This window comes from Spirillospora sp. NPDC047279 (genome assembly GCF_040643285.1).
GTDB lineage: Bacteria > Actinomycetota > Actinomycetes > Streptosporangiales > Streptosporangiaceae > Spirillospora.
The window spans coordinates 606,763-664,433 of the sequence record NZ_JBEYUA010000002.1; the positions used below are offsets into that span (position 1 = coordinate 606,763).

At 69.8% G+C, this 57,671-nt stretch carries 48 protein-coding genes, 1 tRNA gene and 2 pseudogenes (1 of these 51 running past the window's edge); 17 read left to right on the plus strand and 34 right to left on the minus strand.

The window, feature by feature from the left end; all coding sequences use genetic code 11:
- Together ABZ810_RS06945 and ABZ810_RS06950 are read left to right on the plus strand one after the other, a co-directional pair.
- Window positions 1–1,764, plus strand: the 3' portion of a protein-coding gene (locus ABZ810_RS06945; protein WP_358400178.1) for an FUSC family protein. The gene continues 522 nt to the left of window position 1, outside the view; 1,764 of the gene's 2,286 nt are visible here — the last part of the coding sequence; the start codon falls outside the window, past its left edge; the stop codon is at window positions 1,762–1,764.
- A gap of 98 nt (window positions 1,765–1,862) precedes the next feature.
- Complete coding sequence (locus tag ABZ810_RS06950; RefSeq protein ID WP_358400181.1) at window positions 1,863–2,474, plus strand: glyoxalase; 612 nt, start codon at window positions 1,863–1,865, stop codon at window positions 2,472–2,474.
- Between the two features lie 19 nt (window positions 2,475–2,493).
- Here the strand turns inward: ABZ810_RS06950 and ABZ810_RS06955 are convergent, their stop codons facing one another.
- From ABZ810_RS06955 to ABZ810_RS06970, 4 genes are all read right to left on the minus strand, one after another.
- The gene (locus tag ABZ810_RS06955; RefSeq protein ID WP_358400183.1) at window positions 2,494–2,961 is read right to left on the minus strand and encodes a histidine phosphatase family protein; all 468 of its coding nucleotides are present in this window, start codon (window positions 2,959–2,961) and stop codon (window positions 2,494–2,496) included.
- Between the two features lie 341 nt (window positions 2,962–3,302).
- On the minus strand, window positions 3,303–5,789 hold the full coding sequence (locus ABZ810_RS06960) for a sodium-translocating pyrophosphatase (RefSeq protein WP_358400185.1): 2,487 nt from the start codon (window positions 5,787–5,789) through the stop codon (window positions 3,303–3,305).
- 851 nt (window positions 5,790–6,640) lie between these two features.
- Complete coding sequence (locus ABZ810_RS06965) at window positions 6,641–7,084, minus strand: ATP-binding protein (protein WP_358400187.1); 444 nt, start codon at window positions 7,082–7,084, stop codon at window positions 6,641–6,643.
- Window positions 7,085–7,095: 11 nt separating this feature from the next.
- Window positions 7,096–7,449, minus strand: a complete 354-nt coding sequence (locus tag ABZ810_RS06970; protein WP_358400189.1) for an STAS domain-containing protein — start codon at window positions 7,447–7,449, stop codon at window positions 7,096–7,098.
- A 381-nt stretch (window positions 7,450–7,830) separates the two neighbouring features.
- Here ABZ810_RS06970 and ABZ810_RS06975 point away from each other — a divergent pair, with 381 nt between their 5' ends.
- The gene (locus tag ABZ810_RS06975; RefSeq protein WP_358400192.1) at window positions 7,831–10,707 is read left to right on the plus strand and encodes a DEAD/DEAH box helicase; all 2,877 of its coding nucleotides are present in this window, start codon (window positions 7,831–7,833) and stop codon (window positions 10,705–10,707) included.
- 209 nt (window positions 10,708–10,916) lie between these two features.
- Here the strand turns inward: ABZ810_RS06975 and ABZ810_RS06980 are convergent, their stop codons facing one another.
- From ABZ810_RS06980 to ABZ810_RS07025, 10 genes are all read right to left on the minus strand, one after another.
- Window positions 10,917–11,291, minus strand: coding sequence for a hypothetical protein (locus ABZ810_RS06980; protein WP_358400195.1), 375 nt, complete (start codon window positions 11,289–11,291; stop codon window positions 10,917–10,919).
- Between the two features lie 1,138 nt (window positions 11,292–12,429).
- On the minus strand, window positions 12,430–13,776 hold the full coding sequence (locus tag ABZ810_RS06985) for a hypothetical protein (RefSeq protein ID WP_358400198.1): 1,347 nt from the start codon (window positions 13,774–13,776) through the stop codon (window positions 12,430–12,432).
- 258 nt (window positions 13,777–14,034) lie between these two features.
- Entirely contained in the window at window positions 14,035–14,406 is a 372-nt protein-coding gene (locus tag ABZ810_RS06990; protein ID WP_358400201.1) for an Rv3654c family TadE-like protein, read from the minus strand.
- 1,078 nt (window positions 14,407–15,484) lie between these two features.
- Window positions 15,485–15,964: a TadE family type IV pilus minor pilin gene (locus ABZ810_RS06995; protein WP_358400204.1), complete on the minus strand. Its 480-nt coding sequence runs from the start codon at window positions 15,962–15,964 to the stop codon at window positions 15,485–15,487.
- Window positions 15,961–16,152 (minus strand): DUF4244 domain-containing protein, encoded by a 192-nt coding sequence (locus ABZ810_RS07000; RefSeq protein WP_358400207.1) that lies wholly within the window; start codon window positions 16,150–16,152, stop codon window positions 15,961–15,963. The genes ABZ810_RS06995 and ABZ810_RS07000 overlap by 4 nt, the downstream gene beginning before the upstream one ends.
- Before the next feature lie 1,754 nt (window positions 16,153–17,906).
- Window positions 17,907–18,653, minus strand: a complete 747-nt coding sequence (locus ABZ810_RS07005; protein ID WP_358400210.1) for a type II secretion system F family protein — start codon at window positions 18,651–18,653, stop codon at window positions 17,907–17,909.
- A 28-nt stretch (window positions 18,654–18,681) separates the two neighbouring features.
- The gene (locus tag ABZ810_RS07010; protein ID WP_358400213.1) at window positions 18,682–19,422 is read right to left on the minus strand and encodes a type II secretion system F family protein; all 741 of its coding nucleotides are present in this window, start codon (window positions 19,420–19,422) and stop codon (window positions 18,682–18,684) included.
- The gene (locus ABZ810_RS07015) at window positions 19,398–20,567 is read right to left on the minus strand and encodes a TadA family conjugal transfer-associated ATPase (RefSeq protein WP_358400216.1); all 1,170 of its coding nucleotides are present in this window, start codon (window positions 20,565–20,567) and stop codon (window positions 19,398–19,400) included. Before ABZ810_RS07015 ends, ABZ810_RS07010 begins: the two co-directional genes overlap by 25 nt.
- Before the next feature lie 400 nt (window positions 20,568–20,967).
- Complete coding sequence (ssd, locus tag ABZ810_RS07020; RefSeq protein ID WP_358400219.1) at window positions 20,968–22,044, minus strand: septum site-determining protein Ssd; 1,077 nt, start codon at window positions 22,042–22,044, stop codon at window positions 20,968–20,970.
- Between the two features lie 993 nt (window positions 22,045–23,037).
- Entirely contained in the window at window positions 23,038–23,829 is a 792-nt protein-coding gene (locus ABZ810_RS07025) for an oxidoreductase (protein ID WP_358400222.1), read from the minus strand.
- A 280-nt stretch (window positions 23,830–24,109) separates the two neighbouring features.
- On the opposite strand from ABZ810_RS07025, the gene acs reads away from it, so the two are divergent.
- The 5 genes from acs (at window position 24,110) to ABZ810_RS07050 (ending at window position 29,797) form a co-directional block, all read left to right on the plus strand.
- On the plus strand, window positions 24,110–26,080 hold the full coding sequence (gene acs, locus ABZ810_RS07030; RefSeq protein WP_358400225.1) for an acetate--CoA ligase: 1,971 nt from the start codon (window positions 24,110–24,112) through the stop codon (window positions 26,078–26,080).
- 394 nt (window positions 26,081–26,474) lie between these two features.
- Window positions 26,475–27,704: a Na+/H+ antiporter NhaA gene (gene nhaA, locus ABZ810_RS07035; RefSeq protein WP_358400228.1), complete on the plus strand. Its 1,230-nt coding sequence runs from the start codon at window positions 26,475–26,477 to the stop codon at window positions 27,702–27,704.
- A gap of 95 nt (window positions 27,705–27,799) precedes the next feature.
- On the plus strand, window positions 27,800–28,255 hold the full coding sequence (locus tag ABZ810_RS07040) for a phage holin family protein (RefSeq protein ID WP_358400230.1): 456 nt from the start codon (window positions 27,800–27,802) through the stop codon (window positions 28,253–28,255).
- A gap of 6 nt (window positions 28,256–28,261) precedes the next feature.
- Window positions 28,262–29,185: an alpha/beta hydrolase gene (locus ABZ810_RS07045; RefSeq protein ID WP_358400232.1), complete on the plus strand. Its 924-nt coding sequence runs from the start codon at window positions 28,262–28,264 to the stop codon at window positions 29,183–29,185.
- 255 nt (window positions 29,186–29,440) lie between these two features.
- The gene (locus ABZ810_RS07050) at window positions 29,441–29,797 is read left to right on the plus strand and encodes a DUF309 domain-containing protein (protein ID WP_358400234.1); all 357 of its coding nucleotides are present in this window, start codon (window positions 29,441–29,443) and stop codon (window positions 29,795–29,797) included.
- Window positions 29,798–29,838: 41 nt separating this feature from the next.
- On the opposite strand, the gene ABZ810_RS07055 is transcribed toward ABZ810_RS07050, so the two are convergent.
- From ABZ810_RS07055 to ABZ810_RS07075, 5 genes are all read right to left on the minus strand, one after another.
- A complete protein-coding gene (locus ABZ810_RS07055; RefSeq protein ID WP_358400236.1) occupies window positions 29,839–31,044 on the minus strand; it encodes a MarP family serine protease in 1,206 nt (401 codons plus the stop codon).
- 132 nt (window positions 31,045–31,176) lie between these two features.
- On the minus strand, window positions 31,177–31,821 hold the full coding sequence (locus ABZ810_RS07060; protein ID WP_358400239.1) for a CoA pyrophosphatase: 645 nt from the start codon (window positions 31,819–31,821) through the stop codon (window positions 31,177–31,179).
- 85 nt (window positions 31,822–31,906) lie between these two features.
- Window positions 31,907–32,647 (minus strand): endonuclease III, encoded by a 741-nt coding sequence (nth, locus tag ABZ810_RS07065; RefSeq protein ID WP_358400241.1) that lies wholly within the window; start codon window positions 32,645–32,647, stop codon window positions 31,907–31,909.
- 178 nt (window positions 32,648–32,825) lie between these two features.
- Window positions 32,826–34,031 (minus strand): hypothetical protein, encoded by a 1,206-nt coding sequence (locus tag ABZ810_RS07070; protein ID WP_358400243.1) that lies wholly within the window; start codon window positions 34,029–34,031, stop codon window positions 32,826–32,828.
- Window positions 34,028–35,347, minus strand: a complete 1,320-nt coding sequence (locus ABZ810_RS07075) for a hypothetical protein (RefSeq protein WP_358400245.1) — start codon at window positions 35,345–35,347, stop codon at window positions 34,028–34,030. Before ABZ810_RS07075 ends, ABZ810_RS07070 begins: the two co-directional genes overlap by 4 nt.
- A 572-nt stretch (window positions 35,348–35,919) precedes the next feature.
- On the opposite strand from ABZ810_RS07075, the gene ABZ810_RS07080 reads away from it, so the two are divergent.
- Window positions 35,920–36,606: a Crp/Fnr family transcriptional regulator gene (locus ABZ810_RS07080; RefSeq protein ID WP_151559439.1), complete on the plus strand. Its 687-nt coding sequence runs from the start codon at window positions 35,920–35,922 to the stop codon at window positions 36,604–36,606.
- A 345-nt stretch (window positions 36,607–36,951) separates the two neighbouring features.
- Here the strand turns inward: ABZ810_RS07080 and ABZ810_RS07085 are convergent, their stop codons facing one another.
- The 5 genes from ABZ810_RS07085 to ABZ810_RS07105 form a co-directional block, all read right to left on the minus strand.
- Window positions 36,952–37,890, minus strand: a complete 939-nt coding sequence (locus ABZ810_RS07085) for an MBL fold metallo-hydrolase (protein WP_358400247.1) — start codon at window positions 37,888–37,890, stop codon at window positions 36,952–36,954.
- 4 nt (window positions 37,891–37,894) lie between these two features.
- Window positions 37,895–38,740, minus strand: coding sequence for an NUDIX hydrolase (locus ABZ810_RS07090; protein WP_358400249.1), 846 nt, complete (start codon window positions 38,738–38,740; stop codon window positions 37,895–37,897).
- Between the two features lie 95 nt (window positions 38,741–38,835).
- On the minus strand, window positions 38,836–39,297 hold the full coding sequence (locus ABZ810_RS07095) for a RidA family protein (RefSeq protein WP_358400251.1): 462 nt from the start codon (window positions 39,295–39,297) through the stop codon (window positions 38,836–38,838).
- 2 nt (window positions 39,298–39,299) lie between these two features.
- Window positions 39,300–39,458 carry a DUF4177 domain-containing protein gene (locus ABZ810_RS07100; protein WP_157420262.1) on the minus strand — a complete coding sequence of 53 codons (159 nt, stop codon included), beginning with the start codon at window positions 39,456–39,458 and terminating at the stop codon, window positions 39,300–39,302.
- Between the two features lie 71 nt (window positions 39,459–39,529).
- Window positions 39,530–40,582 (minus strand): SPFH domain-containing protein, encoded by a 1,053-nt coding sequence (locus ABZ810_RS07105; protein ID WP_358400254.1) that lies wholly within the window; start codon window positions 40,580–40,582, stop codon window positions 39,530–39,532.
- Between the two features lie 216 nt (window positions 40,583–40,798).
- Between ABZ810_RS07105 and ABZ810_RS07110 the strand changes: the two genes are divergently transcribed.
- Both ABZ810_RS07110 and ABZ810_RS07115 read left to right on the plus strand, forming a co-directional pair.
- On the plus strand, window positions 40,799–41,794 hold the full coding sequence (locus tag ABZ810_RS07110) for an ArsA-related P-loop ATPase (protein ID WP_358400256.1): 996 nt from the start codon (window positions 40,799–40,801) through the stop codon (window positions 41,792–41,794).
- A gap of 1 nt (window position 41,795) precedes the next feature.
- Window positions 41,796–43,055, plus strand: a complete 1,260-nt coding sequence (locus ABZ810_RS07115) for an ArsA family ATPase (RefSeq protein WP_358400258.1) — start codon at window positions 41,796–41,798, stop codon at window positions 43,053–43,055.
- 222 nt (window positions 43,056–43,277) lie between these two features.
- On the opposite strand, the gene ABZ810_RS07120 is transcribed toward ABZ810_RS07115, so the two are convergent.
- Complete coding sequence (locus tag ABZ810_RS07120) at window positions 43,278–43,601, minus strand: WhiB family transcriptional regulator (protein ID WP_358400260.1); 324 nt, start codon at window positions 43,599–43,601, stop codon at window positions 43,278–43,280.
- Window positions 43,602–43,905: 304 nt separating this feature from the next.
- On the opposite strand from ABZ810_RS07120, the gene ABZ810_RS07125 reads away from it, so the two are divergent.
- Both ABZ810_RS07125 and ABZ810_RS07130 read left to right on the plus strand, forming a co-directional pair.
- Window positions 43,906–44,043, plus strand: coding sequence for a hypothetical protein (locus tag ABZ810_RS07125; RefSeq protein WP_358400262.1), 138 nt, complete (start codon window positions 43,906–43,908; stop codon window positions 44,041–44,043).
- Window positions 44,044–44,048: 5 nt separating this feature from the next.
- Window positions 44,049–46,328, plus strand: a complete 2,280-nt coding sequence (locus ABZ810_RS07130; protein ID WP_358400264.1) for a transglycosylase domain-containing protein — start codon at window positions 44,049–44,051, stop codon at window positions 46,326–46,328.
- A 55-nt stretch (window positions 46,329–46,383) separates the two neighbouring features.
- Here the strand turns inward: ABZ810_RS07130 and ABZ810_RS07135 are convergent, their stop codons facing one another.
- A complete protein-coding gene (locus ABZ810_RS07135) occupies window positions 46,384–46,839 on the minus strand; it encodes a GatB/YqeY domain-containing protein (protein ID WP_358400266.1) in 456 nt (151 codons plus the stop codon).
- Window positions 46,840–46,949: 110 nt separating this feature from the next.
- Here ABZ810_RS07135 and ABZ810_RS07140 point away from each other — a divergent pair, with 110 nt between their 5' ends.
- The 4 genes from ABZ810_RS07140 (at window position 46,950) to ABZ810_RS07155 (ending at window position 50,426) form a co-directional block, all read left to right on the plus strand.
- Entirely contained in the window at window positions 46,950–47,846 is an 897-nt protein-coding gene (locus tag ABZ810_RS07140) for a metallophosphoesterase (protein ID WP_358400268.1), read from the plus strand.
- A 99-nt stretch (window positions 47,847–47,945) separates the two neighbouring features.
- Window positions 47,946–48,019: transfer RNA gene (locus ABZ810_RS07145), tRNA-Pro, on the plus strand.
- A 266-nt stretch (window positions 48,020–48,285) separates the two neighbouring features.
- Window positions 48,286–48,978, plus strand: a complete 693-nt coding sequence (locus ABZ810_RS07150; RefSeq protein ID WP_358400270.1) for a response regulator transcription factor — start codon at window positions 48,286–48,288, stop codon at window positions 48,976–48,978.
- Window positions 48,975–50,426 (plus strand): HAMP domain-containing sensor histidine kinase, encoded by a 1,452-nt coding sequence (locus tag ABZ810_RS07155; protein WP_358400272.1) that lies wholly within the window; start codon window positions 48,975–48,977, stop codon window positions 50,424–50,426. Before ABZ810_RS07150 ends, ABZ810_RS07155 begins: the two co-directional genes overlap by 4 nt.
- Window positions 50,427–50,783: 357 nt before the next feature.
- Here the strand turns inward: ABZ810_RS07155 and ABZ810_RS07160 are convergent, their stop codons facing one another.
- The 8 genes and pseudogenes from ABZ810_RS07160 to ABZ810_RS07195 form a co-directional block, all read right to left on the minus strand.
- Complete coding sequence (locus ABZ810_RS07160) at window positions 50,784–52,859, minus strand: MMPL family transporter (RefSeq protein WP_358400330.1); 2,076 nt, start codon at window positions 52,857–52,859, stop codon at window positions 50,784–50,786.
- A 158-nt stretch (window positions 52,860–53,017) separates the two neighbouring features.
- A complete protein-coding gene (locus tag ABZ810_RS07165; RefSeq protein WP_358400332.1) occupies window positions 53,018–53,161 on the minus strand; it encodes a hypothetical protein in 144 nt (47 codons plus the stop codon).
- Window positions 53,162–53,614: 453 nt separating this feature from the next.
- Window positions 53,615–54,250: pseudogene (locus ABZ810_RS07170) on the minus strand (transposase).
- A gap of 150 nt (window positions 54,251–54,400) precedes the next feature.
- Window positions 54,401–55,516, minus strand: a complete 1,116-nt coding sequence (locus tag ABZ810_RS07175) for an amidohydrolase family protein (protein WP_358400274.1) — start codon at window positions 55,514–55,516, stop codon at window positions 54,401–54,403.
- A gap of 233 nt (window positions 55,517–55,749) precedes the next feature.
- Window positions 55,750–55,905: a hypothetical protein gene (locus ABZ810_RS07180; RefSeq protein WP_358400276.1), complete on the minus strand. Its 156-nt coding sequence runs from the start codon at window positions 55,903–55,905 to the stop codon at window positions 55,750–55,752.
- Between the two features lie 302 nt (window positions 55,906–56,207).
- Window positions 56,208–56,360 (minus strand): annotated as a pseudogene (locus ABZ810_RS07185) (IS5/IS1182 family transposase); the annotation flags it as partial.
- A gap of 402 nt (window positions 56,361–56,762) precedes the next feature.
- The gene (locus ABZ810_RS07190; RefSeq protein WP_358400278.1) at window positions 56,763–57,026 is read right to left on the minus strand and encodes a DNA-binding protein; all 264 of its coding nucleotides are present in this window, start codon (window positions 57,024–57,026) and stop codon (window positions 56,763–56,765) included.
- 11 nt (window positions 57,027–57,037) lie between these two features.
- On the minus strand, window positions 57,038–57,580 hold the full coding sequence (locus tag ABZ810_RS07195; protein ID WP_358400281.1) for a hypothetical protein: 543 nt from the start codon (window positions 57,578–57,580) through the stop codon (window positions 57,038–57,040).
- Between the last annotated feature and the right edge of the window lie 91 nt (window positions 57,581–57,671).

Sequence of the window (57,671 nt, forward strand, 5' to 3'; positions counted from 1 at the left end):
GCGCTGGACGCGGTGGCGCAGGACATCGGCGCCCCCGACCCCGGGCCGCTGGACGCCGTCGACCTCACCGATCCCGATCTCGCGGCCGTCGCCCGCAAACCCGACTGGGAGGAGCGCCGCCGGGCCGCGGCCCGCGCCCTGACGGCGGCGCGCACCACGTACGGCCTCTACAGGTCCGACCGGGGCCGGGACGAGCCCACCCGCCCGGAGCGGCTGATCGAGGCGCTCGCCCGTATCCTGCACGAGACCGTGGCCCTCCGCGCCCTGGTGGAGGCCGCGCGGCGCCGCCCGCCCAGCCGCGACTGGCAGATGGAGGCGCACGTCGCGATCGCCGCCCTCGCCGCCCGCGTCCGGCTGCTCGCCGCCGCCACCGAGACGACCGGGCAGACCCCGCTGGGCACCGTGGAATCGGCCGCCGTGCGCCGCCTGGGACGGCAGAGCGAGGCGATCCGCCGCGCCAGCCTGGCGGGCGACGAGGACCTGGTGGCCGCGGCCCTGATCGGCCAGATCCGGCGTTCCATCGACCGGATCGCCGGCAGCGTGGACTCCGCCCGCCGCACCGTCGCGGGCGGCCTGCGGATCGGGTTCGGGCCGCCGCGCCCGCTGGACGCCCCGCACCCCGCCTCGCTCTGGGAACGCGTCAGCACGGCGGTGCGGACCCGTTCGCCCTCGTTCCGGCAGATCTCGCGGGTCAGCCTGACGGTCGCGATCGCGATGGCCATCGCCGCCGCGCTGAAGCTCCCGCACGGCCACTGGCTGACGATCACCGTCATGCTGAGCATCCGCGGCACGTACGGCGAGACGGCCGAACGGATCGTGCAGCGAATCGGCGGCAACGCGCTGGGCTCGGCGATCGCCGCGATCCTGCTCGCGCTCAGCCCCGACCAGGTGACCACCGCCCTGATCCTCTTCGTCTGCGGACTGGTGGCCTTCACGCTCCGTTCCGTCGACGCCGCCTACTGGGGGCTCTTCGGAACGCCGCTCGGCCTCATGCTGATGGACTTCTCGACGCCCTCCGACTGGACCGCCGCCGGTGAACGCATCGCCCTGACGACCACGGGCGCGCTGATGGCCGTCCTGGCGGCCCGGCTGCTCTGGCCCGCCGGGTACGCCGAACGGCTGCCCGGCCAGCTCACCCACCTGCTCAGCGTGCACGCCGACCTCACCCGGGCCACGGCCGCCGTCGTCGAGGACGAACGGGAGCAGTTGCCGCACGACAAGATCATGGCCGCCGAGCAGGCCACCGAGAAGATCAACGAGGCGCGCAACCGCCTCGCCAAGGAACGGGTCCCCGACGTCGAGCGCATCGCCCGGCTCCGCACCGCCACCCAGGCCGCCCACCGGGTCCGCGACCACCTCATCGCCGTCGGCCGCATGTCGCGCGAGGAGGACATCGACAGCGGGCCCGTCCCGGAGATCCTCGACCGGATCGCCGACCAGCTGGAGGAGGCCGCCACGGCCCTGGAGGACCCGCCGGACGCCGTCACCGGCGACTCCGGCTCCCGGGACCCCTCCGACCGCCTCGACGACGAGTTCGCCGACCTCGACGCGTACCTCTCCAAGCTCGCCCGCAAGCGCCGCGCCGAGGTCGAGGAGGGCGTGGAGACGGACGCCTTCACGCCCCTGCGTCACGCCCTCCTGCACGTGTCCGGCGTCCGCTACGCCCTCCGCTCCCTGCGCGGCGACGTCACCGACCTCGTCGAATCGGCCCTCGCCGCCAGCCATCCGGGCGAACCCGTCCAAGACAAACCCACCCGCCCCTGACCCCCGCCGCGCGGATCTCCGTGATGCAGAGGAAATCGTGACCGAACAGGTCAGGATCCGAGAAGCGCGGCGCGGCCGGGCCGCCTAGCGTGACCGCCATGGTTTCCGTCGAATTCGTCACGCTCGAGGTGGCCGACACCGCGGCCGCCGACACCTTCTACTCCGCGGCCTTCGATCTGGACTCCCAGATGCGGCTGAAGGCGTCGGAGGCGGCGACGACCGGCTTCCGCGGGTTCACGATGTCGCTCATCGTGTCCCAGCCGGCCGACGCCAACGCCCTGATCGACGCCGCCCTCGAAGCGGGCGCCACGTCGCTGAAACCCGCCAGGAAGTCGCTCTGGGGTTACGGCGGCGCCGTACAGGCCCCGGACGGGACCGTCTGGACGGTCGCGTCCTCGTCGAAGAAGGACAAGGAACCGGCCAGCCGCAAGATCGACGAGGTCGTGCTCCAGCTGGGAGTCGAGGACGTGGGCGCGAGCAAGCGGTTCTACGTCGACCGCGGCTTGGAGGTGACGAAGAGCTACGGCGGCAAGTACGTCGAGTTCGGCCCCGCGTCGAGTCCCGTCAAGCTGACCCTCTACAAGCGGAAGGCCCTCGCCAAGGTCGCCGGGATCGATCCGGACGGCACCGGGTCGCACCGGCTGATGATCGGCAGCGGCGCCGGGCCCTTCACCGACCCCGACGACTTCGTGTGGGTGGCCGCCACCTGACGCGAACGGACGGGACCGGTCAGCCCTTGGGCGTACGGGTGAGCGTGAGCGTCCCCGAACCGGGCCACGCCTCCGCCCACGGGGCCGTGAGCTCGATGACCGCCAGCGCGCAGGTCGGGAAGGCCTCCGGCGCTCCACCCGTCAGGTCGTGGACGAGCTCGTGCACCGAGGGGTTGTGCCCGATGAGCAGCAACGTCCGTACGCCGTCGTCCGTCTCGCGTACGAGGGACAGCAGCGTGTCGGAGTCGTTGTCGTAGATCTGGTCCTCGAAGCCCACGTCGCTCCGCAACGCGAGGCCCTCGAGGGTCTGCCTCGTCCGTACCGCGGTGGAGCACAACACGCGGCCCGGCACCAGGTCGTTGTCGCGCAGCCACTCACCGGTCGCCGCGGCGTCGCGCCGCCCGCGGTCGTTGAGCGGCCGGTCGATGTCGGCCAGGTCCAGGCCCGCGACGGCCTTGGCGTGGCGAAGCACGATGAGCGTCGGCATAGCCGTCACCCTAGCCCCGCGCCCGGCCCGCGCGGAGTGTCCGGCCTGGCTCAGGGAGAGGCCATGGCACCCAGGATCCAGAGCACCAGCATGATCCCGAGCATCCCGCCCAGGACGATGGCGAAGCCCTTCGGCCCCGACATCGCCGGCTTCTGGTCGCTCATCGCCCTGCCTCCCGTTCCGAACGTTCCGGACCGCGCACCCCTACCGCAGGCCCGCGTACAGCGTACGACCGCCCCACCGTGCCCCCGACACCACCCACCCCGAACGGCCCGTCGAACGGGTGAAGGGGCCGGTGGCTGGTGCCACCGGCCCCTTACAGGTGTTCCTTGTACGGAGGGTCAGGCCTTGTTGGCCGACGACTCCCGCCCCGTGCCGGACTTCGGCTGGGCCGCGGGCTCCTCGCCCTCGGCCGGCGCGTCACCGGTGGCGGTCTGGCCGGCCTCGACCTCGCCGCCGGATTCGGACGCCGCGACGCCACCGGACGTGGTGCCGCCCGGCGTGGTGCCGCCCACCACCGCGGGCTGCCCCTCGTAGGAGCCGATCGGGTCGGCACGCCGCTTGGAGATCACGATCGCGCCGACCACGACGATCACCGCCGCGGCGGTGATGCCGATGCGCAGCGGGACGTTGCCCGCGTACGTGACGACCGCGTCGGCGATGAGCAGCGCGACCAGGTTCATGACCTTGATCAGCGGGTTGATCGCGGGGCCGGCGGTGTCCTTGAACGGGTCACCGACCGTGTCACCGATCACCGTGGCCTCGTGGGCCTCGCTGCCCTTGCCGCCGAGGTGCCCTTCTTCGACGAGCTTCTTGGCGTTGTCCCAGGCGCCGCCCGCGTTCGCCAGGAAGACCGCCATCAGGACACCGCACGCGATCGCGCCGCCCAGGAACGCGCCCAGCGGCGCGTACCCCAGCGCGAAGCCGACCGCGATCGGCGTCATGATCGCCAGCAGTCCGGGCGTGGCCAGCTCGCGCTGCGCGTCCCGGGTGCAGATGTCGACCACGCGGTCGTAGTCGGGCTTCTCGGTGTAGTCCATGATCCCGGGCTTGGTGCGGAACTGCTCGCGCACCTCCACCACGACCCGGGCCGCCGCCCGGCTGACCGCCATGATGGCCAGGCCGGAGAACAGGAAGACCACCGCCGCACCGATGATCAACCCGATCAGCACGTTCGGGCTGTCGATCGAGATGCTGAACGTGGCGAAGTTGCCGAGCGCGTCCTTGGCCTCGTCGGAGGCGTCGGACAGGGCCGTGACGACCGTCGTGCGGAACGACCCGAACAGCGCCGTCGCCGCCAGCACCGCCGTCGCGATCGCGATGCCCTTGGTGATCGCCTTGGTGGTGTTGCCGACCGCGTCGAGGCGCTCGAGCACCGCGGCGCCCTCGCCCTCGACGTCGCCGGACATCTCGGCGATGCCCTGCGCGTTGTCGGAGACCGGTCCGAACGTGTCCATCGACACGATGACGCCGACCGTGGTGAGCAGGCCGGTGCCCGCCATCGCGACCGCGAACAGCGCGACCGTCGTGTTGCCGAAGCCCAGCAGGAACGCGCCGTACACGGCGCTGGCGATCACCAGCGCGGTGTAGACCGCCGACTCCAGGCCGAGCGAGATACCGGACAGGATCACCGTGGCCGGCCCCGTCCGCGCGCTGTCGGTGACCTCCTTCACCGGCTTGCGGTTGGTCTCGGTGAAGTAGCCGGTGAGCAGCTGGATGGCGCTGGCCAGCACGATGCCGATGATCACCGCGCCGAGCGCGACGACCTGCGGGTTGGCGTCCAGGCCGAGGATCTGCGGGTCGGAGACCCCGTTCAGCTCCTCGAACGAGGACGGCAGGTACGCGAACGCCGCGACCGCAACCAGGACGGCCGAGATGATCGCCGAGATGAAGAAGCCACGGTTGATCGCCGACATGCCCGAGCGGTCGCCGTCCCTGGGCGCCACCGCGAAGATGCCGATCACGGCCGTGATCACACCGATCATCGGCACGATCAGCGGGAACACCAGGCCCTCGGTGCCGAACGCCGCCGTGCCCAGGATGAGCGCGGCGACGAGCATGACCGCGTACGACTCGAAGAGGTCCGCCGCCATGCCGGCGCAGTCGCCGACGTTGTCCCCCACGTTGTCGGCGATCGTCGCGGCGTTGCGCGGGTCGTCCTCGGGGATGCCCTGCTCGACCTTGCCCACGAGGTCGGCCCCGACGTCGGCGGCCTTGGTGAAGATGCCGCCACCGACTCGCATGAACATGGCCAGCAGCGCCGCGCCGAAGCCGAAGCCCTCCAGGACCTTCGGAGCGTCGCCCTTGTAGGCGAGGACGACCACCGCGGCTCCGAAGAGGCCGAGGCCGACCGTGAACATGCCCGCCACACCACCGGTCCGGAAGGCGATGCGCATGGCCTTCTTCTCGCCGCCCTCCTCCCGGGCGGCCGCCGCGACGCGGACGTTGCCGCGGACCGCGAGCCACATGCCGGCGAACCCGGTGATGGCCGAGAACGCGGCGCCGATGACGAAGAAGACCGAACGCCCGACGCGTTCACTGGTCGAGTCTGCGGGGAGCAGGAGCAGGACGAGCGGGATCAGCACCACGAAGATCGCGACGGTGCGGAACTGGCGTTTCAGATAGGCGCTTGCGCCTTCTTGCACGGCCCGAGCGATGCTCTGCATCTTCTCGGTGCCCTGGCCGGCGGCCAGCACCTCGCGAACCAGACCTCCGGCGACGGCCAGTGCCAGCAGCGCGACCACTCCGACGACGACGACCAGGGTGAGGTCGCCGCCGCCGAGATCCACATCTGCGCTGGCCGGGCTTGACAGGGAAAGCCCAGACATCCGTCCTCCTCGACAGGGGCGTGCGATCTTCGATCGCCGAAAAGACGATCTCTACCGCGTACCCCGCGGGGAGTGCTTTGACGCCTCGCACGGGCGACGCGGGTGCCGGGAGTCTACGCACGCCCGGTCGGAATTAGAAGCCTGCCGGTTCCTTAATGAGGTCGAAACGAAAAAGCAATCATCCATGCGCCAGAATTTGACCTTAAACTGCCTTATCTCGAGGTTTTCCCAGGTCAGACAGGGTCATGTGACTCTAGCCCCACAGATATTGACACGCTCCACAACCGCCTCATGTCAAACCCCACTCCCCACAAGCCCCCGCCACCCCAAATTCGAGACATCCACTAACCGCAATTATCTACTGCCCAAAATCCCCGCCAGTCCTGCCTCTGGCATGAGAATCTCACAAACAATTCTCCCCTCCGTCACCGCCCCCTCCATAACCCCACGCCTCCAAGTCACCCCACCACTAACTTCCAACCTCTCCAGTAACACCAGCCTCATTGACCTCCCCCGCCCCTCCACTAGCTCAAGCTCCCTCCGACACCTGCCCAGCGGTCAGCCCCCGATGCCGAGCCCGCCACACACATGCCTGGGCCGAGACGAAGCTCCCTGCCCGGAAACCCCAGCGCCCAGCCGGGGCGAAGCGGCCGAACAGCTCAAGCAACGCCCGCCCAAAGGAGCTGGTACGTACCCAGGCGGCACCACGGGCACGCGATGTCGTCACACCGCCTGGAAAGGCAGAGGCTCCGCCAGGACGCAGAGCGCGGGCGGGACACAGGGACGGGGCCGGGTCTGGGAATGGCAGAGGCCCCGCCGGGGCGGGGCCTCTGGTTTCGGGTCTGTTCGGCTCAGGTTTGAGCGGGGGCTTCGGCCGGCCAGCTCATGCGGATCTGAACGCCCTTGGGGGTCGACTCGATCTCCACGTCGTCGGCCAGGCCGGCGATGACCGCGAGGCCGAGCTCGGCGGCGCCGTCGCCGAGAGCGAATCCGGAGTCGTCGTCGGATGCCGCGACCGAGGGAAGGCCGCCCGCGGCATCGTCGCCCGGAACGGTGTCGCTCACCACGACCTCGAACCGGCTCGCCGCTCCGTTCAGTTCCAACCGCACAGGCTCGTCCGGGCAATGCCGGCGATGTGCCTCCACCGCGCGGGAGCACGCCTCACCGACCGCCAGCCGTACCTCGTCCAGGATGTCCTCGGCGACACCACTGCGGCGGGCCACAGCGGTGACGATCAGCCGAGCCGTCCGGACGTGAACCGGCAGCGCGCTGAAAGAGAGCTCAACGGTCGCCATCTGCGCGACCGCTACTTGGCGCCCTTGCGCTTCTCCTGCGCGTCGGCGATCGAGTCGTGAATACCGAAGACCTTGGTCAGCCCCGTGATCCGGAAGATCTTGAGGATGCGCTCCTGGGTGCAGACCAGCTCCAGCGACCCGTCGTGCGCGCGGACCCGCTTGAGCCCGCCGACCAGCACACCGAGGCCGGTGGAGTCGAGGAACTCGACCTTCTCCATATCCACGAGAAGGTGGAACTTCCCCTTGTTGACCAGGTCGATGAGCTTCTCGCGAAGCTTCGGCGCCGTGTAGACGTCGATCTCGCCCTCCACGTTGATGACGGTCAAGCCATCGTCAGTGGTGTAGTCGTTCACCTTCAGGTCCACAGATCCTCCAGCGCCGTACTGCAAAACTCTGATCTCATGCGCCCGGCGGTCCGGTGCAACGAGACTCCGCCGTGATTCAATCACGCTCCGGCGTCACGTACGCGCGTTATCGCCCACTCGGGCGAAAGTTCGCGCGATCCCATCTGACCTGCTGATCTGCCTGTCAGGGCAGGGGGGCAGGGGAGCTCCAACGCCGGGGCGTTCCCGGGTTCTTGCCCAGACTGGCAGACTGAAAACCTGATGGCCCCTCAAAGATCTCGCACTCCTCTCGAACGGCTTCTCGCCGACCCCACGCGTCGCGATCGCATCACCCATGTCGAACGTGTTCCCGCACGTCAGGGGCGTCGCGCGGGGTGGCCGAGCTGGGCTCCGCAGCTCCTGGTGGACCGTCTCACGGCCGCGGGCATCGAGGCCCCGTGGGAACACCAGGCCGTCGCGGCCGAACACGCCTACGCCGGGCGGTCTGTGATCATCGCCACAGGCACCGCGTCGGGCAAGTCACTGGCCTATCTGCTGCCCTCCGTCGCGGCCGTCTACGGCCACGTACCGCCCGTTCGTTCAGCCACAGGCGAACAGGATTCGCATCCCGCCGAGGACGCCGAGGCCCCCGAGCCGCGCCTCGCCCCCATGATCGAGCTCACCGCCGCCGAACGCCGCCGGCGCCGCCGCGGCATGGCCCGGCTGCTCTCCGAGGACCGCGAGCCCCTGCCCGGACGTCCCAGGCCGATCTTCAGCGTGGCCGAAGCGCGCGCGGAGATGCGCGCGTACGTCCAAGCGCGCGCCGCCAAGCAAGCCGCCGCCGCGATCCGCCAGAACGCGATCGAAGCCTCCGCCGCGTCCCCCCAAGCCGCACCGGACGCCCCCCGACCCACGTCGGACGATCCCCGGGACGCACCAGGCGATCCCCAGGACACTTCAGCCGATCCCCAAGCCACAGCCGACAACCCCCAAGCCGCCGCAGCCGACCTCCGGGCCACAACGGACGACTCCCAAGCCACAGCAGTCGATCTCCAAAGCGGCATCGCACGCGGCCCTCAAGGCACGACGGCCGGCGGCCCCCAAGGCACGACCGACGCCTCTCAAAACGCCACGGGCGAGGGCCCCCTGGCCCCTGCGGACGCCCATCAAGACAGGCGGGGCGACGTCCCTCTGGACACGGCGAACGATCCTCAGCGCACGGCGGGCGAACGTCAGACCGGCGAGGGCAACGGACACATCATCCCCTCCCCCCGACCTCCATTCGTTGAACGCGGCGAACGAACGGACGGGCCGGAGGGCACCGTCCTCTATCTCTCCCCCACCAAGGCGCTCGCCGCCGATCAGCTTCGGGCCCTGCGCGCACTGCACCTGACGCGCGTACGGGCCGCGACGTACGACGGGGACACGCCGCCGGACGAGCGCACCTGGGTCCGGCAGCACGCCAACTACGTCCTGACCAACCCGGACATGCTGCACCGGTCGATGTTGCCGTCCCACGCCCGCTGGGCCTCGTTCTTCCGCCGCCTGCGGTACGTGATCATCGACGAGGCGCACGGTTATCGCGGCGTGTTCGGTTCGCACGTCGCCCAGGTGCTGCGCCGGCTCCGCCGCGTCTGCGCCCGCTACAACGCGTCGCCGGTCTTCATCCTCGCCTCGGCGACCACGTCCGAGCCCGCGACGGCCGCGTCCCGCCTGACCGGCCTGGACGTGATCGCGGTCGATGACGACGCCTCGCCCCGCGGCCCCGCCACGTTCGCGCTCTGGGAGCCGCCGCTCACCGAACTGCGCGGCGAGCACGGCGCCCCCGTCCGGCGTACGGCGACCGCCGAGACCGCCGACCTGCTCGCCGATCTGGTGGTCGAGGACGTCCAGACGCTGGCGTTCGTACGGTCACGCCGCGGCGCCGAGTCGGTCGCGCTCAGCGCCAAGCGCGCCCTGGGCGAGGTCGCGCCGCAGCTCTCCGACCAGGTCGCCGCCTACCGCGCGGGCTACCTTCCCGAGGAACGCCGTGTCCTCGAAGCCGCCCTCCGCGAACGTTCGGTCGTCGGCCTCGCCAGCACCAACGCCCTCGAACTCGGCGTCGACGTCTCCGGTCTCGACGCCGTCCTCGTGTGCGGCTGGCCCGGCACCCGCGCCTCGCTCTGGCAGCAGGCGGGCCGCGCCGGACGTTCCGGCCAGTCGGCGCTCGCCGTCCTCGTCGCCCGTGACGACCCGCTCGACACCTTCCTGGTCCACCACCCGGAGGCGATCTTCGGTACGCCCGTCGAGGCGACCGTGCTCGACCCGGACAACCCGTACGTCCTCGAACCCCACCTGTGCGCGGCCGCGTCCGAGCTCCCGCTCACCGAGGCCGACCTGGACCTGTTCGGGCCGTCCACCACCGACCTCCTGCCGGACCTCGTCCGCCGCGGGTTCCTGCGACGCCGTCCGAACGGCTGGTACTGGACGCGCCGCGACAGGGCCGCCGACCTGGCCGACATCCGCGGCGCGGGCGGCGCCCCCATCCAGGTGGTCGAGTCCGCGACGGGACGCCTGCTGGGCACCGTCGACGAGGCCTCGGCGCACACCACCGTCCACGAGGGCGCGGTCTACATCCACCAGGGCGATTCGTTCATCGTGCAGACCCTCGACCTGGACGACTCGGTCGCCCTCGTCGAAGCCGCCGACCCCGACTACTCCACCACCGCGCGCGACGTCACCGACATCACCATCGTCGAGCCCCTCCGCACCACCGCGTGGGGCGACGCCACCCTCCGCTTCGGCACGGTCGACGTCACCCGCCAGGTCGTCGCGTACCAGATGCGCCGTCTGCAGACCGGCGAGATGCTCGGCGAGAAGCCTCTCGACCTCCCGCCCCGCACCCTCCGCACGCGCGCCGTCTGGTGGACGCTCTCCGCCGACCAGGTCGACGCCCTCGGCGACCTCGACCTGGCCGGAGCCGCCCACGCCGCCGAACACGCCTCGATCGGCCTGCTCCCGCTCTTCGCGACCTGCGACCGCTCCGACATCGGCGGCGTCTCGACGGCGATCCACCCCGACACGGGCCTGCTGACGGTCTTCGTGTACGACGGCCACGAGGGCGGCGCGGGCTTCGCCGAACGCGGCTACACCGACGCCGCCGAATGGCTGGGCGCCACCCGCGAGGCCATCGAGTCCTGCGAATGCGAGTCCGGCTGCCCGTCCTGCATCCAGTCCCCCAAGTGCGGCAACGGCAACGACCCCCTAGACAAGACCGGCGCCCTGATCCTCCTGGCCGAGCTCCTCAAACAAGCCGGATAGCGAAAACCCCGAAGCAGCAGAGGCGTTGCCCCATAGCGACTCCGCGACAAACGGGACGGGCCAACAAAGCGAAAGGGCGGACCCTCGTAAGGCCCCGCCCCTCATGGAGCACTCATAAATCCACGGAGGCCTTCATCCGGCCTGCAGAGACCTTTATCCGACCATCATCGGCAAGTCCACGAAGGGTTTCTGTCGCGGAGCGGAGGGCTTCATCGCCCCGTGGGAACGGACTGGCTGGCCTCGCCGGCCCCAGGCCCGGAGGGCTGCCGGAACCTGGCAAGCTCACGCTGAAGCTGACGCTTCTCGAGCTCAAGCGTGTGGATCGACTCCAGGTGCTCTTCTCGAAGCTCCCGCAGTTCCCGCCGAACGCGCACCGACCGGTTGAACCCGAAGGCCGCGACGGTCATGCCCGCCATGAACACGATGGCGACCACGGCACCCCCGAGAAAGACCTGCCACTCGGACGTGATCCCGGGGATCGTGTCACCGAACGCACTGAGCTGGGCGTCTCCGGTGTTACCCATGATCACGGCCGCACCGGCCACCACAGCGACGACCGCCAGGGCCAGACCCAGGAACAACATGCGGAGGATCTCCTCTCGACACTCCGGGCATTCACGCAGATCTCGGCTGGTTAGGGAGCCTAGACCTTCCCCAAATCCAACGCCACACCTGAGTCACCACCGTCACCGGACCTCCGCAGCGACCTTGAACCTCCCGACGGCCATGGTTCTCCTGGCAGTCGTGATTCTCCTGGCAGCTGACTGAGGTCGAGCTGACGGCCGCTGCCAGGACGACGGCTGAGTCACTAGGGGTGGTTGAGGTCACTGCGGGGGCCGAAGTCCGCCACGCAGGTACGGAATTACGCGGCCACTCGGCTGCCGGAGCGCAGGCACCAGAGGCATCCCGCAGAAGAGCTGGTACGTCCCGCCCTGTCGCCGTGCAGGCCACGGCAGCCAGCAGCGCAAACACCCTCCCCCCGGCCCGCCACTGAGTTGATTCACCCGCTGGGCTGGTCCGCCCAGTGAGTTGATCTGTGAGGTGAGCCCTTTCGTTTCGTCCCCATGGGACAACCTCGCCCAGGACATAGACGACGTCGGCGCACCATGCGAGGGGGTGGCCGTGCGTCACCAGGACCATGGTCCAGTCCTCGTCGCGGGCCCGTTAAAGAACAGCCACGCAGAACCAAAGCCCGGACGCACAACGCCAGAGGATGCACGCACAGGTGCCAGAGACGAGCCACGTACGCGCCCGAGCCCAGCCGCACCACGCCGGAAAGCACACGCGCCACATGAAGGCGGGCACACAAACACCGGAGCGCAGCACACAGGTGCCGGAAGGAAACGCGCCATACCGGAGGGCAGACGCACAAGTGCCAGAGCGCAGGCACGCAGATACCAAAGCGCCGTGACGACGACGGCCGAATACTGACCCTCTGAGGACGCACGCACAGGTGCCGGAGTGCAGCCACGTACGCGGCCGAGTGCAGCCGCGCCGGAAGGCGCACGCCCCCATGGGAGGGCGGACGCACGAGTACCGGGCCGCAGCCGCACAGGGTGCCGGAGGGAAACGAGTCACACCGAAGGGCAGACGCTCAGGTGGCGGAACGCAGCTACACCACTCGCGGGCGCCGAGGTGTGGATATGGAACGGTCTGGATAAAGCACCGTGCCCCGGCTGATGTCAGCCGGGGCAGCATGGTGGTCTGGGTTGCGTTCGCGGACTACTTGTTCTTGCGGCGGCTGCTGCCGGAACGCCGCGACTTGCCGTTGGCCTCAGCCGCGCTCGGGCCGGCCTGCTTGGCTATCTCCACGTTGACGCCGCCGGGGCGCTTGCCGAGGGTCGCCGGACGGCGCTTGCCTCCGGGCTTGCCGGGCCCACCAGACTGAGGGGCGGCTCCGGGCACCGGGAGAACGGCGGTGTCCCCCTTCGCCGCCGCAGGCTTACCAGCCCCGGCCTTGCCTGCTCCGGGCTCGCCCGCTCCGGACTTGCCGGTCGTGGGCGCCGTCTTGGCCACGGCCTCGGCCTTGGCGATCCCCTCACGAGCCTTGCTGACACGCTTGCGGCCCGTACCTCCACGCGCGATACGCGCGGCCATGCCCTGGCTGCTCACACCGGCCTGCGAAACGCGGAGGCGACGCGTCCAGGTGCCCAGGTGGGCCGCGACGATCAGCAGGATGAGCGCGATGCCCACGCTCTTGCCCCACTGCAGGCTGCTCGAGGCGGAGACGGCCTGCGCCTTCGTGTTGCCCTGGTTGAGCACCTGCGGCGCCGGATAGGTGAAGCCGGGCGTCGCGCCGTCAGGCTGCACCGACGGCAGGGTGACGGGCGACTCGTTGTTGAACGGGGTGAGCGGCGTACTGGGGTTGGGCGCCGTCGTTCCCGGCAGTGTGGGCACGGATGAACCCGGCAGGGTGCCCCCGCCGCCGCCACCCGCGTACACGCTCGTCGAGGCGGCGCCCGAGGAGAGCGAGCCGCCGGTGCCGCTGGGGCGCTTGGCCGTCACGCTCACCGGGACGCTTCCGCTGGTCCCGCTCGGGAGAGAGAAGCTGGCAGAGCAACTGGTGCCGGAGCAGAGCTGGCCGGCCGATCCGGAGGACGAGCCGACGCCACCGGCCTTCACCGAGTAGCCGGACAGGTCGTTTTCAAGCCCGAGGTTCCAGCGGACGGTGAGCCTGTTGCCCGAGACCGACCCGGAGACCCCGCTCGGCCGCGCGGGCGGAACCGCGACGGTGAACGTGTTGGAGTCGTACACGTGGTTGGTGGGCCGCCCGATCAGGTAGACGGTGTACTTGCCGTTGCGCTCCAGGTTGATGGGAGCCGACAGGTCGCCGGTGCCGCCCTTCTTGGTAAGGAAAGTGTCACCGCCGCCGGGCGTCTTGACGCGCAGCTCCATCGTGATGGCGAAGTCGAAGTGCGCCTTGGCGGTCACCGATGAACCGCTCCGGATGACCGAGCCGTTGCTCGGCGTCAGCACGCTGGTCGTCGCGGCGTCCGCGGGCAAAGGCAGACCCAGGACGACGGATCCAGTCGCGAGCACCACCGCACCGATCCTGCGAATCCTGGTCACGGAGCAAATCCCTCCATCGGACGGCGTTCAACCACGTCCGCCATGCCCGAGAAGCCTGGCCGGCCTCGGGGGGCGAGTGCAGCCGCCGTTGTCTGGTGAAACCTCTGGGCTTAGGGCAGCGTAACGTACCACTCGGTAGCGAACGTCACAGAAACGTGACAAAGAGGGAGCGGATCGTATTCGCCCCGGTCGGAACGCACCTTGCCGTACACCCATCCTGGTTCCTATTGGCGCTGTGTTCAATAAGTTCAGGATTGATCAGGGTACGCCCTCCGGGCTCACAGGACCAGCCCTGGCCCGGGACGAGACCCGCAGCGCGGCCTTCACGACGGGCACGTTCATCACCATCGTCACCGACGTTTCGACGATCCTGCCACGCACTTCGCAAGCCGACAGTCGCGCGCCGGAATCAGCGGCGATGTCCGCAGCGGCCCTGCACGCGGCCGTCCGCCCCTCCGCCACACGGCCCGCCCCGGCCAACGCGGCAAGGTCAGCGGCAGCGTCGACCCGATGGCGAGCGGCGCGAACGCTCCCCACCGCCATCGCAGTCACTGCCACCATCCAGACCACCGCCATGAACGCGACCACATAGATCGCCCCAGACCCCCGATCACCCCGCCTGAACGCCATCCACCCTCACCTCCTCCCTACCGGCCAGAGCCATCAGAGCCACCCGCCCCCGCCACACGGCCACACACGGCGACTCCGCAGCACCCGACACCCCGACACCCCGACACCCCGACAAGCGTGCTCTCAGCGCCAGCCCGGCAAGGCAAACCGAACAGGCGAAGCCGGTAGCACCACCCCCTCGACGTGACCAAGCCAGCAGCTGGCCGCGTACAAACGGATCCCGGTAGCACCGCCGCCCGGACGTGACCGAGCCGGTGACCCGCCCCGCACGAACGGATCCCGGTAGCACCGCCGCCCGGACGTGACCGAGCCGGTGACCGGCCCGTACAAACGGAGCCAGTAGCACCGCCGCCCGGACGTGACCGAGCCGGTGACCGGCCCCGCACGAACGGATCCCGGTAGCACCGCCGCCCGGACGTGACCGAGCCGGTGACCGGCCCGTACAAACGGAGCCAGTAGCACCGCCGCTTGGACATGCCCAAGCGGTGGCCGCCCCGGCCCGTAATCAGGCCAGGGCAGCACACCTCACGGCCCGGACGCTCCCAGCTCAGATGCTTCGAACTCGGACACACTCGCCGAGGACACACCCGAATCGACCGCATCGGCCCGGACACCCGGCTCGAACGCACCCACCCCGAACGCACGCACCCGGACGCACCCGGACGCACCCGACCCAAACACCCTTGGCGCTAACGCACTCGGAGCGAACGCGCCCGCCGCGGACGCACCCGGTTCAGACGCACTCGGTTCAGACGCACCCGACGCGGACGCCCCGACTTAGACGCCCTCAGCGCAGACGCACCCGATTCAAATCGCATCTGGTTCAAACGCGCCCGACACGGTCGCACGTGGCGCAGACACACCCGGCTCAGACGCCCTCGGCGCAGACACGCGGCTCGGGCGCGCCCGGCGTGATCGCACCTGGCTCGGACGCATGCGGCTCGGACGCCCTCGGCGCAGATATGCCTGGCGTGGTCGCACCTGGCTCAGACACCGCTGGTTCGGACGTACCCCGGTTCGGACGTACCCCAGTTCAGACGCGCCCGGTTCAGACGCGCCCGGTTCAGACGCGCCCGGTTCAGACGCGCCCGGGCTCAAACGCGCCCGACGCGGTTGCACCTGGCTCAGGCGCACCCGATTCAGACGCGCCCGGCGTGACCGCACCCGGCTCGGACGTGCCCGGTTCGAACGTGCCCGGCTCGGACGCGCCCGGCTCGGTTGCGGCCGTTGCCTGGGCACGGATCGTCAGTGAGCCCAGACCGGTCGAGACAGGCGCTCGCGCATCGACGGTGACCGCCACTCGCACCTGCTCCGCGTCCCGCGACACTTCGACCACCGCGCCCGGAGGCAACGCCCGTGTCACCACCGCGCGTACCGCCTCAAGGGACTCACCACGGGCGGCCGCGCGTGCACCGCTCCGCGCGGCATCCGTGCACGCGAACTGAACCGAGGCGAGCGATACTCCCCAGATAGCCGCCAGCGTGACAAGCACCAGGGCCGGCAGAGCCACTGCGATCTCCGCTGTGACCGATCCGAAGTCGCGCCCCCTCCTCCTCAACCGAGTTGGAGGGCCCGCTTGATGATCCCTAACAAGAGCGTGCGGACCTCTGGACTGGTCACGATCTTGAAGAGCAGGCCCGCGAACCCGGCCGCCGCGACCGTCCCCACGGCGTACTCCGCTGTGGACATGCCGAGATCACGTGCGCTGGTATGCCATCGTCGTACCGCTGTCCTCATGATCCTCATCTGGGCTCCTTCCGCTGTTCCTCGTGAGCGCTCGTTCCGCCCCTTGGGTTCAAGGCTGCGACAACGCCTGGCTCACCAACAGGCGAATCCCGTTCTGTGGATAACTCCAGCGGGCCAACGCGACTGCCTGGCCAGGACCATGGCCGCCCGTCCGCGCCTCAGCCATTCGCGGCGCCCCTCAACCCCCTTTCCGCGCGTCCGGGCGAGGAGAGGCGCCACATCGATCTGCCTGACGATGGACGCCAGTCATCCCAACAACCTGGGGCAGGCGCGCCTTCACAACCTGGGCAGGCTTGACTTGGCAGTTGCCACTAGGAATGGGCGTCAACACTCATTTCGTCGCCACACCAGCGGCGCGGCTCAAGCATGGTGAGACCCGCGTAGCCGAACGCGCGGTTGGCAGCGGATCGGCCCCGGTGGGAACCGAAACGAAGCCGCTAGAGAAGGAGATGCATAGAGAAGGTGCGCCATCGCCTGCACCGAATGACACGGAGCTGCTGCTCCGAGTTGAGCGAGTTCACTCAACCAGGTGGTCGTTTATCCCTGGCGATCGTTCACCCTGGCGATCGTTCAGCCCGACGGGCTGCTCCACCTACCTGTCCGTCCGCGCAAGATCTCCTGCCCCCGGAACTCCCCACCTGACCCGCGGCGCCGGTGACGCGACCCATCAACTCCGCATGCGGTGCGTCCGCACCTCATGGAGATGACCGGTTCCCCGGTTCTGCCAAGGCTCGGGAGTTGCGTGAGCAGGGCGCGGCCTGACGACGTAGGAGGCGTCGACTTCCGACTGCCGCAGAACGCGGCGCTGTTGATGGCTTCTTCCTCACCCCGGTGGACTCCCGCCCGGCGATCACGGCCCGCTTGCCCGCCGCTGCCCTCAACCACCGCCGTCCGTCCTGGCCATCGCCCAGCCAGACCCGTGCGTTGCTCGCTGATCCTGCGCTCGCCACCAATCCGTCCCCGCCGATGGCTATGGCCAGCTGGGCCCGTCGTCCCCCGCCAGGGCCAATCCCCACCAGGCCCGTCCCAGCTAGATCCGTCGTTGCTAATGCCTGTGCGCCTGAACAAGCGGCGCTGGTCCTCGTGCCCGCTGGTCCTCGTGCCCGCTGGTCCTCGTGCCCGCTGGTGCTCGTGCTCGTGCTCGTACCCGCTCGTGCTCATGCCCGCTCGTGCCCATATGTCATGGCCCTTGATATCCGTGCCAGCGCCTGTCCCCCGCTGGTGCCCCTGCTCGCCGATGCTCGCCCTTGATGCCGGTGCCCGCCGACGTGAGGGTGCGCTGGCGTGGGTGCGCCGGCGAGGGCGTGCCGGTGCTCCCTATCGGCTGGTGATCGCTGGGTGCTCGTCCCCTGGTGTTCGCGCCTCCGGGTGTTCGCGCCTGCGGGCGTTCGTGCTCTGGCGTGTCTGCACGCCGGTGTCTGCACGCCGGTGCCCCCTGTCGGCTGGCGCTCGCTGGGCCCCCCGGTGTTCGCGCCCGCTGGTGTTCGTGGCCGCTGGTGTTCGTACGCGACGGCGCCTGGGCCATTGGTGCTGTGGTGCTTGGCGTGCTGGTCAGGGGGCTTGCTGGGCGGCGCACCGCTGCTGTGGCCTCGTTATGGCACGGCTGGAGCCAATGAATTCGGGCTGGCGGGGCTGACCGCCAGGGAGAAGTTGTCCGGGGTCGTGAAAGAACAGGCGAATCCTGCCCCTCTACCTGCTCGTCTCCAGGGGGCCTGTGACGTGCTCCTGGTGGTTGGTGAGTACGGGGTCGGTGGTTACCACGGGAGGAGGATGGTGGAGGCGATCCCGGCGATGGCTGGGACTACGCCGAGGAGCATGAAGGCGGGGAGGAAGCAGAGCCCCAAAGGCGCGACTGCCTTTACTCCTGCTGCTCTGGCTCGGGCGGCTGCGGCGGTGCGGGCTACGCGGCGCTGGTCGGTGGCTAGGCGGGCTAGGGACGGGGCTAGCGAGGTGCCGCTTCCTGCGGCTCGGACGGCTGTGCGGGCGAGTGGGGCTAGTGCGGGTTCGGCGGCGAGAGTGAGCCACGCGGTGGCCGGGTCGGCACCTAGTCTTATCTGGACTACGACGCCGTGCAGTTCCTCCCCGAGCGGGCCTCCCACGGTGGCGGCCACCGCTTCGACGGCCTCACCCCAGGGTGTTCCGCCTCGGAGGCATGCGGCCAGGAGATCGACGGCCACGGGGAGATCCGCGACGAGACGGGCTGATCTGCGGCGGCGATCGGTGCGTTCTGAACGTCCGAACGAACGGTCCACGGCGACCGCGACAACGATCCCGGCCACGATGCCGACGGTGCCGCCGAACACGAACGCGCAGATCAAGCCGGCAAGCGCCGCGGCCACGCGGCGGATGTGTCTGTCTCGTTCGTGGAGAGCGGCTTGAGGTTGCTCGTTGGCTTCGGGGGCTGCCAGGAGGGCCTTCAACCGGCGGGCGGCGGGTTGTGGGGTGGCGGGCAGGAGGAATCCGCAGGCCGCCATGCAGAGGACGGACGCGATCGTCAGCATCGCTGGACTCTGGGTGAGAGGGGACGGGTCATCGCGGGACCTCCGCGGCCTTGGCAAGGCGGCGGGTCCATCCGAGGCCGGCCGCGTCGAGGGTGACGCCCACGGCCAGACAGGCTGCGCCGGGGATCGTTCCGAAGAGGAAGGCGAGCGGGTTGGTGCCGAGGGCCGCCGCCATGCCCAGGCCCAGCACGGGGAGTCCGGCGAGCAGGCGTGCGGTCGCGCGGGGTCCGGCCAGCTGGGCCGCGATCTCTTGGCGTTGGGCTTCCTCGTCGCGCAGGGCCGATGCCAGGCCGTCGAGAACCGTCGCGAGCGTTCCTCCACGTTCGGCGCCGATTCGCCAGCAGGCGGCGAGGAGCCGCAGTCCCTCGGCTCCGGGGCGGGTGGAGAGCAGATCGAGGTGGTCTGCGACCAGGGCTTCCTCGCGCTGATCGGGTGGGGAGAGTTCGGTCGCGATACGACGATCCAGAACCGCGGCCGCAGTCGTGAACGCCTCCTCGGGGGTACGGCCTGCGGCTAGCTCTGCAGCCATGCCGTCGCAGAGCTCGATGACGGTCGTACGCCAGAGTTGTTCGAGGCGTCGACGTTCCTTGAGGCCTGCGATCCATGTCTTGACGGCTGACGGCAGCCTGTTCGTGGGAGGCCGCGTCTGGCGTATCCGGCTGAGCCGATGGGCGGCGGGCCTCGGGCCCATCAGTACCCAGATCGCGGCGGCCGCGCAGAGCGACGCGGATTCGGTGACGCCGATCATGTCGGGGGCCCCGGAGTCCATCGGTGCTCCAGGCGTGCGGCGAGTGCCGTCGCGCCGGCGGACGCGACTGGCGTGCCGTCTGCGGTGAACGACACGGCGGGCAGGACCCCGACGAATCCGTCGTCGCCACGGCGGAGGAGGCATACCTCGGCCACCCGGCGCCGTGCGCTGCCGGGCTCGCGTACGAGATGCACGACGACGTCGAGCGCCGCTGCGAGCTGGCTGTGCACCGCCTCGCGGCTCAGACCCGCCGCGCAGGCCAGGGCTTCGAGACGAGCGGGGACGTCCGCGGCGGCGTTGGCGTGGAGGGTGCCACAGCCACCTTCGTGTCCCGTGTTGAGGGCGCTGAGGAGATCTACTACTTCGGCGCCACGGACTTCGCCGATCACCAGCCGGTCGGGGCGCATCCGGAGTGCTTGGCGGACGAGTTCGTGGAGGTTGACTCCGCCCGCACCCTCGACGTTCGGCGGACGGGTCTCGAGCCGTACGACATGGCCGTGGTCCGGACGCAGTTCAGCGGAATCTTCCACCAGGACGAGCCGTTCCTGAGGGTCGACGATCGACAGGAGGCAGCTGAGCAGCGTCGTCTTACCGGTGCCGGTGCCACCGGTGACGAGGAACGCGACGCGGGCTGCGATCAGAGCGGCGAGGAGTCGAGCCCCTTCGGGCGGGAATGTGCCGGCCGTTACCAGTTCGTCCAGCGTGAACGCCCGTCGTCGTGGGAGGCGTAACGAGAGGCAGGTGCCGCCGGCCGCGATGGGCGGCAGGACCGCGTGGAGCCGCACGCCGCCGGGCAGACGGGCGTCCGCGTACGGCGAGGCGTCGTCGAGCCGCCTCCCGGCAGCGGCGGTGAGACGCTGGGCGAGTCTCCGGAGCGTGGCCTCGTCCGGGAACGCCATCGAGGTACGCACCAGGCCTTCGCCCGCGTCGACCCACACCTCGGCGGGTCCGTTCACCAGCACGTCGGTGACCTCAGGGGCGCGCAGTAGCGGTTCGAGCGGCCCGGCTCCGACGAACTCCGCGCGTAACTCGTCCGACAGGGCCAGCACCTCCCGATCGCCCAGTAACCGTTCCTCCGCGCGCAGCGCGGCCGCGACCTGCCCGGCCGTCGGCTCACCACCGGCGTCCGCAAGCCGATCGCGCACCGCATCAGACAGCCTGCGCATCTAGATCCCTCTCGCTCTCTGCTCATCGCGTCTCGTTCGCTGCGCACTGTTCGTGTGCGCCTGTGGGCGGCGGTTTGGGGCAGGCGACGCTCCGCTGCGGCGACAGCGAGTCCGTCGGCTGAACCACATCCCGAACGCTGTGCCCGAACGCTGTGCCCGAACGCTGTGCCCGAACGCTGTGCCCGAACGCTGTGCCCTCGCTCGCTTCGCCCTCGCGTCTGGGTCAAGTGCGCCGCGCCCTGTTCCCCGTGTCCTTGTTCCCCTCGTCCCCATCCGCCGCCCCTGTGCTTGTTCGCCGTGCTTGGCTCCTGGGGCTCGTTCCGTGCCCTGGCGCTGCCGACCGTTCACGTGGCTGCGCGTGCGGTCGCCGCTCCCGCCTCGTGGGTTGAGTGGTCTGGGGTCAGGCGGCGGCTTGGGAGGGGTGGGGGTGGAGGTTGAGGTCGTAGATGAGGCCTGCGCAGAACTCCGGGAGTGGGCCTCGTTTGGCGGCTCGGACGAAGTCGCCCTGGTCCAGGGCGGTGGGGAGGCGGCGGTCGCGGTCGAGGTGGCCGGCCAGGGGGAGGTCGAGGGCTTCGGCGATGACGTTGGCCGTGAGGCCGCCGGGGGCGGGGCCTCGGACGATCAAACGCAGGTCGGCGGTGTCTTTGCGGAGCATGGAGGCCAGGACTTCGGCGGCCATGGCCGCGCGTACCTCCGCCGGGACGAGGAGGAGGGTGGCGTCGGCGGCTCGTACGGCGGTGCGGCCCAGCTCGCCCACGTACCTCGGCACGTCCACGACCACCAGGTCATAGCCGCGTACGGCGGCGTCCAGGAGGCAGAGGGCGGCCTCGTCGGTGACGATCGTGGGCTCGGCGCGGCGCCAGGAGAGGACGGACAGGTCGCCCAGGGCGGGCAGGGCCTCGCGGAGGGTGGCCACGCTGAGGCGGCCGCGGCGTTCGGCGAAGTCGGGCCAGCGGGCGCCCTCGTGGTGCTCCAGCCCGAAGACCAGGTCGAGCCCGCCGCCGAGCGGGTCGCCGTCGATGAGGAGGGTGCGGAGGCCCTGGCGGGCGGCGGTCAGGCCGAGACCGGCCGCCAGGACGCTCGTGCCCGCGCCGCCTGAGGAGCCGGTGACGCAGAGGGTCGTTCCCAGGCTGTCCGCGGGCTCGGCGGCCGCGGCGAGGGCGTCGATCAGCCAGGTCTCGTCGCGGGCGAGGTCGGCGTGGTCCTGGGCGCCGATCGCGACGGCGAGGCGGTAGGTCTCTTCGGTGGCGGCGTCCGCCGACACCAGGACGACGCCGCCCCGCCGGTGGGGCGCGGCGGTGGCCAGGGGCGCCGCTAAGTCGGCACCGACGAGGATGAGCTCTGGTGAGTGCCAGGCCGCTCGGGCGTGGCCGGGGTCGCGGACGACCTCGATCGGCGTGGACGCGGCGGCGGCGAGCCGCACCAGGTCGTCGACGATCGCCGGGTCGGCTGACACGATCATTGCCGGGCTGGTCATCGGGGTCTCCTTGCCTCGGAAGACCACCACCATGCGCCCTGGGGAGCCCGGACGGAAGACTTTCCTCAGCCTGTGGATAACCCGGAACGACTCGCGCCTTTGGGCCCGAATGACCGCAGGTATAGGGCGACCCCCGCCGGGGGGGAGAGCGGGGGTCGCCGAACGGTCCGGCTCCGGGGGGGTAGAGCCGGGCCGTTTCCCAAGAAAGCCTCGGGTGAGATCACGCTATGCGGTACGTCAGTTTGATCTATAGAGGATGCAAAGTCGCCGTACCCAGTCTAGGCAGATACAACATATGCTGCCCGATCGTCGAGACTTACGTCGAGCGGCAAAGTTGCCCGGCGGGTGACGTTTTTTCTCACCTGGTTGAGATGATCCCACTCCCAGGAGCCGAACGGCCTCGTAGCGGCACGTATGCCGCTCCCACCGACGAATCCCGCTCGTAGCACCCAGCCCGGGAGTCGGAGCGTACATCACATCTAATGATCGTTCCGTCCCGGTACGAGATCAGCAACTAAAAAGAATCGATCACACTGTGTGATCGAATCACGGTGATGACGGATGGGCTCCGATACTTCCGGCAATGGTGCGGTCCACTCCATCTCGTCCCGGAAGGCACCCTCGGCCCCAACGCCGTTCCGTGTTCAGTTCTTCCACTTTGGGTGACCGCTTTACGAATAGGGGCTTGTCAACTGGGCTAATGAGGCGTAGACAGGTTCTACGGACCAAGTGTCCGAGCACGGCAGCCGGGTACCCACGCGCGACCAGCCGCGGGAGGCGCGTCGAGACGGGCTTGACCCGTCCGACGAATATGAGGTGCACGCTTGGTAACCCGGTGTGACGTGACTGGCGACGGCGCTCGTAGGTAGAGCGCCGTTCGCTATGTCTGCCGGGTATGCCCCGCCGCCCCTCAATCGTGGGCCGGGAGCCGCCGTCCAGGACCACCGTGCAGGAGCGCCGGATAGGGCCGCCCCGGCGTGAGGGGGCTGTTGGTCAGCCGCGCATGAAGGCTTCGCAGATCGCCTGCGAGTCGCGGGCCGCCGCGGCGGTGGCGGCGGCGCAGTGGCGGAGCCAGGTGGCGACGCCTTCGGGGGTGCCGGGCGCGTAGGCGCGGAGGGCCTCGGGGTATTCGGCGGCCAGTTCGGCGTGCCCGACCTCGGGGGCGGTCAGCGACTTGGGGTCGAGGCCACGGGAGACCAGGGTCAGGCGTTGCGCTGCCCGCGCGACGATGCCGTCGCCCCAGCCGAACGGGCGGAGCGTGAGCAGTTCGCCGTGCACGACACCGGCGACGACGATGGCCGGCGCCTTGGTCTGGCCGGTCAGGAGGCCGCTGAGCATGTCGAGGCGGCCCGCCACCTCGGCGGGGGACGGCGGTTCGCCCAGCCCGAGGACGTCGGTGGCCTTCTGGCCGTCGCCCCGCGGGCGGCCCAGGTCGGCGTCGTCCACGGCGTCCGCAGCGGCCAGGACGTGGAGCCGGGCGAGCACCTGCCGGGGGGCCTGGCGCCAGGTCTCGGCGAGTGAGCCCAGCTCGGCCGACACCCGCAGGGCCCCTTGGACGACCGGGTCCGTGGGGCTCGTGCCGCCGCGCAGTTCGTCGAGCGTGACCGTGACGCCCTCCAGCTCCGCCGAGGCCCGGGCGCCGCGCAGGGCGGATTCGGTGGACACCTCGGCACTGCGGCGCCGCAGAATGCGGTGCCCCAGCAACCGGTCCACGGCCTTACGGGCGTCGGCCACCGCGCCGTCCACTCCGGGCAGCGCGGCGACTTGGGCGAAAGCATCGGTCACGGGCATGACCTTATGCGGTCCGTGCCGCCGCCAAGCGCCCGCGTTGGCGCGCCGGCGCGAGATCGGACGGGTGTTTGCCCGGGACCAGGGGTGGAACGGACCGTAGGAACCGGAGGACGCGCAGGCGGTGCTGTGTTCGGCATCACATAGCATCCGTCGCGGAGCCTTGATCGCCGGACGCCGTTCGTCCACAGGCCAGGGCAGGACTTGTGACGCAGGTCCCATCCCTGGTGGAGTGGGCTCACCGGGCGCCTTCCCCGTCGTTAGCAAGGAGTACGCGTTGAGCCAGAGTCAAGAGACACTTTCGAATCTGCTGCAGGAGACGCGGCGCTTCGAGCCGCCCGCGGAGCTCGCCGAGGCCGCCAATGTCAAGGCCGACGCGTACGACCAGGCGGCTGAGGACCGGCTCGGCTTCTGGGAACGTCAGGCCGACCGGCTCGCATGGTCCAAGCGGTGGGACACGGCGCTCGACTGGAGCAACCCGCCGTTCGCCAAGTGGTTCGTGGGCGGCGAGCTGAACGTCGCGTACAACTGCGTCGACCGCCATGTCGAGGCGGGCAAGGGCGCCAAGGTCGCGTTCCACTGGGAGGGCGAGCCCGAGGGCGACACCCGCACGCTGACGTACGCCGACCTCCAGCGCGAGGTCAACAGGGCCGCGAACGCGCTGCTGGAGCTGGGCATCCAGAAGGGCGACCGGGTCGCCATCTACATGCCGATGATCCCGGAGCTGCCGATCGCGATGCTGGCGTGCGCGCGCATCGGCGCGACGCACTCGGTGGTCTTCGGCGGATTCTCGGCGGACGCGCTGCGCACCCGCATCGACGACGCGCAGGCCAAGCTGGTCATCACGGCCGACGGCGGCTACCGGCGCGGCAAGCCGTCCGCGCTCAAGCCGACCGTGGACGAGGCCGTCGAGAGCACCCCGAGCATCGAGCACGTGCTGGTCGTACGGCGGACGGGCGAGGAGGTCGCGGAGAACGGCCGGGACGTGTGGTGGCACGACGTCGTCGACCGCCAGCCGGACGAGCACACCGCCGAGGCCCACGACGCCGAGCACCCGCTCTACATCCTCTACACGTCCGGTACGACGGGGAAGCCGAAGGGCATCCTGCACACCACCGGCGGCTACCTGACGCAGGTCGCCTACACCCACCACGCCGTGTTCGACCTCAAGCCGGAGACCGACGTCTACTGGTGTTCGGCCGACATCGGCTGGGTGACCGGCCACTCGTACATCGTGTACGGCCCGCTCGCCAACGGCGCGACCAGCGTGATGTACGAGGGAACGCCGGACACGCCGCACCGCGGCCGCTGGTGGGAGATCATCCAGAAGTACAAGGTGTCGATCTTCTACACCGCGCCGACCGCGATCCGCACGTTCATGAAGTGGGGCGACGACATCCCGGCGCAGTTCGACCTGTCGTCGCTGCGCGTCCTGGGCAGCGTCGGCGAGCCGATCAACCCCGAGGCGTACGTCTGGTACCGCGAGCACATCGGCGCCGGCACGACGCCGGTGGTCGACACGTGGTGGCAGACCGAGACCGGCGCCATCATGATCAGCCCGCTGCCGGGCGTGACCGCGGGCAAGCCGGGCGCGGCCATGAAGCCGCTGCCGGGCATCGTCTCGGACGTGGTGGACGACCAGGCGCAGTCGGTGCCGAACGGCGGCGGCGGGTTCCTGGTGGTCAAGGAGCCGTGGCCGTCGATGCTGCGCACGATCTGGGGCGACGACGAGCGCTACCTGAAGACGTACTGGTCGCGGTTCGAGGGGCTCTACTTCGCCGGTGACGGTGCCAAGAAGGACGACGACGGCGACATCTGGCTGCTCGGCCGGGTGGACGACGTGATGCTGGTGTCGGGCCACAACATCTCGACCACCGAGGTCGAGTCGGCCCTGGTCTCGCACCCGAAGGTCGCCGAGGCCGCGGTCGTGGGCGCCACCGACCCGGTCACCGGGCAGGCCATCGTCTCGTTCGTCATCCCGCGCGGCAGCGCCGGCGAGGAGGTCGAGGGCGAGGAGTTCCTCAAGGAGCTGCGCGACCACGTCTCCAAGACGCTGGGCCCGATCGCCAAGCCGCGCCAGATCATGATCGTTCCGGAACTGCCGAAGACCCGTTCCGGCAAGATCATGCGGCGGCTGCTGCGCGACGTCGCCGAGAACCGCAGCATCGGCGACGTCACCACGCTGGCCGACAGCACGGTGATGGACCTGATCTCCGAGAAGCTGCCCAGCGCCAAGTCCGAAGACTGACCGGACGCCGCGCGACCCCGACCGGACGCCGCGCGACCCCGACCGGACGCCGCGCGACCCTGACCGAACGCCGCGCGACCCCGACCGACACGCCCCGGGCGCCTTCCCCGCGGAAGGCCCCGGGGCATCGCGCTGTCAGGGCTCCGGCGTGCACGTGGGAAAGGCCCCGGGGTGTCGCGTTGGGAGGCGACGGGACGCGACCGAAACGCCCATGAGGGTACGGAGGGTGATCTCGGCCAGTCGGAGGCATCAAGGCGGCGTAAGCGACGATCACCGGGGGTAGGCTGCCCCACAGGTGTGCCGGGAAGTCTGGTCGGCGGGGGCCGACCCATCCCGGTTTCACGGCAGGGGTGACGGTTCTCGGCCGCCCACCACTGCCGAATCCGGGGGAACAATGCCGCAAGTCGCATCCCGTTGGCCGTTCCGGCCCACAGCCAGGTACAGCCGCAACCTCGCCGAGGCGCTGCGCGCCGAGACCGTCGGCGGCGTCATCATGCTCGGCGCCACGGTCGCCGCCCTGATCTGGGCCAACACACCCTGGTCGGACCTCTACGACGACCTGCGGGCGTTCGAGGTCAGCCCTTCCTGGCTCGGCCTCGGCCACATGGACCTCCAGCACTGGGCGTCCGGCGGGCTCCTCGCGGTGTTCTTCTTCATCGCCGGGCTCGAACTCCGCGAAGAGCTCACGCACGGCGAGCTGCGCAACCCGCGGGACGCGGCGCTACCCGTGATCGCCGCGTTCGCGGGCGTCGCCGTCCCGGCGCTCATCTTCCTGGCGATCAGTGCCGGCGAGCCCGGGGCAGCCCGCGGCTGGGCGATCCCGACGGCCACCGACATCGCGTTCGCGCTCGCCGTCCTCGCCGTGACGTTCTCCCAGTGCCCGGCGCCGCTGCGCGCGTTCCTGCTCACGCTCGCGGTGGTGGACGACCTCATCGCCATCACGATCATCGCGATCTTCTACACCGACCACCTCGAGTTCCTGCCGCTGGCGCTGAGCGTGCTGCTGATCGGGGTGTACGGGCTGTTGCAGAGCAGGGGGTTCCGTTCCCCCTGGGTCTACGTTCCGCTCGCGGTCCTCGGCTGGTACTTCATGCAGCGCAGCGGCGTGCACGCCACCGTCGCCGGGGTCGCGCTCGGCATGCTCACCAGCCCCCGCGAGACGCGGGACGAACGTCCGACCAACGCCGAGAGCGCCGACCACGCGCTGCGGCCGTTCTCCGCCGGGGTGTGCGTGCCCGTGTTCGCGTTCATGTCGGCCGGGGTCACGCTGAACGGTTCCGCGCTCGGCGCGGTCTTCGAGGACCGGATCGCCATCGGAGTGATCGCCGGGCTGGTGGTCGGTAAATTCGTGGGGGTCTTCGGCGGGGCGTGGGCGGCCGTCCGGCTCGGGCTGACCACTCTCGGGGACGAACTGCACTGGCGGGAGATCGCCGGAGTCGCGCTCCTGGCCGGAGTCGGATTCACCGTTTCACTGCTGATCGGCGGTTTGGCCTACCCCGACCCGGCACAATTCGAGAGAGTGACAACAGCGGTCCTGATCGCGAGCCTCATCGCCTCGGCGGCCGCCAGCACGGTCTTCCGGCACCGGGTCCGGCAGCGTGCGCGAGCCGAGGTCCCCGAATAGGCGGACGACCCCGGGCGACACGCCGGGCGGCGCGGCTGCCAGGCTGAGGCAGCCGCCCCCGCATCCGGCCGGGGCCCTGGAAGGAGAAGAACGACATGAGCGGAGCATTGCCGGGCGAGCGCGTCGAGGACAAATCCCTCGGTGAGCTGGTCGCGATGGCCTCGAGCAACGTCTCCAACCTGGTCAGGTCGGAGATGGACCTGGCGAAGATGGAGCTCAAGGCCGACGCCAAGAAGGCGGCCATCGGCAGTGTGCTGTTCGCCATCGCGGGCCTGTGCGGCGGCATGATCGTCATTCTGCTGTCGATCGCCCTCGCGTACGGCCTGGTGGCGCTGGGCATCTGGCACTGGGCCGCGTTCCTCATCGTCGCCGGGATCTACCTGCTGCTCGCGGCGGTCCTCATCCTCATCGGCTACTGGCGGATGAAGAAGATCGACGGGGCCAAGCGCACCCGCCGCACCCTCAAGGACGATCTGACGATGCTGCGGCGCCGGGGCGAGGACCGGGAGCCGGCAGTGACGGCCCCGGACGCTCCCGCGCTCACGGACTGACCTCCCATGACCGGGCGCGACGAATCGGTCATCGAGATCGAGGGACCCTGGACACACCGGGCGGTCAGCGCCGGCGGCACCCGCTTCCATGTCGCGGAGATGGGCGAGGGGCCGCTGGTCCTGCTGCTCCACGGGTTCCCCGAATTCTGGTGGTCATGGCACAACCAGCTGGTGTCGTTGTCGGCGGCCGGCTACCGCGTGGCCGCCGTCGACCTGCGCGGATACGGCGGCAGCGACAAGCCGCCGCGCGGCTATGACCTGGTCACCCTGGCCGGGGACGCCGCCGGGCTCGTGCGCGCGCTCGGCGAGGCCAACGCGATCGTCGTCGGCCATGACCTCGGCGGGCTCCTCGCCTGGACGATGGCCGTCTACCACCCCAAGGTCGTGCAGCGCCTGGCCGTGGTGAGCGCCCCGCACCCGCTCCGTCTCCGCCAAGCCGTACGGGGGGACGTCAAGGGGCAGGCCTGGGCGACCAAGCACACGTTCGGATTCCAGGTGCCCATGTGGCCCGAACGCCGCCTCGTACGCAACGACGCCGCCCTGGTGGGCCGCCTGTTGCACGAGTGGTCCGGGCCCGGGTGGCCTGACGAACGCACCGAACGCCTCGTCCGGCGCGCCATCCAGGTGCCCGGGGTGGCGCACTGCGCCCTCGAATACCACCGGTGGCTCTTCCGTTCCGCCCCACGCCCCGACGGCATCCGCTACACCCGCCAGATGCGCACCCCGATCCAGGTGCCCACCCTGCAACTGCACGGCGCGCTCGACCGCTGCACGCTCCCCGACAGCGCCCAGGGCTCCGGCCGGTACGTCGCCGCCCCCTACCGCTGGAAGCTCATCGAGGGCACGGGCCACTTCCCTCACCAGGAACGCCCGCGCTCGTTCGACACCCAGCTCATCGGCTGGCTCCACGACCCCGAACCCGACCGCTGACCCCCAGCCCAGCTCGGCGCACCCGCCCAGCCCTGGCCAGCCACTCAGCCCGCGCCAGCCCACTGCCCGCCCAGCCCGACTGCCTCGATTCACCCCCTCCGGCCAGGCCGGGTCGGGTCGGTGGGGAACGGCGTGGGGTGGCGGGCGTACGGTGGCGGGATGCGGGACCGGGATGAGCTGGGTCGGGCACGCAACGCGCGGCCCCGGGACGCGTACGGGCGGCCGCTGGCGCACGGCGAGGCCGGGGAGCCGACGATGCCCGACGACCTCCGGCTGGCACCTGAGGCCGCTCTGCGTGAGGCTCAGCGGCTTCTGGACGCTGATCGGCCCTTTCATGCCCATGAGGTGCTGGAAGCCGTATGGAAGGCCGCTCCGGAGCAGGAACGGGAGCTCTGGCGCGGTTTGGCCCAAGTCGCGGTCGGGATCACCCACCTCCGGCGAGGCAACCCCAAGGGCGCCGCGGCCCTGCTGACAAGGGCCGCCGACCGCCTGGAGCCCTTCGCCGCCGGCCCCCCGTACGAGATCGACGTAGCCGGAGTCGTCCGCACAGCCCGCGCACTGGCCACAACCCCAGAAACCACCGCCCCCATACAGCTACAGCTCACCGCCTGAACGAACTGAACACCTGAGGCGGGGTGGACGCCCGGGGCGGGTCAGTCGGAGCAGTTGCCGGTGGCGGCGGGGAGGGTGGCGGTGGCGCCGGCTCGGGCGTCGGCGGCCACCTCTTCGGCGGTGAGGGCGTAGCCGGTGGGGGTGTCGGTGTCGAGCGCGGCGGCGAAGATGACGCCGTAGACGGTGCCCTCCTTGGAGAGGAGCGGGCCGCCGGAGTTGCCCGGCTCGACCTTGCCGCGGATGGCGTAGATCTCACGGCTGACCTGGCCGGAGTGGTAGATGTCCTGGCCGCGGGCCGTCTGCCGGGCGCGGATGCGGGCGGCGTCGGCGGTGAACGGGTGGTTCTTGGGGAACCCCGCGATGATCGCGTCGTCCTGGTTGCGGGCGGGCCCGGCGAACTTCAGCGTGGGCGCGCTCAGCCCCGGTACGTGGAGGACGGCGATGTCGCGCTGCGGGTCGTAGAGGACGACGCGGCCCGCCGAGGCGCGCGGCGCGTTCAGGGTCTGGACGCGCGAGTCGCCGCGCGCTCCGGCCACGACGTGCGCGTTGGTCATGACCCGGTCGGGCGCGAAGACGAACCCGGTGCCCTCGATGCGGCGCTGGCACTGCGGCGCGGTGCTGACGATCTTGACGATGCTGCGCTTGGCGTTGCGCAGGGCCTGGGTGTTGAGGATGGCGTCGTCCGGCGGCGGCACCTCGGTGATCGACTCGCCGCCGAGGCCGTTGAAGACCTGCGGGAAGCCGCTGTCCTCCTTGACGAACCTCTTGAACGAGGCGAACCACGTCTGCGCCTGGTGGGGCATCATCCGGTCGACGCCGTTGAGGATCGACGAGTCGTCGACCTGGGTGCGGACCGGCCTGAACGCCGACTGCGACACCAGGCTGCCGAAGAACCAGGCGACGAGCACCAGCGACAGCGAGCTCACCACCGCGCCGCCCGCCGCGTCCACCGTGCGCGCGTTGATGCCGGTCACCCGGTTGCGCAGCACCGCGCCCGCGGAGGAGGCGACGAGCTGCCCGAGGGTGGCGGCGAGGAAGGCGATGACGATCGCCAGCAGTGCCTGCTGGGCGGTTCCCTCGACGACGGCCTCGGCGATCGGGGGCGCCAGGAGCACCCCCACGACACCGCCGCCGACGAAGCCGACGAAGCTCAGCAGGCTCACGATGAAGCCCTGCCTGTAGCCCGACACCGCGAAGAGCACGATGAGCACAAGCAGGATCAGATCGAGAACGTGGTCGCCCAGCACCGCTTCACCGTATAGCGCGATGGCCGATGTTCACGTCCCCTCAGCGGACCAGATTCACTGTCCCCGCATAACCGCCGGGAGCGACTCGCCGCCGCGCGGGTAGCCGCGGGGATGTACGCAGGGCGGTCGGGGTCAGCCGCGAGCGGCGAGATTCAGCACTTCGGGGGGCAGGTCCTCGACGTGGTCGGCGTCCCACGGGCGGTCCCAGCCGCCCGCGGCGAGCACCTGCGTCAGCAGTCCGGCGGTGAATCCCCACACCAGCATGCCGCGCGCCTTGAACGCCGGGCCGAGCTTCATGCCGGACGGATGCCGCACGGTCAGCCTGTTGGCCGGGTCGACCAGTTCGGCGATCGGGACCCTGGCGACCGTGGCGACCTCGCCGGGGTGGCCGGGCGAGACCTCGGACGGCTCGCGCCACCAGGCCGCCACGGGCGTGACCCGGTAGTCGCTGCGGGAGAGGTAGAGCTCGGGCAGGACGCCGATGACGTCGCAGCCGGACGCCTGGACGCCGGCCTCCTCCCAGGCCTCGCGGAGCGCGGCGTCGACGGGGCCGTCGTCCTCGGGGTCGATCCGGCCGCCCGGGAACGCGGGCTGGCCGGCGTGCTTGGCGAGCGTGGCGGCACGTTCGGTGAGGAGGATGTCCGGTCCGTTCACGCCGTCCCCGAACAGGATCAGCACCGCCGCGGCGCGTGCGGACGCGGTCGGCCGCAGGAGCGGCGGAACCGGCATCCGGGGTGCCGCGGCGACGAAATCGTCGAGCCATTCGGGATGAGTCACGCCTCTGCCAACCCGATCACGCCTGAGATCCTTCCCGTATCCCCTGTTTCGGCCATCACGACCCCGAGCGGGGTCGGGTCGATGATCAGTTGGGCGGGCCGGTCTTGACGAGCTTGCGGGCCTCCTCGGCCTCGATGGGACCCTCGCCGTACGACGGGCACAGCCTGGCCAGCGGGCAGACGCCGCAGGCCGGACGGCGCGCGTGGCACATGCGGCGGCCGTGCCAGATCAGCCGGTGCGACATGATCGTCCAGTCCTTGCGCGGGATCAGCTCGCCGATCTGGTACTCGACCTTGACCGGATCGGTCTCGGTCGTCCAGCCGAACCGGCGCACCAGCCGCCCGAAGTGCGTGTCGACCGTGATCCCGGGAACGTCGAAGGCGTTGCCGAGCACCACGTTGGCCGTCTTCCGCCCGACGCCCGGCAGCGTGACCATCTCATCCAGCGTCCGGGGCACCACACCACCGAAGGTGTCCCGCAACGCCACCGACAGCCCCATCACAGACTTGGTCTTGGCCCGGAAGAAACCGAGCGGCTTGAGCATCTGCTCCACGTCCTCCGGGTTGGCCGCGGCCAGATCCTCCGGGGTCGGGTACTTGGCGAACAACGCCGGTGTGGTCTGATTCACCCGCACGTCCGTCGTCTGCGCCGACAGCACCGTGGCGATCAGCAACTCGAACGGATCCGTGAAGTCCAACTCACAGTGCGCATCCGGATACGTCTCCGCCAGGATCCGGTCCATCTTCCGCGCCCGCCGCACCAGCCCCAGACGCGTCTCATTCGCAAACCTGCGAGCCCGCGCCCGCGGAGTCTCCACCGTCGCCATACCCGCCAGATTAGAGCCTCCCAGAGACGATCAGCGGACGGTTGAGGCCCCGAGCATGGTCGGCACCCGCCCCTGATCAACGGCATCGCAACCGCTTGTGAAGGCCCGCGTCGACCTCCCGGGTGAAGCCGGGGCAAGCGGGGAGCAGCGGGTCTCCGGCTCCAGCGTCGATGAGCCGTCAGCGTCCGGAGAGCACCGGGGCCACCTCCTTGGCCGCCGCGTACGCGCCGCGCATCGCGTGCTTTCCGTCGATCGGGTGGCGTTCGTCGGCCTCCTCGTAGGTCACCTGGACGAGCACGTTTCCGTCCCGGAAGAGGACCACGGCGGGAATGACTCCCGGGACGTGCGCGGTGTACGCCTGGTCGCCGAGCCCCGCGACGGGGCGGAAGTACTTTCGGTCGCGAACGCTGAGCGGCTCCTCGGCACGGGCGTCGCCGTGCCGGATCACGTACTCGCGGGTGGCCAGCCAGGTGCCGTCGAACGGCCCGCCGCCGGGCACGACCGCCGTGATGACTTTGAGCTCAGAGTCCATCGAGGTCCAGGAGCAGCCGCGATACCGAGCTCCCTCGACAACGAGGCCCATGGTGGTCGACCGGGATTCGTCGGTGTCGATAGGGCCCTTGAGCAGGCGGCGCAGGGTCCGGTCGGAGACCGCGGTGCAAAGGTCGGGGACCGTACGGGCCGGTGTCGAACGTGGGGCGGGTGCGATGACCGGGCGAGCGGGTGTGCCGGCGCCCAGCCCGGTCACGACCTCCGCCGCGGCGGCCAGGGCGCCGTCCAGCGCGGTCTGTTCCGGAAGCGGCAGCCGGATGCCCCGGTACTGGACGATGACCTTCGTGTTGCCCGTACGGGCCACGACCGTGACGCCGTTCGAGGGCGACGACTGCACGAGTGCCTCGTCACCCAGACCGGTCACCCGCCTGTCGGTCATGCCGGACCACTTTGCCCCGAACGACCGCATGGCCTCGCCGACCGCCGATCGCCCGGCGCGCGTCATCCCCGCGTACTGGAGTGTGGTGGCTCCGGGCGACAGGCTGAGGCCGATGGACAGGAACCGGCGCGACCCCTCATCGCTGCGCGAGGACCACACGCATTCCCCTTGGCCACCGTCCTTGGACATGCGCGGCTCGGTCACCAGGCGGCCCACGGTGGCGGCCGAGATCCCACATCCCTTCGGCAACGTCCGGACGATCGGCCCTGACGGGACGCGATCGGGCGCCGCCGGCGCGTCGGGCATCCATTCGAAGCTCCCGCGCGCCGGGATCACCCAGGCCAGGATGATGCTCACCACGAACACCACGGCGAGCGCGACGCCCACGGTCACCGTCTCCTCGACGCCCGGACGCTCCTGGCCCGGACGCGGCCCCTGCGAGTTCCCCCTCATGATCGCAACGACCTCTCCACGGCGACGGCGACCGTGTAGGCGCTGTCGATCAACCGGCTCCCGCTCAGCTCGGTGTCCTCGTCGTCCCCTGAGTAGGCCACTTCGACCAGCACGTTGCGTTTCTGGAAGAGCACCACACCGACGTCGTTCGACGAGGAACTCTTCTCGACCTTCGTGACCGCGAAGGCCCGATCGCCCGGCCCGGCCAGCGGCCTGAACCCTTCGAGCTTGTCGATCCCCGGCGTTTTGCCGTCGCGCAGATCCAGATGCATCCCCTGGTACTGGCGCGTGGCGGTGAAGACCCCCAGGCCCGGCAGTCGTTCTTCCGCGACCGCGAACGACACGGTGAGCTTGCGTTCCTGGCCCTTGTTCGAATATCGGGAGGTGCGGGCGTTCCAGGTGCATCCGTCGACGGACATCCCGCCGAGGTACGCCCCGGGGAACAGGGTTGCCCCTCCCCGCCGCCGGTAAGCACCACGGGCGACCTTGTCGACCGTGCCATCGGGAACCGCGTCGCACGGTTTGGGAATCTGCCGCAAAGGCGGCGTGACCGGATGCTTCACCGCGCTCAGCGCTGGTCGCGCGGCGGCTCCCATGCTTCTGGCCGTCTCGGCCGCCACCGCGAGCACGCCGTCCACCGCGGTCTTCTCCGAGATCGTCCTGCGATCGCCACCGACGGCGTCCCAGCCCTTGTAGCGAACCGTCACGACGGCATTACCCTCCCGGAAGCTGACGGTCGCGCCCTCGGTGTCGGTCTCCGCCGAGTAGCGGGCGATGGCCTCCTCACCGAGGCCCTCCACGATCTTGGGCGGCAAAGAGCCCGTCGCCGCGCCCGGCCTGGTCACGCTCACCGACCGCATCGCCTCGCTGATCGGTGACTGCTGTCGGCCCTCCGCCAGGCTGATGTCGACGTTCAACACGCGCTCGTTGCGGAAGTCACCCGTGCAGAAGTCGCACTCTTCCTTGCCGTCGTCCAGCGAGTACCACATGCAGCTTCCCGGGCCGCCTTGCCTGAACACGTTGCCCTTCTCGGCGTCACGGTCGGCCCCCGGCGCGAGCCTGGCGGCAGTCGCGTCCGACACCCCGCAGTTGCGAGGCGGCTTCGTGAAGATCCGGCCGGCGGGAACGGCATGCGGCCCCCCGCGTGCCGCGACCAGGGGCCCGTCAGAGATCCCACCGGGGCCGGACCTCCGCGAGAGGACCACGCCGACCGTGACCGCGACGACCAGCGCGAGCGCTGCGGCGACGGCCCCGCGTCGCAGCCTGCGGTCGGCCCGGAACCGGGCAGTCCCATCCTGCGGTTCGGAATCGGACACGTGGGCTCCTGGAGATCACGATGTTGTCGATCTCATCTGATTCCACCGTTGATGCGAAAGTTCGAAGATCAGCCGACGAAATGTACGAGGGCGCCCGACCGGCTAACAATTGTCCCGGTTTGATCATCTGAACGGATGCAGGGAGCCCCTCGGACGCGGGGCCACCTCCGTCGCCATGCCCGCAAGAGAAGAACGCCCGGGGCGCCGGATCGGCCAGGCCTGCGAACGCGCTTCCGGCCAGTCCGTTATCGGTCGAACGGATGCGGTGTGACGGCGTTCACCCGATCATCCGTACACTGGTCAGGCAGGACTTCGGCGATCACCAGGCTGGACGCACCGTGTGTGGCCCGGCTCACACCGGACACCAGGAGCGGTCCTCCCGGTCCGGAGAGAGGGCCGGATACGGTGCCGTACGGGCTGATCGGCCACCGGAGCGAGGCGGGTCCACCGTTTCGGAGCACGAGGGCGACGGCAGGAGCACGTCCTCGGTTTCGGCGCGCCGTGGCCCCACCTTCACGTACGCGGTGGGACGTACGTCACACTAAGCATGTAGGTGTTCGAGGAGGAGAAGCGTGACCGACCGCGACGTGGACGTTCTGAGCAGAGCTCCGCTTTTCGAGGCCCTCGACGAGCAGGGGGCCAAGGCGCTGCGCGCCAATGTGACCGAGGTGCGACTGGCCCGCGGTCAGACGCTCTTCAACGAGGGCGAGACGGGCGACCGCCTGTACGTCGTCCTCGAGGGCAAGATCAAGCTGACCAGGACCGCGCCGGACGGCCGCGAGAACCTGCTCAGCGTTCTCGGCCCGAGTGAGATGTTCGGCGAGTTGTCGTTGTTCGACCCGCGGCCCCGTACGGCCAGCGCGATCGCCGTGACGGAGTGCCGGCTGGCCGGACTCGGTCACGACGACCTGCGTCCCTGGCTGACCGGGCACCCGGAGGTCGGCGTCCAGTTGCTGCGCGCCCTGGCCCAGCGGCTGCGCAAGACCAACGACATCATGGCCGACCTGGTCTTCACGGACGTGCCGGGCCGTGTGGCCAAGGCGTTGCTGGACCTGGCCGAGCGTTTCGGGCAGCCGTCGGAGAACGGGCTGCACGTTCACCACGACCTCACCCAGGAGGAGCTGGCCCAGCTGGTCGGCGCCTCGCGGGAGACGGTCAACAAGGCCCTGGCCGACTTCGCTCAGCGCAACTGGCTGCGCATCGAGGCCCGCGCCGTGGTGATCCTCGACATCGACCGCCTCCGCAAGCGCTCCAAGTAACCTCCTCGGCCTCACAGGCGCCGCGTCCCGCTTCAGACGGCACGTTCATCCGTCTCCAGCGGCGCGGTGTCCCTGACGCGTACGCCTACATCCCACCCGACAGATGCGCCCGCCCCAGACAAGGGGCCGGGCGCATCTGTCGTTCCACGCCCCATCGCCAGAGAACGCCACCATCACGAGCCGCCACTGCCAGGGGCGCCGCTGTGGCTGGGGCGCCACTGTGGCCAGGCGCGCCACTGCCAGGCGCTACTGCCAGGGAGCACCGCGATTAGGAGGCGCTACTGCCGGGGCGCCCCGCCGTTGAGGGGCCGCTGTCAGGAGGCGCCACTGCTGGGGGCGCCGGTGTCAGGGGGCGCGGCGGTCCTTGAGGTAGTCGAGCTGAGCCTGGACGGACCATTCGGCCGCCGGCCACAGGGACTTGTCCACGTCCGCGTAGACGATCTCGACGACCTCGCGGGCCGTACGGGCGCCCGCCTCCACGGCGGCCTCGACCTGGGCGAGCCGTTCGCGGCGGTGGGTGATGTAGTGGTCGAGCGCGGCGATCGGGTCGTCGAGCCTGGGCCCGTGGCCGGGCAGGATCACCGCGGCCCCGGCCTCCTCCGAGAACGTCCGCAGCCGGTCGAGCGAGCTCAGGTAGTCGCCGAGGCGCCCCTCCACGACGGTCGTCCCGTACCCGAGGACCGTGTCGCCCGTCAGCACCGCGCCGTCGGCCGGGAGCCAGAACGTCAGCGAGTCGTCGGAGTGGCCGGGCGTCTCCATGATCCGCAGCTCCAGGCCGCCGGTGGTGACGACGTCGCCCTCGACCAGGCCCTCGTCGCCGAGGCGGTGCTTGGGGTCCATCGCCCGCACGGCCACCGGCCGGCGCCCCTGGCCCGCGGCGAGCTCGGCGAACTTCGCGGCGCCGGCGGAGTGGTCGGGGTGGCCGTGGGTGAGGAGGACCAGGCCGACCCGCCTGCCCTGCTCGGCGACGACGCCCGCGACGCGGCGCAGGTGCTTGCCGTCCTTGGGGCCCGGGTCGACGACCACGACCTCTTCGGCGCCGGGTTCGCCGATGATCCAGGTGTTGGTGCCGTCAAGGGTCATCGCGGACGGGTTCGGCGCCAGTACGCAGGTCGCCCGTTCGGTACCCATCCCGTCGATCTCGCTCATTCCACCCATCTTGCCCGAGCGCCGATCAGGGTGATCGACCGGATTCCAGCCGAGCCGGTCGAGGTGCCGCAGCAGCGACGTCCCGCTGAGCCGCCACATGGCGGCCTGCCAGAGCGGGGTCGTGCGCCGCGACATCCCGTCACCCTCCGGGGTAGTGCGGTGTCGCCTCCGGCGGCAGGACGAGGTAGGCCTCGCCGTCGACGATCTCCGCCTTGGGCTCGTGCACGACGATCTTCCGCTCGGCGGCGAGCACGTCCGCGACCGTCTCGTACTCGGCCAGCTCGGCGAGCGTCGCCAGGGTCGGCGGCAGCATGAACCACTCGCCCGCGCGGGCCTTCTCGGCGGCCTCGGCCGGGCGCACCCACGCCACCCGGTCGGCCTCGGTGCTCACGTCGCGGGCCCGCTGCCCGGCGGGCATCGCGGCCACGAAGAAGCGCGTGTCGTACCGCTTGGGCTCGATCGCCGGGGTGATCCAGTGCGCCCAGGGGCGCAGCAGGTCCGATCGGAGGACGAGCCCGCGCCGGTCGAGGAACTCCCGCAACGACGACGAACGGTCGAGAAGCGCCTGCCGGTCGGCCTCCCAGTCGTCGCCGCGGGTGTCGCCCACGACCGAGCCCTCGGTCGGCCCGGCCAGCAGGACCAGCGTCTCCTCGAACGTCTCGCGCACGGCGGCGCACACGAGCTCGCGGGCCAGCGTCTCGTTCGCCGTGAACGCGGTGCCCCACTCGGCCGGAGACGGCCCCGACCAGCCGATCGTGTCGTCCCCGTCGCGCGGGTCCACCGACCCGCCCGGGAAGACGTACGCACCGGGCGCGAACGCCATCGACGAGACCCGCCGCAGCATGAACGCCTGCAGGCCGTGCTCGGCGTGATCCCGGAGCACGACGACCGTGGCGGCGTGGCGCGCCGGCACCGGCTGAACGGTGCCGTCCAGGATCCCCTGGATCTGTTCCCGGAACTCGGCCGGCAGCTTGAGTCCGTTCACTGGCGCCCGACCGAGCGCTCGTTCCACATGGCCCTCATGGCGGCCAATTCGGACATACCGAATGCCATTCCGTCAAGACCCGGACGGGACGGCGATCAGCCGACCTCGGCGATCAGTTCGACCTCGACGGCGGCGTTGCGGGGCAGGACGCTCACGCCCACGGCGCTGCGCGCGTGCTTGCCCGCGTCGCCGAAGACCTCGCCCAGCAGGTCGCTGGCCCCGTTCACCACCTGCGGCTGGCCGTGGAAGTCGGGCGCGCTGGCGACGAAGCCGACGACCTTGACGATCCGCTTCACCGCGGTGAGGTCGCCGACCTCGGCCCTGAGCGCGGCGATCGCGTTCAGCGCGCAGATCCGGGCCTGCTCGAACGCCTGCTCCGCGGTGACCTCGGCCCCCACCTTGCCGGTGACGGGCAGCTCGCCCTTCACGATCGGGAGCTGCCCGGCGGTGTAGACGAGCGACCCCGTACGCGCGGTCGGCTGGTAGGAAGCGAGCGGCGCGACGACCTCGGGCAGCTCCAGGCCGAGCTCCTGGAGGCGCTCCTCAGGCGTGGCCACCGTCACTGCTCCACTTCACGCTTGAAGTAGGCCACCAGGTTCTCCGGGTTGGGGCCCGGCAGGACGGTGACGAGCTCCCACCCGTCCTGGCCCCAGTTGTCGAGGATCTGCTTGGTCGCGTGCACCAGCAGCGGAACGGTCGCGTACTCCCACTTCTTCATGCCGCTCAGCCTAGCGATCGCCCCCACCCCACGAAGCCCTGACCAGCCCCCACCGCGGGCGCGGGCAGGGGTCAGGTCTTCGGGTCGCGGCGGGTGGGGGTGGGCTCTTCGGCGAGGGGGTCGGGACGGGCGGCCTCGATGCCCGGGGCTTCGCCGTCGGTGGAGCCGCTGACCTGCGGGGTGTCCTTCTTGGGCTGGTCGAGGCCGAGCACGGGCGGGACCTCGTCGGGGCTCTCGACCGGCGGCGGCCGCTCGGCCGCCTTGGCCAGCTCCTGCTCGGCCTTGGCGAGCCGTTCACTCAGGCCGGGCTTCTTCTCCTCGCCCTCGGGAGCGGCGGCGGGCGATCCCGCCGCCCGGTCGAAGAAGCGGAGGATCTCGACCGGGAGGGGCATGACCAGGGTGCTGTTCTTCTCCGCGGAGACCTCGACGACGGTCTGGAGGAGCCTCAGCTGGAGGGCGGCCGGGTCCTGCGACATGATCTCGGCGGCCGCGGCGAGGCGCTTGGACGCCTGGAACTCGCCGTCGGCGGTGATGATGCGGGCCCGGCGCTCCCGCTCGGCCTCGGCCTGGCGGGCCATGGAGCGCTTCATGCCCTCGGGGAGCGACACGTCCTTGATCTCGACGCGCTCGATCCGGATGCCCCAGGGCGCGTCGGTGATCTCGTCCATGATGCCGCGCAGCCGGGTGTTGATCTTTTCGCGCTCGCCAAGGAGCTCCTGCATGTCGGTCTGGCCGATGACCGAACGCAGCGAGGTCTGGCCGATCTGGGAGACCGCGTAACCGTAGTTCTGGACGTTCACTATCGCCTTGACCGGATCGATCACCCGGAAATAGACCACGGCGTCGACGCGGACGCTCACGTTGTCCTGCGTGATGCCCTCCTGCGCCGGCACGTTCATCGTGATCGTCTGCCGGTTGACCTTCTGCATGCGTTCCACGATCGGAATGATCATCGTCAGGCCGGGGGGCCGGACCGCGCCGGGACGCAGCTCCTCACCCCGCCTGACCTGACCGAACCGGAACACGATGCCGTGTTCGTACTGTTGAACGACCTTGATGGCGGCCGTGGCCGCGAGAAGGCCGAAGACCCCGAGGATCACCAGGAGGGTCAGGAGCACCGCCATGACGAGCACCTCCGCTCGGCGAGAATCCGAAGCTCATTCTTCGGACGTACCGGTTCGAAGACCGGTTTCACGTTTCCACGCTAACCCCGTGGGCACCGGCGAATACAACGGCCCGGCAGGTGGTTCCGAGATCCGGACGGCACCGTGTCAGGAATCACTTGCATGAGAGCGGGCGCCCTCTGAAGTCCTTGACGAGCGAACGATATGGTCGATTGGGTGAGCGCGAAAGACACCGATTGGGACGGCGTACGTCTCCACGTCGTCACTGGTAAGGGCGGTACGGGTAAGACCACCGTGGCCGCCGCCCTGGCCCTGGCGCTGGCCGCCAAGGGCCGCAAGGTGCTGCTGGTCGAGGTCGAGGGCAGGCAGGGCATCGCCCAGCTCTTCGACTGCCCGCCGCTGCCGTACGAGGAGCGCAAGGTCGCCGTCGCCCCCGAGGGCGGCGAGGTGTACGCGCTCGCCATCGACACCGAAGAGGCGCTCATCGAGTACCTCGAGATGTTCTACAACCTCAAGCGCGCCGGCAAGGCGATGTCCAAGCTGGGCCTGGTCGACTTCGTGACGACGATCGCCCCCGGGCTGCGCGACGTGATCCTGACGGGCAAGACCAGCGAGTCCGTGCGCCGCAAGGAGAAGAACGGCTCGTTCATCTACGACGCGGTGGTGATGGACGCGCCGCCCACCGGCCGGATCACCAAGTTCCTGAACGTCAACGACGAGGTGTCGGGCCTGGCCAAGGTCGGGCCCATCCGCAACCACGCCGACACCGTCATGAAGGTCGTGCGGAGCCCCGAGACCGCCGTGCACTTCGTCACGTTGCTGGAGGAGATGCCGGTCCAGGAGACCATGGACGGCATCCACGACCTCACCGAGGTCGGCCTCCCGATCGGCGGCGTGATCATCAACATGGAGCACCCGCCGGTGCTGGGCGAGGACGACCTGCGGGCCGCCGCCGAGGGCACCCTGGACGCGGACGAGATCGTTCGCGGGCTCAAGGCCGCCGGGCTGGAACGCGACGCGGAGGTGGTCGCCGCCGACCTCCTCCGCGAAGCCGGCGAGCACGCCCGGCGCACCGCGCTGCAGAAGCGCGAGAAGGAACGCCTCGAGGACATCGACCGGCCGCGCTACGTCCTGCCGCTGCTGACCGACGGCATGGACCTGGCCGGGCTGTACGACCTGGCGGAGGCACTTCGCGAGCAGGGAGCCGCCTGAGATGAGCCCGTCCGACAAGAACGCCGGCAGGCCCGCAGACACGACCCCGGGCACGAACGCCGGCAAGAGCGCTGGCAAGAGCGTGGGCAAGGGTGCGGGCAAGGGCCACGCGTCCGGCAAGCCCGCGGGCAGGACCCCGCCGGCGCTCGACATCGACGGGCTGCTCGACGACCCGCGCACGAAGATCATCGTCTGCTGCGGCTCCGGTGGCGTCGGCAAGACCACGACCGCCGCGGCGCTGGGGGTGCGCGCCGCCGAACGCGGCCGCGACGTCGTCGTGCTGACCGTCGACCCGGCGCGCCGGCTCGCCCAGTCGATGGGGCTGTCCGAGCTCGACAACAGCCCGCGCAAGATCGAGATCGAGGGCGACGGCGAGCTGCACGCCATGATGCTCGACATGAAGCGCACGTTCGACGAGATCGTCGAGGCGCACTCGGACCCGGACCGGGCCAAGACCATCCTGGCCAACCCGTTCTACCAGTCGCTCTCCTCGTCCCTGTCGGGCACGCAGGAGTACATGGCGATGGAGAAGCTCGGGCAGCTGCACCGTTCCGGCGCCTGGGACCTGATCATCGTCGACACCCCGCCGTCGCGGAACGCGCTGGACTTCCTGGACGCGCCGGAGCGCATGGGCCGCTTCCTCGACGGCCGCTTCATGAAGATCCTCGCGGCTCCGGCCAAGACCGGCGGGCGTTTCGGCGTCAAGGTGATCAGCGCCGGGTTCGGCATGTTCACCGGCGTGATCAACAAGGTGCTGGGCGTGCAGCTGCTGCGTGACGTGCAGACGTTCGTGGCGGCGTTCGACACGATGTTCGGCGGCTTCCGGGAGCGGGCGGAGAAGACGTTCAAGCTGCTCCAGACCCCGGGCACGGCCTTCCTGGTCGTCGCCGCGCCCGAGCCCGACGCCCTGCGCGAGGCGTCCTACTTCGTGGAACGCCTCGCCGAGGAACGTATGCCGCTGGCGGGCCTGGTCGTCAACCGCGTCCACGAGTCGGCCGCCGACAGCCTGTCCGCCGCGCGCAGCCAGGCCGCGGCCGAGACGCTGGAGGAACGCGGCGAGCACCAGCTCACCGCCGCCCTGCTGCGCCTGCACACCGACCGGATGCAGCTGGCCGCCCGCGAGGAGCGGCTGCGCGAGCACTTCGCGTCCACGCACCCGACGGTGCCGGTGACCGCCGTTCCGGCCCAGGCGGAGGACGTGCACGACCTCGAAGGCCTGCGCCGCGTCGGGGACGACCTCACCACCCGCCCCGCCGCCTGAGCCAGAGGTGCGACCTCGCTGGTCGGCGGAGTCTGAGCAGGTTTCGGCTGGGTTGACACCGACCCTCAGGCTCGACCGGAAATAGATGTGCGGGCCCGCACCTCGCTGAGGCACGGGCCCGCATGACTACTTTTTCAGACCTGTGACGGTCTTATTGGACCTTGCCGGAGCAGTCTGATCCGATCTCGGGGAACGGACCGTCCTGATCCCGCCGGCATCCGGTCAACTCGCGACGAGCTCACTCTCGTCCACGTCTACATCAACGTCGACCGAACGCTCGTACTCCTCCTTGGCGGTCTCCAGCAGCTCGCGCCACGATTCCACGTCCGGACGCCGCCTCAGCAACGCTCGCCGCTCACGCTCAGTCATCCCACCCCAGACACCGAATTCGATCCGGTTGTCGAGAGCGTCGGCGAGGCACTCAGTACGCACCGGGCAGCCGCGACAGATGAGCTTGGCTCGATTCTGCGCCGCTCCCTGTACGAACAGGGCGTCTGGATCCGCGTTACGGCAGGCGGCGCGGGCGGTCCAATCCGTGATCCACATCTTGGCCCCACTCCCCTAGGGTCTGTGTCGATTTGCGCTCCATGGCCAGACGGGCGCGGACGTCAGGCCGCCAAACGAAAGCCGTGGGGAAGAACTTACGGAAGCGAGGGACGATTCAACAGCCCCCGATGGGCCCATTCTCGATATAGCCCACCAGGGCCATACCGCCGGAACGGACTAGTTACCTCTACTTGACGCGTCGTGCACCGTGGCGGTCGACACCACCCCAGACCCGGCACGAACGACCAGCGGAACACCGCCGCGGCCCGCCGGAGGGAGGTCCACCGGACCCCACGCTAGACCGGTGGGGAGTTCCCCGCGGGCGGACGACGACATCGCTATGGCCGGCTTCGAGATCGCCATGGGCGGCTCCGAGATCGGCCCGGACGGCGGCGCGCGGGAGGCCTGTACCCGTATGCACTGGTCGTCCCGCGTACTCTAGGTCCCGTGCATGATGCGAATAAGGGACGAGCCAACGCCTTCTCCACGCTGTTCAGGCTGCTGGGAGCGGGCGTCGTCGCGGGAGTCCTGGTCGCCTTCATCGCGCTGCCCGGGGTCGGCAGCGCGGGCCTGACCGCGCGTGACGCGGCGACCAACTTCCAGAACATGGACAGCACGCTCAGAACGTCCAAGCCTTCGGCGCAGACCAAGGTGTACGACGCGAGCGGCAAGCAGTTCGCCACGTTCTTCGACAAATACCGCGAACCGATCCGGCTCGACCAGGTCGCACCCATCATGAAGACCGCCATCGTCGCCATCGAGGACTCGCGCTTCTACCAGCACGGCGCGCTCGACCTGAAGGGCACGATCCGGGCGCTCGCCAAGAACGTCGAGTCCGAGCAGACCCAGGGCGGTTCGACCCTGACGCAGCAGTACGTCAAGAACCTCCTCGTCGACAACGCCAAGACCGACGCCGAATACAAAGAGGTCACGGCGCCCACGGTCGGCCGCAAGCTCCGCGAGCTGCGCTACGCGCTCGACCTCGAGCAGAAGATGACCAAGGACGAGATCCTCCAGGGCTACCTCAACGTCGCCTACTTCGGCGCCGGCGCGTACGGCATCGAGGCCGCCGCGCAGCGCTACTTCAGCAAGCCCGCGTCCGAGCTCACCCTCGCGCAGGCCGCCACGCTCGCCGGCATCACGCAGAACCCCGCCGCGTTCGACCCGATCCGCAACAAGCGGGACGCCCGCAAGCGCCGCGACATCGTCCTCTACCGCATGGTGCAGCTCGGGCAGATCAAGAAGACCCAGGCCGACGAGATCGCGGCCAAGCCGATCGAGCTCAACCCGACCGACCCCGCCGGTGGCTGCGAGACCAGCGACGCGCCGTACTTCTGCCAGTACGTCATGTACGACATGCTCAACGTCCTCTCGGACGGCAAGTACATGTCGCTCAAGCCCAAGCAGCAGGAGAACGTCAGGAACAAGCTCAACCGCGGCGGCTACACGATCCGCACCACGCTCGACATGAAGGCGCAGCGCGCCGTCGACCGCGCCCTGCGCAACTACGTGTCGCCCAACGGCAACCGGGTCGGCGCCGAGGCGATGGTCGAGCCCGGCACCGGGCACGTCCGCGCGATCGGGCTGAGCAAGCGGTTCGGCGAGAAGAAGGGCCGCACGTCCATCAACCTGGCCGCCGACTCGGCCCACGGCGGCGGTGGCGGCGTGTCGGCCGGCTCCACGTTCAAGATCTTCACGCTGCTCGCCGCGCTCGACCAGGGCATCCCGGTCAGCACCTCGATCGCGGCCGGCGCCCAGACCACGGTGAGCGGGCTGACCGACTGCAAGGGCAACGGCACCGGCGTCTTCAGCCCGCGCAACTCCGACCCCGCCGAAAAGGGTGCGTACAACCTCAAGACCGGCACCTGGCACTCGGTCAACACGTTCTACGCCCAGCTCGAGAAGCGCGTCGGCCTGTGCGAGTCGGTCAAGATGGCGGAGAAGTTCGGCATCAAGCGCGCCGACGGCCGTCCCCTCCTGCAGGTGCCGTCGCAGGTCCTGGGCACCAACGAGGTCGACATGGTGCACCTGGCCGCCGCGTACGCCGGCATCGCGGGCCGCGGCAAGTACTGCGCGCCCGTCTCGGTCACCGAGGCGGTCGACAGCGAGGGCAAGAAGCTCAAGCTGCCCAAGCAGGAGTGCCGCCAGGCCGTCGACCAGCCGGTCGCCGACAAGGTCAACGAGATCATGCAGGGCGTGCTCACCAAGGGCACGGCCCGCGGCGGGAGCATCGGCCGTCCGGCCGCCGGCAAGACCGGCACCTGTGAGGCCCACACCTGCGCGCTCTTCGCCGGCCACACCCCCAACATGGCCTCGGCCGTCGCCTACTGGGACCCGCGCGGCCCGGTCCGCTACCCGGTGAACGTCTTCGGCGCCGACCAGCCGCTGTCGATCTGGCAGCAGAGCATGCGCGGCGCCCTGAGCGGCAAGCCGGCACCCGGCTTCGCCCGTTCGCTCGAGGACTTCGGCGACACCAGCAGCGTCCCGGACGTGCGCGGCATGTCGGTCGGCGCGGCCATGGCGGCGCTGGGCGCGGCCGACCTGAAGGGCAAGCTCGCCTCGCAGCCCGTCCCGTCCGACCTGCCCAAGGGCAAGGTGGCCAGCAGCTCTCCGGGCGCCGGCACCGAGGTCGCCCCCGGCTCCACCGTCATGATCTTCATGAGCAACGGCCGCAAACGCGGCGCCACCGACCGGCCGGGCGAGGGCGGCTGGCCCTGGCCCTTCTAGACGGATAGAGAAGGCTCCCGCACCCCGCCCGGGGTACGGGAGCCTTTTCGTACGGTCAGGGAAGCAGCTGGCGCTTGACCTCGGCGGCCACCCGGCCGCCCTCGGCCCGGCCGGCGACCTTCGGGTTGACGACCTTCATGACCTGGCCCATCGCGCGCGGCCCCTCGGCGCCCGTCTCGGCGATCGCGGCCGACACCAGCGCGGTCAGCTCCTCGTCGGACAGCTGCGCGGGCAGGTACTCCTCCAGCACCGCGTTCTCGTCCCGCTCCGCCTGGGCCTGCGCGTCGCGGCCGGCGTCGGCGAACGCGGTGGCGGCCTCGCGGCGCTTCTTCGCCTCCCGCGTGAGCACCTTGACGACGTCGTCGTCGCTCAGCTCGCGGGACCGCTTGCCGGCGACCTCCTCGTTCTTGACCGCCGTCAGCGCCATGCGCAGCGTCCGCGTACGGACCTCGTCGCGGGCCTTCATGGCGACCGAGAGGTCGGTCTCCAGCTTCTCCTTCAGGGCACTCATGGTCACATCATGCCCGTCCGGCCACCTTCGCCTCACCAGGATTACCGTCCGGAGTTCCGCGTATGCGCCCATCTCTGGGACGATGGACACGTCGTGTTGGAGGGAGAACCGTGCGAAAGCTCTACGCCGCGCCCCTGGGACTGGTCGGCCTCGGCGCCGCCACGTTCGGCTACGCCTCGGTCATCGAGCGGAACTGGTTCCGCCTGCGCCGCTACGAGGTGCCCGTCCTGCCTCCCGGCCGCCCCTCCATCAAGATCCTGCACGTCTCGGACGCCCACCTCACGCCGGGCCGCAAACGCCTGATCCACTGGGTCCGCTCGCTCGACGCCCTCGAGCCCGACCTGGTGATCAACACCGGTGACTCGATCTCCCACCCGGACGCCATCGGCCCGTTCCTGGACGCCCTCGGGCCCCTCCTCGACCGTCCGGGCGCCTTCGTCTTCGGCTCCAACGACCTCTACTCGCCGGTCTTCAAGAACCCCACCCGCTACGTGTGGCGGACGTCCCAGTCCGACTACAAGAAGCGGCGCCGCGAGCCCGACCTCCCCTACCGCGAGCTGGGCTCCTCCCTCCAGGCCGCGGGCTGGCTCGACCTCAACAACCGCATCGGCCGCCTCAAGGTCGCCGACCTCGACGTGGAGTTCGGCGGCATCGACGACTCCCACATCAACCGCGACCGCTACGACAAGATCGCCGGCCCGGTCGACCCGCGCGCCGACCTGCACCTGGGCGTCATGCACTCGCCCGAGCCCCGCAACATGGACCGCTTCGCCGCCGACGGCTACGACCTGCTCCTCGCCGGCCACACCCACGGCGGCCAGGTCTGCGTCCCCTTCTACGGCGCCCTCGCCACCAACTGCGGCATCGACCGCCCCCGCGTGAAGGGCCTCCACCGCCACCGCGGCGCCTGGCTCCACGTCTCCGCCGGCCTGGGCACCTCCCCCATGGCCCCCATGCGCTTCTGCTGCCCGCCCGAAGCCTCCCTGCTCACCCTCGTCCCCCGGTGATCGCCCACCCCGCAGATAATGGGGACGCACCACTCCCAAGCATCCGCTAAAGTAGTCGAGGCGCCGGGAGGCACGTACGACTCCCGGGCAGCCACCAACCGGGGTGTAGCGCAGCTTGGCAGCGCGCTTCGTTCGGGACGAAGAGGTCGTGGGTTCAAATCCCGCCACCCCGACAGAAAACGCCAGCTCAGAGGCCGGTTCCTGAAGATCAGGAACCGGCCTTTGATCGTTTGTCCGTGATTCGTCCGTGGGATTGAACGTCACCCCCCGACACCGTCCGTGCCTCCGAAGGCACAGAACCCTTACTTCCCCTCGGGCTCCTCGGAGCGGTCGTTCAAACGTGACCACTGGCCCATACCGGCACTGCCTCTAATCCTGGCCTCAGGTTGGTCGGGGACAATGAGCGGCAAAAGTGTCGACTGGAGGGGGGCGGGCTGGCGTGCGGATCATGATCGCGGATGATGAGAGGGCTATCCGTGAGTCGCTGGAGCGGGTGCTCCAGGTCGAGGGTTACGACACCAGCACCGTCGCCAACGGTCTCGCCGTGCTCGACGGGGTCGGTGGGGTCGGCGGTGACACGCTGGATCTGCTGATCCTCGACGTGATGATGCCCCGCCTCGGCGGGTTGGAGACCTGCCGGCGGTTGCGGGCCGCGGGTCAGGATCTGCCGGTGCTGATGCTGACCGCCCGTGACCAGGTCTCCGACCGGGTCGCGGGGCTGGACGCGGGCGCCGACGACTACCTGCCCAAGCCGTTCGCCACCGAGGAGTTGCTGGCCCGGGTGCGGGCCCTGCTGCGCCGGCGCACGCCGCCCGACGAGGAGTCGCAGATCCTGTCGTTCGCCGACGTCCGACTCGATCCCGACAGGTTCGAGGCGTGGCGGGGCGAGCGACCGCTGCGCCTGACCCGGACGGAGTTCTCCCTCCTGCAGGTCCTCATGAGCAACGCGACCCGGGTCTTGACCCGCGACGCGCTGTTCGAGGCGATCTGGGGCTTCGACATGAGCGCCACTGCCAACAACCTCCAGGTATACGTGAGCTACCTGCGCCGCAAGATGGAGGCCGAGGGTGAGCCGCGATTGATCTACACGCTGCGCGGCCTGGGATACACGTTGCGGGAGACTCCTCCGTGAGCAGGCCCACCGGCCGGGAACCGCGCCGGCTGACCCGATGGTGGCGCCGGCGGTCCCTGCGGACCAGGCTGACGGTGATCGCGGCGACGGCCATCACGGTCAGCGTGTTCGTGGCCTTCCAGGTGGGCATCGAGCTACTGAACTGGGAGCTGCAGGACACCGCCAAGAATCAGCTACGCGCCGACTCCCGCGTCCTGGCGACGAACGCGGAGCGCGCCGGTCTGGCGCGGGTCCAGCTACCGCCGTATCCCGGATCCGGTCAGCTGGTGCGGGTCATCCTGCCCGACGGCTCGACCCGGACGCCGGCCGGCCAACCCGCGCTGCCCCCGGTCAGCGAGCACGCCGGGCGCGTGGCGCAGGGCGCGTCGGCCGACCTGATGGAGTCGAACGACAGCGACGGCTCCTTCATTTACACGCTGCGGGCGGGCGACGGCGCGGTCCAGGTGGCCCGCGTCGCCGCCGACGACGACAGCCCGATCACCGAGTTCGGGTTGGGCATGCTGCTGATCGGGCTGCTCTGCGTGGTCGGCGGCGCCCTTGTCGGGCTGACCGTGGCGCGGACCGGGCTGGCACCGATCGACCGGCTGACCGCCGCCGCGGTACGTGTCGCGCACACCCGGGATCTCGACGCCGACATCCCGGATGAGGGCGGTGGGGAGATCCGGCGGCTGATCCAGTCGATCAATGAAATGCTCGCCGCGCTCCGGGACTCCCGGCGGGCCCAGCGGCTGCTCGCCGAAGACGCCGCCCACGAGCTCAAGACCCCGCTCACCAGCCTGCGCCTCAACGTCGAGCTGCTGATCCGGCTCGATCGGCGCGGCAACCTGGACAGCGCACTGCCAGCGGAGAGCCGGACCCGGCTGCTCAACGATCTCGGCGCCCAGGTGGCCGAGTTGAGCGCCCTTGCCGCCGAGCTGACCGACCTGGCGCGCGGTGACGTCAGCGACGAGAGCACCGAGCTGCTCGACCTCGCAGACGTGGTGGTGGCCGCCGCGACCCGGGCGCGTTCCCGCGTGCCCGACATCGGGGTCGCGCTCGACGTGACCTCCGTGTGGGTGAGCGGGCGTCCCGCTGCGCTCCAGCGGGCGGTGCTCAACCTCATCGACAACGCCGGCAAGTGGTCCCCCGCGGACCAGCCGGTCCAGGTCCGGCTCCGTGCCGAGGGCGCGTCGGCAGTGCTCGAGGTCGACGACGCCGGGCCGGGCATCGACGCCGCCGACGTACCGCGGGTGTTCGACCGGTTCTACCGTGCCGACAGCGCCCGGGCGTTGCCGGGATCCGGTCTGGGGCTGTCGATCGTGCAGCGGGTCGTCGACGCCCACGGCGGCCGGGCCACCGTCGCCCGCTCCGCACGCGGTGGCGCGCTGCTTCGGGTCGACCTTCCGGTCGCGGCCCCGCCCGCCCCGATCGCGCGGCTCACCGCCGGGGAGGACACCGCGGAGCGCTGACCCGCCCGGCGGCGCGGCGCAGGACAAGGGACGGCAGCCCTCGGGCATGGCCCCGCGCGGCCCACCGTCGGGGCAGGACACGGTGCGCCGACCCCAGCCCCGGCCGCACGGCACAGGACCAAAGGGCGGCGGCCATCGGGCAATGGCCCGCGCGGCCCACCACCGGGCAGGACACGGTGCGCCCAGCCCCGGCCGCACGGCGCAGGACAAGCGGCCCACCACCGGGCAGGACACCGCGATGCGCCGACCCTGGCCCCGGCGCGTGGCGCAGGACCAGAGGGCGGCGGCCGTCGGGCCCATGAAAAGATCCGGGACGGGCTTGGGTCCCCGTCCCGGATCTCGTCCGTGCCGCCGCGGTCACCGTTGCAGCGCGGGCTCCTCGTCGTCGGCGAGCGACTGTTGACCGTCCGACAGCTCCGCCGCTGGACGGGACAGCCGGCTCGGCCACCAGATCCGCCGGCCGATCAGCAGGGTGAGGGCGGGCACCAGGACCGACCGCACCAGCAGGGCGTCGAGCAGCACGCCGAAGGCGACCAGGAACCCGACCTCGATCAGCATCACCAGCGGAAGCGTGGCGAGGACCGCGAACGTGGCCGCCAGGACCAGGCCTGCCGAGGTGATGACGCCACCGGTGGCGGAGAGGGCTTTGAGCATGCCCTCTCTGGTGCCCAGAGGCACGGTCTCCTCCCGGGCCCGGCTGGCCAGGAAGATGTTGTAGTCGACGCCGAGCGCCACCAGGAACAGGAATGCCAGCAGCGGCACCGAATAGTCGACGCCCTTGAACCCGAGGATCGTGTCGAAGACGAACACGCTGCCGCCGTAAGCCGCCGCGAATGAGACGATCACGGTGGCCATCAGGATCAGCGGGGCCACGATCGCTCGGAGCAGTAGCCCGAGGACGATCAGGACGACGATGAGCACCAGCGGGATCACCAGCTTCTCGTCGCGGCTGGTGGTGACCTCGGTGTCGAGGTTCTCCGCGCTCGGCCCGCCGACGATCGCCTCCGCCCCGCTCACCGCGTGCACGGCGGTGCGCACCCGCTTGATCGTGTCGTACTCCGCGACGGTGTCCGGCGCGTCCGTCGGGAACACGGAGATGTTGGCCCAGCCACCGCTGGTCTGCTCCGGGATGGCCTGGGCCACACCGCGAGTGCCCTTGACGATGTCGAGCACCCGCTCCTGGTGCGCCGGCCGCGTGAAGATCGTCATCGGCTGGCCGCCGAGCTCCGGGAAGTGCTGGCGGAGAACGGTGAAGCCGGTGACCGACTCCGGCGCGGACAGGAACTGGTCCTGCTCACGCAGGGCGCCGGTGTTGCCCGCCAGCCCGATGGCGAGCACGCCGAGGACTCCGAGCGAGCTGAGCGCCGCCACCCACCGGCGGCGGTTGATGGCGGTGCCGAGCCGTCCCCACAGCCCCGGCTTCTCCTCCACGGCCGTGCTGAACCGCGGGATGGCCGGCCAGAAGATCCGCCTGCCGAGCACCATGAGCACCGCCGGGAACAGCGTCAGCATGGCCACCAGCGCGCACAGGATGCCGGCCGCGCCGATCGGGCCCAACCCGCTGGTGCTGTTCAGGTCCGCGACGAGCAGGCAGAGCAGGCCGGCGACCACGGTGGCCGCGGACGCGACGATGGCCGGCGCCGCGCCGCATAGCGCGTGGACCATCGCGACCCGGACGTTCTCATGGTGGTGCAGTGCCTCCCGATATCGAGCGATGAGCAACAGCGCGTAGTCCGTGCCGACGCCGAATACCAGGATCGTCAGCAGCGCCGAGTTCTGATCGTTGACCACGATGCCGAAGCCCTTGACGAGCAGGTAGACGGTCCCCATCGCGGTCAGTGCGGCCGCGCCCACGGCCACCAGCGGGATGAGCCACAACACCGGGCTGCGGTAGGTGAGGATGAGCAGGAGCGTGACGACGACGATGGTGGTGAGGAGGACCTGCACGTCGATGCCGTCGAAGACGGCGTCCATGTCGCCGTCGATCGCGCCCGGGCCGGTCACGTCGAGTTCCAGGCCGGCGGGGCGGTCCTTCGCGGCGTCACGCAACGGGCCGACGATATCCTCCGGTGCGCCGTAGGTCGTGCTCACCTCGAGGGTGAACATCATCGCCTTGCCGTCGGTGGAGGGGCTCGTCGGTGAGCCCTCGTCGTCCTCGCCGGCCGCCGCCGCCTTCGGCGGGTACCGCTTGGCAAGGGTGTTGTAGTGGCGCTTGACCGTCGCGCGGTCGGCGTCGGTCATGCCGCCGGCGCGGTGGTACACGAAGACGAACGTGTTGTCGTCACCGCCGGGGAGACTGTCGTCCAGCACCGCCACCTTGGTGGACTCGGCACTGGCCGGCAGGGTGTCTACGGCGCTGTCGGTGGTGACCGAGCTCAACTTTCCGCTCAGCGGCACCATGCCCGCCGCCAGCACCAGCCACAAGCCAATCACCAACCACGGCACCCACCGGCCTGCCAACCGACCGGCCGGCACTTTCCCGGACGGCGCTGCGTTGACTGCCATCACTAGCCTCCTACATACGGGTTACATCGCTGATCTGGATGCCTGCTTCCTACCGAGCGAACCTGAGACGACTGTTAATACGGTGCTCAGGCCGGTTGGCCGAACCAGGCGCCCAGCGCACGCACCAGCGTGGTGGCGTCGAGGTCCTGCCCGGCAGGCAAAGCCCAGGCGACACAGCCGTCGGGCCGGATAAGTGCGCCGCTCTCGAACCTGGTGTGTCCCGCGCAGATGCTTGGGCATCACAGCACCAGGACTTAACCGAGCGGCGCGAGCGGGAGTCGTCCGGGCTGGGTGCACCGGTCGTGGCAGCCATCGCACAGTTCGAGGGCTCCGCAGCGTCGGAGTGCTCCGTGAACGGCAACACCGACGGCGAGGGGCGATGCCGTCGGGGCGACGCAAGGGCTCTTGAGTCCTCGCCCGCGAGGCCGGGCCACCCATCGCCCGTGGAAGAAAGACGGGGGCCCGGCTGGGGTGTACCCCGGTGCCAGATGGCACTCGGGGTATTCGCCGACCATCAGCAGCTTGACATGAACCCATGTCAGCGCGTCTACGGCACCGCGGAACGGCCGCGCCCGAAGGCCGCCGCGTCGGGACCGGTAGTCCAGGTCGCACTTCCTACTACCTACATGGGCCTGCGAACTTGACGTTACAAGGGCACCCCTTAAAGCTCCTAACACGATCTCCTAGCGGGTCCAGTTGATCAGTCGGCGCCAGCAGACCAAGACGCAGGCAAGGCCGACCAGGCCGTCGTGGATGTCGAGGCGACGTTCCCAGCGGACGGCGAGGCGGCGGAACTGGTGCGGTAGAGCGAACGTCTGCTCCACGACGTAGCGCAGCTTGCCCAGACCCTTGATGCCGGTGGTTTTGGGCTTGGGGATGATCGGTTTGGTACCGCGCTCGCGGCAGGTCTGCCGGAACGCTGCACTGCTGTAGGCCTTGTCGGCCAGCAAGGTGGCGAAGCGGCGTCGTGGCCGGCCGGGACGCCCCGGCGATCGATGGGTAGCAGTCGAGCAGATCGAGGGCGCGTTTGATGTCGGGAACGTTCGCGCCGCTGGTCAGCACGTAGACAGGGGTGCCGTTGCCGTCACGCCGGCCTCTGTCCAGCGTTGCAGCCTGCGCCAGCAGGTCATTCCGGAACCGAAGCCCAGCTCCTGCGGCAGATCCTCCCAGCCGATGCCGGTGTGCAGCACGAACAGGATGCCCTGCGGGCACAACCGGTCGGGGACTGGCCGTGGTCCCGGCGCCTTCGCCGGCCACGGTGGCAGCACCGGCTCAATCAGCTTCCACGACTCGTCGTCGACGACCCACGCCTCGCTCACGCCGACCCGAACGAGACTGATCTTCACCTCGCAACGCTGATCAGCATCGATTCAGAAGATCGTGTAAGGAGCTTTCACAGCCAAAGCATTCTCCACTTCTGCCGACGCCGGCGCGTCACTTCACGGGCATCATTCTGCCCGTCAGACGTGTCAGACTTTCATTCCGAACAGTTTTTCCGCATTTCGGAACGCGATTTTCTCCTTGGCTTCGCGCGGCAAATCGACTCCCCGGAACCAGTCGGTTTGAACTTTCATGTTCGCAAACGGGTAGTCGGTTGCGAACATCACTCGATCCACACTTATGTACTTCAGTAGGAGATCGAGCAGTTCAGTCTGGGGGAATGCGCTTGTTGTGAACCAGAAATTGTCATGGAAATACTGCTCGAACGGCTTGTCCAGGCTTTTCTTGGTCACTTCGCTCATCTTCTCCAAGATGCGCTTGTAGAAGAACGGAAGGCCCTCTCCCATATGGCCGATGATAATCTGGAGCTTGGGATGCCTGTCGAATACCCCAGAGATGATCATTCGAATGCACTGAGTAACGACTTCCTGGTGCCATCCATATGCAGAGATGCTGAGAACCTGGTCCTGGAACTCCTTCTGATATTCCGGCCGCATATTGCTGTAGTAGATTTGGAAAACCTCGTCAGGCGGCAGGCCCGGATGGATGTATATCGGCTTACCAAGGGCTTCGGCGCGCGCCAGCAGGGGCTCAAAGTCGGGATGGTCGAGGAATTTCTTCCCGATGATTCCATTGGTCAAGCATCCCAGGAAGCCGTCTTCCCGAACTGTGCGTTCCAGTTCGTCTGCCGAGGCCTCCGGATTCTGCAGCGGCAAGGTCGCAAATGCCTGAAACCGCCCCGGATAGGTGGCCATCGGTCCATCGACGAGCAGCTTGTTGAGACGACGCGCAAAATCGATGCCCTTCTTACCCGGAACATTCTGCACACCTGGCGTATGTGCGGAGAGGATTTGAACGTTGATCCCCGCCTCATCCATTGCACCGATGCGGCGCGGGCCGAGCTCGGCAAGACCAGTATCCTCGAGGAACAGCCTGTCGTTCAGCACCATCAACTCACGGGTGGAAAAGGTCTCTTCCGTGCCGATGAAGCGCAGGTCCTTGTCTCGCAGTGAAATGTCCGAAGCCTTGTCCGAAGTCTCGTTCTCGTTCGCTGTCGCGCAGGAGGCAATGGCATGCGTGGACAAGCCGGCACCAATGCCAAGTGCCGTGGCGGTTAGAAAGCTGCGGCGCCCCATGGACTTCATGTCAGTCTCTCTTCAGGTGTTTGTGTGGTGCGGTATCCGTGCGGCATCCGTCTGCTAGATACTTCAGATCGACCCTTCGTCGTTACCAGGCGCGCCCAGGTGTCCACCCACGCCGCGTCCCCCTCTTCGACCTAGGCGCCGACCACGCCGGTCCCGCCGAAACGCTCCCAGCCGAGAGCAGGGGTCTTCGCGTCCTGCTCGCGCACCGCGGCAGCGCCGCCCGGCGGCACCGCTTACACGACGGCGTGGTGCGGGATGGCAACGTTCTCCGGTGCGAATTGGGTCCCGGTCAGGAAGGCCGTCTTGGTCAGGCCCGGATCGATCATCTGGCACCGGTACTCGGCCGAGCCGCCGCCCTCCGGCGGCGCGGGCGTGTAGGCTCCGGCCATCCTCAGGTCGAGGAACCGCTCGCCGGCGCGCAGCGGCTGTGGTGGAGCTGACGACCCGCCCGCGTGCGCGCTGTGCGGGCCGGCCGCGGCGGGCCCCGCACTGTTGTCGGCGTGCGACCCGCAGTCGGCGACAGGGAAACGTCGCCAGCGCCATGGTGGCCGACCCGAACCCCAACCGCCCGGGCGGCGCTTTCCCTGACGGCGCCGCGTTGACTGCCATCACTAGCCTCCTACACGGGTTACCTCGCTTATCTGGATGCCTACTTGATACCGAGCGAACCTGAGACGACCGTTAAAAGCTCCTAACACGATCTCCTAGCGGTCCAGTTGATCAGTCGGCGCCAGCAGATCAAGACGCAGGCAAGGCTGACCAGGCCGTCGTGGATGTCGAGGCGACGTTCCCAGCGGACGGCGAGGCGGCGGAACTAGTGCAGTAGAGCGAACGTCTGCTCCACGGTTCGCACCAACGGGGAAGCGCGGTTACGCAATGCCAGACACAGCACCTTCCAGCGCGCCGTCGAGTTCGCTGCCGGACCTGCAAACCGGGCGTGGATCTAGTGTTCGCACCTGAAATTCGTTGTGTAAATCTTTGCTGGGCGGATGGCGAGGACAGGAAGGCCGAAGACGCCGTTTCGGTGTCCGCGGCTGAGCGGGCGGAGCTGGAACGTGGGGCGCGAGCGGCGACCTCGACGCAGGCGTAGGCGTTGCGGTGCTGGCGTGCGCCCAACCCTGTGCGTTCCACACGCATCTTGTCCGGCCAAGTGAAGCTGAGTGAAGACTAATCGGGTCGGTCAGACTTTCATCTTGGCGAACGGAGAAGGGCGGGCTCCTGGTGGAGCCCGCCCTTCAGCTGGCGATCACCGTCGAGGCGGCCACACCGAACGGCTTGCAGAAGCCGCTCCGGTGTCCCTGGTCTCGGTCGAGCTCGTCTGCTGCTCGCTCAGCAGGCGTTGGAGGTCGGCGGTGACGACGCGGTAGCTGGTTCCGATACGGATCACCTTGCAGGGGAAGCTGCCGCGTTTGGCGATTTCGTAGGCGCGGGTGCGACCAAGCCCCAGTGCGCGGGCCGCGACCTCGATGGTCGTGGTGGTCGGCAGAGTGTGTAGCTCTTCGCGGCTCATCGGTTCCACTCTCAGCCGTCCTTCCGGACAGGACGGCTCGTGGGGGCGCCTTGAGGTGGTGGTCGATCAGAGTCAGGGAGCAGCGGGGACGCCTGCTCGACCGGGATCGGGAAGTCCTCGGCGGCGATTTCTACGGCGGATCGAGTACGAGGGTTGTGCGGGGAGACGGGTCCGCCGTGGATGGCGTTGATCGCGCTTTGGGCTTCGCTGAGAGCTGCGTGTAGGCCGCCGCTGTGCTCACGTGCGGCTGAGAGCGCCCGCCCACATTGCTGGAGTGTCGGCCCGGTCGGTTCGTCGCGGTCGTGACCGAGTCGACCTTGCTCCTCTTCGTAGAGGAGGAAGTCGTTGAGCTGCTCGATGGTCTGGTCGAGGCCGTACGCGGCGGCGCCGAGGTTGCCGAGCACCGTGTAGACGGTGCCGGGTTGCGTCAGACCGGGAGGACCGCTTGTGGCGTGGTTGAGCTGCCGGACCTGCTCGTACAGGTCGCGAGCGAGCTGCTCAGTGGACGAATCGTCATGGGCTCGGGAGGTTGATTCCTGGGGGTCGTTGCGCATGATCGCACTCCTTGGGACAGGGGCGGGCATCCATGGGGATGCGGCTCGTGTTGGTCATGCCGGTCTCCTCTCTCTCGAAGTCGGCACCGTC

What these genes read in the sequence shown, in the direction of transcription:
- ABZ810_RS06950 (WP_358400181.1), top strand. Translation starts at nt 1,863, where the DNA reads ATGGTTTCCGTCGAATTCGTCACGCTCGAGGTGGCCGACACCGCGGCC.
- ABZ810_RS06955 (WP_358400183.1), bottom strand. Translation starts at nt 2,961, where the DNA reads ATGCCGACGCTCATCGTGCTTCGCCACGCCAAGGCCGTCGCGGGCCTG.
- ABZ810_RS06960 (WP_358400185.1), bottom strand. Translation starts at nt 5,789, where the DNA reads ATGTCTGGGCTTTCCCTGTCAAGCCCGGCCAGCGCAGATGTGGATCTC.
- ABZ810_RS06965 (WP_358400187.1), bottom strand. Translation starts at nt 7,084, where the DNA reads ATGGCGACCGTTGAGCTCTCTTTCAGCGCGCTGCCGGTTCACGTCCGG.
- ABZ810_RS06980 (WP_358400195.1), bottom strand. Translation starts at nt 11,291, where the DNA reads ATGTTGTTCCTGGGTCTGGCCCTGGCGGTCGTCGCTGTGGTGGCCGGT.
- ABZ810_RS06990 (WP_358400201.1), bottom strand. Translation starts at nt 14,406, where the DNA reads ATGGCGTTCAGGCGGGGTGATCGGGGGTCTGGGGCGATCTATGTGGTC.
- ABZ810_RS07000 (WP_358400207.1), bottom strand. Translation starts at nt 16,152, where the DNA reads ATGAGGATCATGAGGACAGCGGTACGACGATGGCATACCAGCGCACGT.
- ABZ810_RS07005 (WP_358400210.1), bottom strand. Translation starts at nt 18,653, where the DNA reads ATGCTGACGATCGCGTCCGTCCTCTGCATGGCGGCCTGCGGATTCCTC.
- ABZ810_RS07010 (WP_358400213.1), bottom strand. Translation starts at nt 19,422, where the DNA reads ATGGACTCCGGGGCCCCCGACATGATCGGCGTCACCGAATCCGCGTCG.
- ABZ810_RS07015 (WP_358400216.1), bottom strand. Translation starts at nt 20,567, where the DNA reads ATGCGCAGGCTGTCTGATGCGGTGCGCGATCGGCTTGCGGACGCCGGT.
- ssd (WP_358400219.1), bottom strand. Translation starts at nt 22,044, where the DNA reads ATGACCAGCCCGGCAATGATCGTGTCAGCCGACCCGGCGATCGTCGAC.
- nhaA (WP_358400228.1), top strand. Translation starts at nt 26,475, where the DNA reads ATGCCGCAAGTCGCATCCCGTTGGCCGTTCCGGCCCACAGCCAGGTAC.
- ABZ810_RS07040 (WP_358400230.1), top strand. Translation starts at nt 27,800, where the DNA reads ATGAGCGGAGCATTGCCGGGCGAGCGCGTCGAGGACAAATCCCTCGGT.
- ABZ810_RS07045 (WP_358400232.1), top strand. Translation starts at nt 28,262, where the DNA reads ATGACCGGGCGCGACGAATCGGTCATCGAGATCGAGGGACCCTGGACA.
- ABZ810_RS07050 (WP_358400234.1), top strand. Translation starts at nt 29,441, where the DNA reads ATGCCCGACGACCTCCGGCTGGCACCTGAGGCCGCTCTGCGTGAGGCT.
- nth (WP_358400241.1), bottom strand. Translation starts at nt 32,647, where the DNA reads ATGGCGACGGTGGAGACTCCGCGGGCGCGGGCTCGCAGGTTTGCGAAT.
- ABZ810_RS07070 (WP_358400243.1), bottom strand. Translation starts at nt 34,031, where the DNA reads ATGAGGGGGAACTCGCAGGGGCCGCGTCCGGGCCAGGAGCGTCCGGGC.
- ABZ810_RS07085 (WP_358400247.1), bottom strand. Translation starts at nt 37,890, where the DNA reads ATGTCGCGGCGCACGACCCCGCTCTGGCAGGCCGCCATGTGGCGGCTC.
- ABZ810_RS07100 (WP_157420262.1), bottom strand. Translation starts at nt 39,458, where the DNA reads ATGAAGAAGTGGGAGTACGCGACCGTTCCGCTGCTGGTGCACGCGACC.
- ABZ810_RS07105 (WP_358400254.1), bottom strand. Translation starts at nt 40,582, where the DNA reads ATGGCGGTGCTCCTGACCCTCCTGGTGATCCTCGGGGTCTTCGGCCTT.
- ABZ810_RS07115 (WP_358400258.1), top strand. Translation starts at nt 41,796, where the DNA reads ATGAGCCCGTCCGACAAGAACGCCGGCAGGCCCGCAGACACGACCCCG.
- ABZ810_RS07120 (WP_358400260.1), bottom strand. Translation starts at nt 43,601, where the DNA reads ATGTGGATCACGGATTGGACCGCCCGCGCCGCCTGCCGTAACGCGGAT.
- ABZ810_RS07135 (WP_358400266.1), bottom strand. Translation starts at nt 46,839, where the DNA reads ATGAGTGCCCTGAAGGAGAAGCTGGAGACCGACCTCTCGGTCGCCATG.
- ABZ810_RS07175 (WP_358400274.1), bottom strand. Translation starts at nt 55,516, where the DNA reads ATGAAGTCCATGGGGCGCCGCAGCTTTCTAACCGCCACGGCACTTGGC.
- ABZ810_RS07180 (WP_358400276.1), bottom strand. Translation starts at nt 55,905, where the DNA reads ATGGCCGGAGCCTACACGCCCGCGCCGCCGGAGGGCGGCGGCTCGGCC.
- ABZ810_RS07190 (WP_358400278.1), bottom strand. Translation starts at nt 57,026, where the DNA reads ATGAGCCGCGAAGAGCTACACACTCTGCCGACCACCACGACCATCGAG.
- ABZ810_RS07195 (WP_358400281.1), bottom strand. Translation starts at nt 57,580, where the DNA reads ATGCGCAACGACCCCCAGGAATCAACCTCCCGAGCCCATGACGATTCG.